Origin of the sequence: Caballeronia sp. GAFFF1 (assembly GCF_023630705.1) — a bacterium.
Classification (GTDB): Bacteria; Pseudomonadota; Gammaproteobacteria; order Burkholderiales; family Burkholderiaceae; genus Caballeronia.
Genome location: NZ_JALQEM010000001.1, coordinates 112,045 through 168,789 on the forward strand (window position 1 = coordinate 112,045; position 56,745 = coordinate 168,789).

Genomic DNA, 56,745 nt, shown 5'->3' on the forward strand with positions numbered 1-56,745 from the left:
TGAAAGACAGAGACTTGCGGCGACGGCGATACGTCGAGCACATCGCCGCCGTTAGAAGATGACCCTCGCTGGGCTCGCGACCACCGACACAAGCCCCGCGCTTAACGCTCAATCCCCGCAGTGCCGCGCCGCCGTTTCGTGCGCCGCTTCCGCCCGCATTCCCAGCCGCTCGATAAGCTTCCGGTCCGCTTCCGCCTGCGGATTACTCGTCGTCAACAGTTGATCGCCGTAGAAGATCGAATTCGCGCCCGCCGCGAAGCAAAGCGCCTGCAACGCCTCGTCCATCTGCTCGCGGCCCGCTGACAAACGCACCATCGCCTTCGGCATCGTGATGCGCGCCACCGCGATCGTGCGCACGAACTCGAACGGATCGAGCGCCTCGGTGCCGGTCAGCGGCGTGCCCGCCACCTGCACGAGATTGTTGATCGGCACCGACTCCGGATACGGCTCCATGTTCGCGAGTTGCGAAATGAGACCCGCGCGCTCGCGACGCGATTCGCCCATGCCCACGATCCCGCCGCAACACACGTTGATGCCCGCATCGCGCACGTGCTCCAGCGTATCGAGGCGGTCCTGATACGTGCGCGTCGAGATGATCTGCCCGTAGAACTCCGGCGACGTGTCGAGGTTGTGGTTGTAGTAATCGAGGCCCGCATCGCGCAATGCCTGCGCCTGATGCGACTCCAGCATGCCGAGCGTCACGCACGTTTCGAGGCCCATCGCCTTCACGCCGCGAATCATTTCCTTGATCGGCTCCAGATGGCGGTCCTTCGGATTGCGCCACGCCGCGCCCATGCAAAAGCGCGTCGCGCCGTTGGCCTTCGCGGTTTCGGCGGCCTTCAGCACGGCATCGACTTCCATCAGCTTGTCGGCCTTCACGCCCGTATCGTGATGCACGGACTGCGGGCAGTACGCGCAATCTTCCTCGCAGCCGCCCGTCTTGATCGACAACAGCGTGGAAAGCTGTACGGCATTCGGATCGAAGTGCTCGCGATGCACCGTCTGCGCACGATACAGCAAGTCGTTGAACGGCAGTTCGTAGAGCGCGACGACATCGGCGACGCGCCAGCGCGCGGGCGCTTGCGTCGGCGTTTGCGCGTGCGAATGAGCGGGTTGAGCGGTGCCGGCAGTGAGAGTCTGCGTCATGTGAGTTCAGTCCTTGAGATGAAGCGTGTCGAGCAGCGTGTGCACGTCGAGGTGATCGGCGGCGGGCGCCGCATCGCGCGACGTGAGATGCGGAATCACGCCCAGAAGCGGCGCGGCGATGCGTTGCTTGAGCGTGGCGATGTTTTCGTCGGGATACAGCATATTCGGATCGACGCGATTGGCCACCCAGCCCGCGAGCGTCAGCCCGCGCGCAGCAATCGCTTCGGCGGTCAGAAGCGCATGGCTGATGCAGCCGAGCCGCATGCCGACGACGAGCACCACCGGCACGTTCAGCGCAATGGCGAGATCGGCGGTGTCGTGCGTCTCGTCGAGCGGCACGCGAAAGCCGCCGACGCCTTCCACCACGACGATATCCGCGAGCGTCGAAGCCGCGCGGTGCGCGTCCACGATGCGCCCGATATCCAGCGCGATGCCTTCGCGCGCCGCCGCGATATGCGGCGCGATCGGCTCGCGCATCATGAACGGCGTGCGCGTGTCGGGCGGCAGCGCGACCGTTGCGGCGGCGTCCAGTTGATCGGCGTCTTCGTTGTGCAGCATGCCATTGCGCATGACGGCGCCGGAGGCGATCGGCTTCATCGCGGCGGCGCGAAGCCCGGCGCGCGCCAAGCCGTGCAGCAGCGCGCAGGAGACGAAGGTCTTGCCGATCTCCGTATCGGTGCCGGCGACGAAAAGGGATAGAGCGGTCATAGCGTGTTCAAAGCGTGGTCGAGACGGTCGAGGTCTTCGCGGCTATGCGCGGCGGAAAGCGAAATGCGCAGGCGCGACGTGCCCGACGGAACCGTCGGCGGTCGAATGGCGGGCACCCAAAGTCCGTGCGCGTCGAGCGCGGCGGCGATGGCGAGCGTTTCGTCGTTGCCGCCGATCACGAGCGGCTGCACTGCGGTCTCCGAATCCACCGGAAGCCAGCGCGTGCGCTTCAGCATGGCGCGCGTGATGTCGATGAGCGTGGCGAGATGCGCGCGGCGCGCGTCGCCTTCATCGCCCGCAATGATACGGATACTCGCCGACACCGCATGCGCGACCGCAGGCGGCGAAGCCGTCGTGAAGATATACGGACGCGCGCGCTGCACGAGCCATTCGATGACGGTGGCGTGCGCAGCGACGAACGCGCCCGCCACGCCCGCCGCCTTCCCGAGCGTGCCCACATAGACGAGATGCGGCGAGCGCAGCGCGAAGTGCGCGAGCGCGCCGCGACCTTGCGGGCCGAGCACGCCGAAGCCGTGCGCGTCGTCGACGACGAGCCACGCGCCGTACTTCTGCGCCAGTTCGACGAGACCCGCGAGCGGCGCAATGTCGCCGTCCATGCTGAAGACCGTGTCGGTGACGATGAGTTTCGTCGCGGTCTCGTCGCGCGAGGCGTCCAGCATGGCGTCGAGCGCGGCGAGGTCCGCGTGCGGATAAATCTGCGTTTGCGCGCGGGAAAGCCGCGCGCCGTCGATCAGCGAAGCGTGATTCAGCGCGTCCGAGAACACGAGCGTGCCGCGCCCGGCCAGCGTCGTGAGCACGGCGAGATTCGCCATGTAGCCGGTGCTGAAGTAGAGCGCCCGAGGATCGTCGACGAAGCCGCCCGAGAACGCGGCCAGATCGTCTTCGAGTCGAGCATGAGCGCGCGAATGACCGCCGAGCAGATGCGAACCGCCGCTGCCCGCGCCGTAAAGCGCAGCGCCTTCGGCGAGCGCCGCGCGGATCGCTTCGTGCGCCGCGAGGCCGAGATAGTCGTTGCTCGCGAAGCCGATCATCGCGCGGCCATCGACGGTCATATGCGCCGAATTCGCGCCGTCGATGATCCTGCGACGGCGGCGCAGTCCGCGTGCGTCGATATCGGCGAGCCCTTGTTTCAGCGTGTCGAAAAGCGCCTGCGTGGTGTCGTTCATGCGGCGCACTCCGCGAGCGTGGCGTCGAGCGTATCGAGCGTGCGGTGCGCCAGCAGCGCGAGTTCGTCGTCGGAGAGAATGTACGGCGGCATCATGTACACCGTCTTGCCGATGGGACGCATCAGCAGTTCTCGCTGCAACGCGTTTGCGAAAAAGCGGCGCGAGAACGCGGCATCTTCGGTATCGACATCGAATGCGAAGATCGTGCCGCGCTCGCGGAAGTTGCGCGTGCGCGCGTGCTTCGCGAGCGGATGCAACGCTTCGCGCAGCAGCGCCGACTTGCACCGGTTTTCGGCGAGCACGTTCGCGCTTTCGAACAAGTCGAGCGTCGCGAGCGCGGCGCGGCACGCGAGCGGATTGCCCGTGTACGAATGCGAATGCAGAAAGCCGCGCGTGATGTCGTCGTCGTAGAAGGCGGCGTAGATTGCATCGCGCGTGAGCACGAGCGAAAGCGGCAGATAGCCGCCGCTGATGCCCTTCGACAGGCACACGAAGTCCGGCCACACGCCCGCCTGCTCGCACGCGAAGAAGGTGCCGGTGCGCCCACAGCCGACCGCGATTTCATCGGCGATCAGATGCACGCCGAACTCGTCGCACAGCGCGCGCAGGCGCGTGAGATACGACGCGTCGTACATCGCCATGCCGGCCGCGCACTGCACGAGCGGCTCGACGATCACGGCGGCAAGATGCGCCGCGCGTTCGGTGAACAGCGCGCGCATCGCTTCGATCGCCTCGTCCACGCCCGCCGACGCCGGCGATGCGACCACATGCGCGTGGCGAATCAGCGGATCGTAAGCGTCCTTGAAGAGCGCGACGTCCGTCACGCCGAGCGCGCCGATGGTCTCGCCGTGATAGCTGTTCGCGAGACACGCGAATTCGCGCTTCTCGCTCTGGCCGCGATTGCGCCAGAAGTGAAAGCTCATCTTCAGCGCGATCTCGACCGCCGAAGCGCCGTCCGACGCGAAGAACGCGTGGCCGAGCGTCTTCTGCGTGAGCGCGGAAAGACGCTCCGCCAGTTCGACGGCGCTCGCGTGCGTGCAGCCCGCGAGCATCGCGTGTTCGAGCGTGTCGAGCTGATCCTTGAGCGCGCGGTTGATGTCGGGATTCGCGTGGCCGAAAAGATTGACCCACCACGAACTGATGGCGTCGAGATAGCGGTTGCCCGCCGGATCGTAGAGCCACGCGCCCTTGCCGCGTGCGATCGGTACGAGCGGCATGCGCTCGTGATGCTTCATCTGGGTACACGGGTGCCACACGGCGGCGAGCGAACGCGCGACCCAGTCTTGATTGGCTTCTGTGTTCAAAACGGCTCCCAGGCCCGCGCGAACGCGAGCCGGCACATCGGGCAGGCGCGGCGGCCTGCGCTTTTCGAGGAAACTGCGCGAGACTTTCGCACGCTCCAATTATCCCGAAAATGCGCGCGGCCTTCGCTTTTCGCCCACCTTTTGGACATTGCAGCCGCGCGCATCCAAAGTGCGAAAACGCGCTTTCGCCCGCAACTTCGCTGAACGCGACGGCTAATCGTAGGATCGCCGTCGTAAGATGCAAAAACGCCGGCGCAGCGGCCGGCGTCGTTCGAAGCGTGACCTGCGCGTTCAGCGCGAGGCCGTCTGCGTGTCCGCGCTGTTGTTCTTCCAGACCACCGCGTTATCGACCGCGTAAAGCCTGCACGGGTCGCTGCTCTGCTTCTGGCAACCGGCAATGGCCACCGCCATCGGATCGTCGCCGCCTTCGGCCCACGACCACGCGCCCGAGTCGGAGACGGCGAACGCGCGGCTCGAATACTGGCTCAGGAAATTGCGATACCCGGCGCGGCCGGCTTCATCGACGAACGGCACGGACTGCACGGCGTCGAGGCTCGCGAAATCCGTGGCGTTCGGCGCGTGCGGCTCCGCGACCTCGTACTGCACGGCGGTCGGCATGCCGACTTGCGCGAGAAACGCCTTCACGCGCGGCCACCAGATTTGCACGCCGTCGCGATCGCCCACCAGACGGTGCGCGTCGTTCTTGTAGTTGCCGAAGTCGATCATGTTCGACCGCGCGCCGTGCGAGACGAAAGCCGTGTACATCTGCGACGCGAGATCGCCCGGCCAGACCGAATCGTTATCGCCGTACAGCCACAGCGACGGCAGGCGGACATTTTCGCCATACGCGCCGAAGGCATCGACGAGATTCTTCTGCCAGCCCGCGCATTCGTCCTGCCGCAAGCCGCCCGAGAAATTGATGAGACCGCGCACGCCCGGCGCGGCGAGCGCATCGCGCGCGCCGTAGGCGATGGTCGTCAGCCCGCCGTGCGACGTGCCCGCGACCACGATATGCGTCTTGTCGATGTAAGGCTGCGCGCTCATGTACTCGACGGTCGCGGCGACATCGCGCGCCTGGGCAAAACCGTTGGCTTCGACGTTGCAGCCGTGGCCCGCATAGTCGCCGCCGGAGCCCGCGAAGCCGCGGCGGTTCGGCACCACGACGACATAGCCGTGACGCACGAACTCGCGCGCGAGCGCGACCGGCCGGTTGCGCGGCTGCGCGTGCGAATCCCCGGGGAGCTTGCCGTGATTGAAGACGATCATCGGGAACGGGCCCGCGCCGTCCGGCTTGAAGACGGTGGTTTCGAGCGCGATGTCGTCTTCCGGCACCTCGATGACCGTTTCGTTCAGGCCATTCGCGACGACCGGCAGCCGCGCGTCGAGCGCATCCGGAATCTGGCTGAAGACGGGTGCCGTGAGCCCCTCGGATTGGCGGATGCCGCCGATCGGTTCGGCGTGGACGACGGACGCGACGAACGACGCCGCGAGCGAGCACGCCATGCTGCATCCGACCAACCAGGTTCTGATCGCCATCCGTGAACTCCGACCGCACTCGAATCAATGTCTTGATATGACGCGGTTCCGAAATCGCCGGTTGAAGTCACAAGCTGGCCGCGCTGCTGAGATGAGCAGTGTCGAATGCCGGGCGTTGGAGTCATGCCTCGAAAAGGCATGACAAATGGCTTCAGACTGGAAAAAACGGGTTGCCGCATTGGGCCGGGCGCGTGAATGACAGCGCCCTGACGCAAACACAGATTACCCGTTCAAAATTGCACTGCACAATAAAGGAAACCCCGTAACAGCTTAATCTGAAAGGAGAAGTTCAGGAAATAAATACCGTCTTATTTTAAGTGACGATTTACTTTTCGATGGTGTCGCCGTCGATATAAATCCAGTGGCTTTCGGAATTGCGCGTGAAACGGCTCGCTTCGTGCAGCCGATGCGCGCGCCCGCCGACTTTAAATCGCGCGACGAATTCGACTTCTTCGCGATTGCCGTCGATGACCGTGTGCCGTTTGATCTGCAAGCCGAGCCAGCGCGTGCCGTCGCCGGACGCGTCGAGATCGGGCGGACAGGTTTTCGCGTCCCATGTCGCGCGCAGATAGGCGGTGTCGCCGAGCACATAGGCCGTGTAGCGCGAGCGCATGAGTTCGATCGCGTTCGCCGGAAAAGCGCCACCTTCGATGAAGCGGCCGCAGCAGTCCGCATAGCGCGGCGCGCGCGCGTTCGGGCGCTGCGACGGCGACGCGCCGCCGCATGGACACTCGACCGGCTTCATGCGTCGACTCCCGGCATCTCGACATGGCCCGGCTCATCGCGCACGCGATCCAGCCACGCGCGAATGGCCGGATAGCGCGACAGATCGAGACCCGCTTCGTCGGCCACATGCGTGTAGGCGTAGAGCGCGATGTCGGCCACCGTGTAGCGCTCGCCGACAAGGAACGTGCGCGCCGCGAGATGCTGCTCCATCACGTCGAGCGCGCGATACGAACCGGCGGTCTTTTCGGGCAGACGCGGATCGTCGGGCTGCTTGAGAAACTCGCGGATGAAGCGCGCCACCGCGACATACGGCTCGTGGCTGTACTGCTCGAAGAACATCCATTGCAGCACTTGCGCGCGTTCAAGGCGATCGTTCGGAAGCAGCGCGGAGCCTTCGGCGAGATAGCAGAGAATGGCGTCGGATTCGGAGAGCGTCGTCGCTTCGTCGATGACAAGCACCGGCACCTTGCCGTTCGGGTTCAGCTTGCGGAAGGCGTCGGTGCGCGTCGCGCCCTGCATCATATCGACTTCATGCCAGACATAGGGCAAGTTCAGTTGTTCGAGCGCGAGCCGCACCTTGTAGCAGTTGCCGGACGCTGCCACGCCGTGCACGTGATAAGTCACTTCCCGATTCTCCTTGTCATGGCGCGGCTCACCAGTCGAGCCGCGTGCCGTCGTACTGAATGAAGCGGCCGTTGTACTCGTCGCGCAGCGCGTGCGCCTCTGCAATGACGGCGCGCATGCCGGTGACGCTGCGCGCCACGTCGATGGCCGCGGACGGTCCGCCCATCTCCGTGCGCACCCAGCCCGGATGCAGCGCGAGGCACGCGGAATGTCGCGACTGCACCGATGCTACCTTCAGCGCCGAGTTGAGCGCCGCCTTGCTCGCGCGATACAGCCAGCCGGTCGTGCCGCTCGCCTCGCCGATGCTGCCCATCTTGCTCGACACGACGGCGAGCACGCCCTGCGCGGCATCGACGAGCGGCAGCAGCACGGGCATCAGTTGCATCGGGCCGCGCACGTTAGTGTGCATGACGTGGTCGAAGTCCTCGGCGCTGATGGTCTCGACGCCTTCGGTGCGCGGGCCGTAGACACCGGACACGATGATCGCCGCATCGAGCCGCTCTTCGTCGAGCTGCCACGCGAGCGCGGCGATCTGCTCCGGCTGCGTGACGTCGAGCGAAAAGGTCTGCGCGCCCAGCGCATCGAGCGCGGAGAGGGCGGCTTTGTCGCGCGCGGTGGCGAGCACGCGCCAGCCGTCGCGCGCATATTGACGCACGAATTCGTGGCCGATGCCGCGAGACGCGCCGAGAATCAGAGCGGTTTTCATCAGTCGTCCTTTGTTGTCTGCCTCAAACGAGTTCGATGCCCATTGCCGTCGCTTCTCCGCCGCCGATGCACAGCGTCGCCACGCCGCGCTTTCCGCCGCGCGCGCGCAATGCGCCGATCAACGTCACGAGAATACGCGCACCCGACGCGCCGATCGGATGCCCGAGCGCGCACGCGCCGCCGTTCACGTTGACCTTGTCGTGCGGCAGGTCGTGTTCGCGCATGGCGGCCATCGTCACGACGGCGAAGGCTTCGTTGATCTCGTACAGATCGACATCGTTCGCGCGCCAGCCGTTCTTATCGAACAGTTTGCGGATTGCGCCGACGGGCGCGGTCGTGAAGAGCGCCGGCTGCTGCGCGAACGTGCTGTGTCCGACGACACGCGCAATCGGCGTCGCGCCGAGGCGCTTCGCGGTCGATTCGCGCATCATCACCAGCGCGGCCGCGCCATCCGATATCGACGACGAATTCGCCGCCGTCACGGTGCCTTCCTTCGCGAACGCCGGCTTCAGCGACGGAATCTTCTCGATGTTCGCCTTGAACGGCTGCTCGTCGCGATCGATCACGGTATCGCCCTTCCTGCCCGCCACCGTGACCGGCGCGATCTCCCACGCGAACGAACCGTCCTCGTTCGCGCGTCGCGCGCGGCGCAGCGATTCCACCGCGAACGCATCCTGCGATTCGCGCGAGAACGCATACGACGACGCGCACTGTTCCGCGAACGTGCCCATCAGGCGGCCTTTTTCGTACGCGTCTTCGAGGCCGTCCAGGAACATGTGATCGAGCACCTGCCCGTGTCCCATGCGCATGCCGCCGCGCGCCTTCGGCAGCAGATACGGCGCGTTCGTCATGCTTTCCATGCCGCCCGCGACCATCACGTCCGCCGAGCCGGCGAGCAGCATGTCGTGCGCGAACATGGCGGCGCGCATGCCGGAGCCGCACATCTTGTTGATGGTCGTGCAACCGGTCGAAAGCGGCAAGCCCGCGCCGAGCGCCGCCTGTCGCGCGGGCGCCTGGCCAAGTCCTGCGGGCAGCACGCAGCCCATGATCGCTTCGTCGATCTGCCCGGGGTTGAGGCCCGCGCGTTCCACTGCCGCGCGAATGGCGGCTGCGCCCAGTTGCGGCGCCGTCAGCGCGACGAAGTCGCCCTGAAACGCGGCCATCGGCGTGCGCGCGGCCGAAACGATAAGTACCGGATTATCTTGTGTCTCACTCATGTTTTAGCTCCTGAATGACGCCCTGAATGACAGAAGGAACATCGCCGAGACGCGCCGCGTCGGACGCGATCACGTCGTTTTCCGCTGCGTGTGCGCCGTCGCGCTTCAGCGCGGCGAGGCACGATTGATACGTCGAATCCACTTTCTCCTGCGCGCTGATCATCATGCCCAGATTGCGCAGACGGCCGTCGTGAACGCCGTAGGTCCAGCCATGCACGGTGAGCGCCTGCCCGCGCGACCAGGCGTCGTTGACGACGGTGGTGCGGCATACGTTGAGCGTCTGCTCGATGGTGTTCAGTTCGACGAGCCTGCGATGCCGCGCTTCGCCCATCGGCCATTCGTCGAGCAAGGCGGCGTGTTTCTCGCGCACGTCCTCGACATGGCGCAGCCAGTTGTCCGCGAGGCCCACGCGCCGGCCGACGAGCGCCGCGCCCACGCCCGAGCAGCCGTAATGACCGACGACCATGATGTGCTTGACCTTCAGCATGTCGACGGCGAACTGGATCACCGAGAGGCAGTTGAGGTCCGAATGCACGACCACGTTCGCAATGTTCCGATGCACGAACACCTCGCCCGGCGGCAAACCGATGATCTGGTTCGCGGGCACGCGCGAGTCCGAGCAGCCGATCCACAGATACTCCGGCGCTTGTTGATGCGCGAGCCGCTCGAAGAAATCGGCGTCTTCCGCGAGCTTGCGCGTAACCCAGTTCTGATTGTTCTCGAACAGATGAACGAGGGGATGGGTGGCTTCGTTGTGTCGGTCAGTCATGTTCGTGCTTATATAGTGTTACGAGAACGCGCGCTTCATGCAGCGCGCGCTGATGCCTTCTCGAATCGCTCCGGATAACGGACGCAGAACCGGATGGCAGGTTCATAGGGAAAGAAATCGGCGATTTCGCCTTGCAGCAGTTGCTCCTTGTGACGCTGCCATAGCGCCGGGTCGAAGAGATCCGCGTGATGCCGCATGAACGCTTCGCGCACGCGAGGATCGCCGAGCAGGAACGTGCCGTACGTCTCGGGAAAGATGTCGTGCGGCCCGACGCTATACCACGGCTCGCCGGACAACTCGTCTTCCTCGGTGCGCGGCGGCGGCACGCGGCGCACGTTGCAATCCGTCAGATATTCGATCTCGTCGTAATCGTAGAACACCACGCGCCCGTGCCGCGTGACGCCGAAGTTCTTGTACAGCATGTCGCCGGGAAAGATGTTGGCCTGCATCAACTGTTTGATGGCGTCGCCGTATTCGCGGATGCCGTGGTCGATGTCGTCGGCGTGGCCGTTCCTCAGGAACAGATTGAGCGGCACCATGCGCCGTTCGATATACACGTGACGAATCACGAGCTTGTCGCCTTCGTATTCGATCATCGAGGGCGCTTCTTTCTCCAGTTCGCGCATGAGCGCGTGATCGAGGCGCGCAAGCGGCAGCGCAACGCTCGAATATTCGAGCGTATCGGCCATGCGTCCCAGCCGGTCGTGCCGCTTCACGAGTTGATACTTGTCCTGAATCTTCTCGCGCGTGGTTTCCTTCGGCGGCGGGAAGGCGTCCTTGATCAGCTTGAAGACATACGGAAACGACGGCAGCGTGAACACGATCATCACGAGTCCCTTGATGCCGGGCGCGATGATGAACTGATCGCTCGAATGCTTCAGATGATGCAGCAAGTCGCGATAGAACAGATTCTTGCCCTGCTTTTGCAGGCCCAGCGACGTATAGATTTCCGCGTTCGGCCTGCCCGGCATGACGGTGCGCAGGAAGTGGACGTACGCGGACGGCACTTCCATATCGACCAGAAAATACGAGTGCGCGAAGCTGAAGATGATGAGCAGTTGCTGTCGCTCGGTCAGCACCGTATCGAGCGCGAGGAGGCCGCGCGGCGTATGGCGAATGGCAATGGCGAACGGCAGCAGCGAATCGCCATGAATGATGCGCCCGATGATATATGCAGCCTTGTTGCGAAAGAACAGCGACGAAAGCACATGAATCTGGAAATTCGGCGCGGGCGCGAAATCGCCGAAGGCATCGCGCAAGGATTGCATCACGCACTGCACGTCGCGCGTCAAATCTTCGAACGGCGGCTCGAGCTGAAAGTTCGTGACGATACGTTCGAGCGTCGCGGCGAGGCCGTCGGTGTCCGGGTAATACGCGCGATACGTCGGCTTCGCGGCGGGCTCGTCGTTCTCGATATATTCGGTCGAAATAGCCGGGCGCACGAAGATGAAATCGTTGTTGAAGTACGAGCGATGCAGAATCTTGCAGCACACCGAATTAAAAAACGTCTCCGCGCATTCCGGCTGCCGATGCGTCGTCAACAGGCCGATGTAATGCAGCTTGATCTGCTGCCAGACGTCGTCGTCGATATGCTCGGCATCGTATTCGTCTTCGAGACGCGCCACGCATTCCGCCACGCGATCGTCATACGACGCAATGCGCTCGCGAGCCAGCCGCGCCAGCGCATGCCAGTCGCCGCGCTCGAAGAGCGTCTTCGCTTCGATGGCGGCATCGCGAAACACGCGGTAGTGGCGATCGAACCCTTCGAGCAGCGTCTCCGCGACATCGAAGCCGATTTGCGACGAAAGCAGCTTGGGGAAATGGTTCATGTCGGCGTGCGCGGGTCGTGGGTCGCGGGTCGAGTCAGATCATGCGGCTTTCACTCGGCGGGCGCGCTTGTCCATGCCCGCTTCGAGCAGCGCGCGGCCTTCCTTTTCGTACGCGGCGAGCTCCGCGAGCGTCGTGTTGATGTCCTCCAGTTGCCGTTCCAGCACTTGCCGATGCGCTGCGATGGTGTCCACGAAGCCGCGCAATTGAGCGGTCGTGCCGGTCGGCGAATCGTAAAGATCGAGCAGCGTGCGAATTTCCGAAAGCGTGAAGCCGAGCCGCTTGCCGCGCAAGGTGAGCTTCAGACGCGTGCGATCCCGCGACGAATACACGCGCCGCAAGCCGTTCGCGCCTTCGCGGCGCGGCGCGAGCAGACCCTGATCTTCGTAGAAGCGTATGGCGCGAGGCGTGATGTCGAATTCGCGCGCCAGTTCGGTGATCGAGAAATGCGTGGGCTGAGTCATCGGGAAAGCGCCGCGCGCCAGAGCGCGTCCAACGTTAGAATGACGTTTACGTTATCGTCAACTTCGCCGGATTGCAACGCGGCGCAAACCCTCAGAGCACCGACCGATGAACGCACTCGAACATCAGCTCGAATATGTCTTTGCCGACGAACTGCCCGCGCCCGGCGGCGCGAAAGAGGTGGCGCCCGGCGTCTACTGGCTGCGCATGCCGCTGCCGTTCGCGCTGGATCACATCAACCTCTGGCTGTTGCGCGATGAGATCGACGGCGTGAAAGGCTGGACCGTGATCGATTGCGGCATCTCGAACGAGAGCATTCGCGCGAACTGGGAACGCGTGTTCGATACGGTGCTCGACGGGCAGCCGGTGCTGCGCGTGATCGTCACGCATTGCCATCCGGATCATCTGGGACTGGCGGACTGGATCTGTCAGGGCGGAGACAAGAAACGCTGGAACGTGCGGCTGTGGATCTCGCTCGGCGAATACGCGATGGGCCGCGTGATGGCCGCGGGCGACGGCTCCAACGCGGGTGGCGAGCGCGCGGCGCAGCACTTCGCGGCGCACGGCCTGACAGACCCGGCATCGCTCGATGCGCTCAGGAAGCGCGACAGCTATTACCCGACGCTCGTGCCTTCGATGCCGCGCGAATTCCGCCGCATCCGCGACGGCGACCGGCTGCGCATCGGTGCGCGTGAGTGGGAAGTCGTGACGGGCTACGGCCATTCGCCGGAGCATGTTGCGCTTTATTGCGCGGCCGACGAGCTGCTCATTTCCGGCGACATGGTGCTGCCGCGCATCTCGACGAACGTGTCGGTGTTCGCCATCGAGCCGGAAGGCAATCCGCTCGCGCTGTATCTGGAATCGCTCGCGCGTTATGAAACGATGCCCGCCGATGTGCTCGCTTTGCCGTCGCACGGCAAGCCGTTTCGCGGCGTGAAGACGCGCATCGCGCAGCTTCGCGAGCATCATCGGGCGCGGCTTGCGGAAGTACGCGAGGCGTGCGCGGCGAAACCGTGCAGCGCCGCCGACATCGTGCCGATCATGTTCAAGCGCGCGCTCGACATCCATCAGATGACGTTCGCGCTTGGCGAGGCGCTCGCGCATCTGAACTTGCTGTGGCTCGACGGCACGCTCGCGCGCCGGACCGGCGATGACGGAGTCATCCGCTTCTCGCCGGCCTGAAGGACCGCGTTACTGCACTGACACGACCCCGAAGTTCTGCCGCCCGAACGGGCTCACGTTATAGCCGCTGACGTTCGTGCGCGTGAGCGCGGCGGCGGTCGGATACACGAGCGGAATCCACAGCGCCTGATCGTGGATGATCTTCTGCGCATCCACATATGCCTTCGTGCGCCTGGCGATATCCGGCGTCGCCTTGCCGTCCGCGATCAGCTTGTCCAGTTGCGGGTCGCAATAGCGCGCGAAGTTGATGCCCGACTTCACCGCATTACAGCTGAATAGCGGCGACAGATAGTTGTCGGGATCGCCGTTGTCGCCGGCCCAGCCCATGAACAGCATGTCGTGCTGGCCCTGCTTCGCTTCCTTGATCAGCTCGCCCCATTCGATCACTTTCACCTGCGCCTTCACGCCGATTTTCGCGAGATCGGCTTGCAGCAGTTCCGCGCCGGCCTTCGGGTTCGGATTCAGCACGCTGCCGTTCGGACGCACCCAGATGGTCGTGTCGAAGCCGCTCGGAAAGCCCGCATCAGCCAGGAGCTTCTTCGCGCGATCCGCGGAATACGGATACGCCTGCACGTTCTTGTCGTAGCTCCAGGTGTTCGGCGGATACGGATTGACGGCGGGCGTCGCCGTGTTGTCGAAGACGGTCTTCATGTATGTCGTGCGATCGAACGCCATGTTCAGCGCCTGGCGCACCTTCGGGTTGTCGAGCGGCTTCTTCTGCGTGTTGAGCGCGACGAACGCGGTCATGAACGCAGGCGTTTCGCTGACCTTGAGCGAGCGGTCCTTCTTGGCGTCGAGCACATCTTGCGGCTTGGGCGAAAGCGCGATCTGGCATTCGCCCGCCTTGATCTTCTGCGCGCGCACGGTCGCGTCCGGCGTGATCGCGTAGATGAGGCGGTCGATCTTCGGCTTCGGCCCCCAGTACGACGGGTTCGCGTCGTAGCGTATGACGGCATCCTTGGTGTAGCTCTTCAGCACGAACGGACCCGTGCCAACAGGCTTGCTGTTCAACTCCACCTGCTTGTTCGCCTTCAGCAACTGGTCCGCGTATTCCGCCGAATAGATGGAGGCGAAGCCCATTGTGAGAATCGGCACGAAGGTCGCGTTCGGCTCGTTGAGGTCGAACTTCACGGTGTGGTCATCCACCTTCGTCACGCTCTTGATGAGCTTCACGAGGCCCATCGACTGCGCGTGCGGAAACCCGCTCGCGCCCGCCACCTTGTGCCACGGATTGCTCTCCGACAGCATGCGATCGAACGTGAAGACGACATCGTCGGCATTGAGCGGGCGCGTCGGCTTGAAGTAGTCGGTGCTCTGGAACTGCACGTTCGGCCGCAGATGAAATGTGTAGCTCAAACCATCGCTCGATACGTCCCATTTCTCCGCGAGCGACGGCGCGACTTTCCTGGCCGCTTCATCGTAGGAGACGAGCGTGTTGAAGATCACGTCTGCCGATGCGTTCGTCGTGACGAGCGAGTTGAACTGCACGACATCGAAGCCGTCGGGGCTCGATTCCGTGCAGACGGTAAGCGGCTTGGACTGCGCGAGCATGGGCGCGGCCACCGCGAGGGCGGCTAGAAGGGCAGGCAAGCGTTTGATGCGCATGAGTTCTCCGGTCGACAGGAGCAGGCGCTTTCGCGCGCGCTTCGTGAATCACACATCGTTGTTCGTGTTGCTCGATGAATCCGGTCGCGCGATGCCGAGCAAGCACCGCGCCCGCGCGGGTAGCTTAGCGAACGCGCGGGCCTGCGACAACGAACGGCTGCGCATACCGATATGCCCGCTTGCCGGACCGGCTTGCCGAACGCGACGCGTCACGCTACACTGCCCCGGTCTTTGGGGAGTAGCCTTCCTTCCGTTTGCGAAGGAGAACGCGTCAACATCCTCGGCTCTGCTGCCGTGGCGCGTTCGACCGGTCCGGTTTGGTGAGACCACTGATGTGCCACGTCGTTCTTGGTCGGACGGCGCGTGGCGCATCATGGTTCGCTGACGTCCGACCGTGGAATCATCGTGTCCCCACAACTACAACATCTTCTTCTCGCGCGCTCGGGCCTTCGCATGGTCCGCGCGCTGTCGCAGCATCGTGTCGTGCGAGGTGCCGCATGACGATGCTTTTCCTCGAACTCGCATTGATGCTCGCGATCATTCTGATCGCCTCCGAGCTTTTCACCAACGCGCTCGAACATCTCGGCGAACGGCTCGGCATTTCGGAAGGCGTGACCGGATCGCTTTTCGCCGCAGTGGGCACGGCCTTGCCGGAAACGACGGTGCCGATCATCGCGCTCCTGGGCGGCACGGCGAGCCGCGCGGTCAACGAGGAGATCGGCGTCGGCGCGATTCTCGGCGCGCCGCTCATGCTCGCGACGCTTTCGACGTTTCTGATGACGCTCGCCATCGTGAAATCGCGCGGCTTGCGCGGCGTGATCGAGCCGGAGCGCAGCGGCTTCACGCGCGATCTCAACTTCTTCCTGTTCGCGTTTCTGATCGCGGCCGGCGCGATGTTCGTGCCGCATCACGCATGGCAAGTGCGCGCGCTGTTCGCGGCGGGGCTCGTCGGCCTGTACGTGATCTATGTGATCTCGACGTTCAGGGCATCGGCCAATCTCGTCGAAAGCGGACACGGCACCGAAGCGCCCGAAACGCTCTTCATCTCGCGCGTCGGACTCAAGACAAATCTCGGCTCGATCATGCTGCAATTCCTGATCGGCATCGTGTTGCTGGTGGGCGGCGCGAAAGGGTTCATTCACGGCGTCGAGGGCGTTTCACAGGCGCTCGGGGTGTCGGCGCTGCTGCTGTCGCTCATCATCATTCCGATTGCGACCGAACTGCCGGAGAAGGTGAACAGCATTCTGTGGGCGCGGCGCGGCAAGGACACGCTCGCGTTCGGCAATATCACCGGCGCGATGGTGTTTCAGGGCACATTGCTGCCGTCCATCGGCATCATGCTGACGCCGTGGGAGCCGCGCGTCGAAGTGCTGACCGGCGTGCTCATCACGCTCGCGGCGGCGGCGTGGCTGCGTTTCCATGCGAGAGGGAAGGGCGTCGTGTTGTGGGCGCTGCTCGGCAACGGCGTGCTGTACGCGGCGTATCTGACGTTGACGCTCGGGCGCTAGGCTCCCGTCCCACACCAATAAAAATGCCCGCGCGAGGCGGGCATCGAGAGCGAAGCTGCGTCATTACTTCGACGCTTGGTTGTTGTTGTTAGTCTATATAACGGCGCGGGACAGCGAAACTTTAGAGCCGCGCCGTTTGTTGATAACGGCTTGCCGCGTCGATGCGCGCGGTCGCCTCGCGGAAGTTCTTGCCGAGCGACATGCGCGCGGCTTGCGCCGTCTGCATCAGCGCGGCATCGAGCGTCTGGATGTCGCTCGCGGCCTGCAACGTCGCCGGATCGAGGTCGTTCTGCAATTGCATGATGATCGGCGAACGCAACTCGCCCAAGCGCGCCGCTTCGATCCAGTCGCCGGCGGCAGCAGCCGCGGCCATGGCGCGCGTGAGCGATACCGCGTTCGTCAGCATGTCTTGTTGGTTCACATCATTCTCCGTGCGAATCGGCTGACGCCTGCGTTACTTGTTGGTCGCGAGCGCGCCGGCGCTGTTCGTGCCGCCGAAAAGCTGCGTCAGGTAGCGCGTGTTGTTTTGCATCGTCGCCATCAGCGTGTTGAGCGCCGTGAACTGCGTGTTGTATTGCGACGTGAGGCTGTCCGCGTAGGTCTGCAACGTCGCCGTCTGCGCGGTCAGGCTCTTCAGGTCTGCATTGATCGCGGTCGTGCGCGTATCGATGATGCCGCCCGTTTGCAGAAACGATGAGATCTTCGAATTGAGCTGCGTGCCGATGCCGTTCGTCTGGTTGAAGAGCTGGCCCACGCGCGTCGGGCTGTTCGAGAGCGCGGTGGAAAGCGTCGAATCGTCGATGGACAGCGTGCCGTCGTCCTGAAGGTCGATGCCGATCGAGGCGAGGTTCGTCGTGGTGGACGTCGAACCGGAACCCGAACTCACGCCGCTCGTGATGATGCTGGACAGCGAGCTCTGAATGCTCTGGAGCATCGAGTCGCCGAGCAGCACGCCGCCTTGCGAGCCGGCGCTTTTCGTGGAGTCGAACGACGACAGTGCGGCGGCCTGGCTCACGAACGAGTTGTACGCGTCGACAAACGCCTTGATCGTGCTCTTTTCCGTGGTCGTGTCGGAGGAGACGGTCAACGTCTGCGTCGATCCGGCCGCAGCCGATGCGAGATTCAGCGTCACGCCGCCGATCGCGGTCGTGAGCGTGTTGGTCGAACTCGTGACGGCCGTGCCGTCGACCGTGAGCGACGCGTCCCGCGCCGCCGACGTCTGCGTGTAGTTGCTGCTGCCCGTGCTGTACGAAAGCGACGAATCGACGCCTGCGCCGGCCGTAACCGAAATGGTGTTCGCTGCGCCCGTCGTCTTCGACGCGAGCACGAGATGCTGACCGTCGGTGCCCGTGACGATGGTCGCGCTGATGCCGGGATTGTCGCTCGCCGAATTGATCGACGACGCGATGCTCGCGAGCGTGTTCGTGCCGTCGAGCGTTACGTTCATCGAACTCGATCCGAGCGAGAGCGACAGCGTGCCGGAACCGAAGGTGTCGGTGGCGGCGTGCGCCGTCGACGAAATCTTCTGCGCGCTTGCGATGTTGTTGACCGTGATCGCATACGAACCGGCCACCGCACTGGTGCCGGCCGTCGCCGTGAGTCCGCTGCCGCTTGCAGTCGCCGTGTACGCGGCGAGTCCGGTGCCGTCGGAAAGACTTTTCAGCGCGGTTTGCACGGATGACAGCGCGGACTTGATCTGCGAAACGGCGGACAGGAGCGTGTTGTCGCTCGCCGTCTTGTTCGCGATTTGCGTGGCCTGAGCGGTGGTCTTCGCGGTGACGAGCGAGGAAACCAGCGAGGATACATCGAGCGTGGAGTTCGTCGCGCCGCTGATGATGGACTGCGCGGCAGCGGCCAGTGTGGCGCTGACGTCGGTACTCGAGGTGGTGGTGGTCATCGGATGCTCCGGACGGACTGCCTTATCTGTTTGCGAGCTTTCGTGAGCGCAGCGCCGATGATGAATGTCGCTGCGCTAACGAAAGCTGGGAGGCGAACCTCCCAGTGAACTGCCGAACCCCGCCCATGTTGCGGCGGGGTTTTGTCACATGCGCTTAGCCGAGGAGCTTCAGCACTTGCTGCGGCATCGAGTTCGCTTGCGCGAGAACCGAGATACCCGCTTGTTGCAGCACTTGAGCCTTGGACAGGTTCGCCGTTTCTTGCGCGAAGTCTGCGTCGGTGATGGCCGACTGTGCCGAGCTCAGGTTGGTCGACTGCGACTGGAGGCTGGTCACGGCCGACGTGAAGCGGTTTTGCTCAGCGCCCAGCGTCGATTGCAGCGTGTTGACGGTGTTGAGCGCCGTGTCGACGTAGCCGATCACGTTTTGCGCGCCGCTCGCCGTCGAGATGTCGACGCTGACCGAACCGAACAGGCCGGTTTGGCCCATCGAAACGCTGCCGAAGTCGACGCTCAGCGTCTGGTTCGCCACTGCGCCGATCTGGAACGACACCGACGAAACCGAACCCGACAGCATGGCTTGGCCGTTGAACGTGGTCTGGTTCGCGACGCGATCCAGTTCGCCCAGACGCTGCGACACTTCCGTCTGGAGGTAGCCGCGTTGCGTGTCGGAGAGCGAGCCGTCTGCTGCCTGAACGGCCAGCTGGCGGATACGCTGCAGGTTGTCCGTCGTGGAGCTGAGGCCGCCCGACGCCGTCTGGATCATCGAGATCGCGTTGTTCGCGTTCGACACGCCCTGGTTCAGCGCGTTGACATACGACGTCATGTTCGTCGAAATTGCCAGGCCTGCTGCATCGTCAGCGGCGCTGTTGATGCGCTTGCCCGACGAGAGGCGGTTAATAGCCGACGACAGCGCGCTTTGCGAACCTTGCAGGTTCTTTTGGGTCGTTTGCGACAGGGTGTTGGTGTTGATGTTCAACATGACTTGTTTCCCTCTTTAAGTTTGGCGCTTTAGGCCAACATCAGTTACGGCGTTGCGTGTTTCAGAAGTTACGCTGACCGCCTTACCTTGGTTATCGGGCTCTGAAAAAAAAACTTTAGAGCTTCTTCGATGCTTGATGTCGATCCGCGTGGAAGGCCGTCTGGCGGGGCTCTGCGCCCCGCGGCGGCGGCCGCCGCGACGGATTCGACGAAAAAAATTACATGGCTGTCGCCATTTGGGCGGCAGCGGCTTTAGCAAGCGGACGGAAAATCAACCGCATGACCTGCGGTGTCTCTTCTTTTGCCGCCGGCAAATAAATAAGTCCGTTCGGTGAAACCTGATAAATACCGGGTTCACGTTCTTCCATGCCGTCGAGAATGATCTCGCTGCCCGCTTCGAGCGTGCGCTGGCGATCGAATTCGGAATTCGAATCGAGGAATTCGGCTGAAAAGGTCGTCGCCGATTCGAGCTGCATCCAACTTAATTCACGTCCGATCATCAACGCAGTATCGAACTGCGAGCGCGGCAGAACCACTGAATAGAAACCGTCGTACGTCGCCCGCGCCGATACGTTCTGCGTCGCGCTCTCGTTGCCGCGCACGAACAGCGCGGGAACGTCGAGGCGGCGGTAGGACGTGTCGTCGACGGTGAAGTCGAGCCGGTGACGGCGAATCGCCATCAGGAAGATCGCCTGATCGATGCCCGCGTAGCGCATCTCCGACGGATACCCGGTGCGAAAGCCCTTGCCGATACTGCGCATGTAGAACGGCCCGCGCTGGCGCAGCCCCTTGATGCCCGCATCGACGTTGGCCACGTCGAACGCGATGTCCGTGCCGACGTTCAGTTCGAAAAGCGACTTGGAGCTGCGCTCGATTTCTTCGTGGTGCGGCAGATACACGAGCCGCGCCAGTTCGATCGCCGCGACGACGCGCAGCCGTTCGGGCGTGAGCTTCGGCAAATGGATCGCGGGCGTCGCTTCGACGTCGCGGATAAATTGCAGACACGCTTCCTGAATCGTCTGTGTCGTGTCGAGCTGCATGTTGCCCTTCTTGACGCCCGCGAGAATGGGCGTGCCGTCGGGCTCGTAGGCGATCACGCTGCCCGAGTTGATCGCGCACATCTGCTCGAAATCGCCGATGTGCGCAATGAGCGTCTCGACGACGTTGTCATCCGTCCAGCTGGAGTCGATCATCGCCCGGCGGTCGAGATGCGAGCCCGGCGAATCCAGCGAGGCGAAGTAGCGGCCGATGACATCGACGTCGAACTGACGCTTGAAGACATCGCGAATGGCATGCTGAATCGTGCCGTAGTAGCCGAGGTCCGCGAGCACCAGCGTATCGCCGCGTTCCAGACCGACCGTGCGCTGCAAGTGACGGAACAGCCGCTCGCGCAGCGCATTCGACTGCTGGACGATGGTCTTTTCCGTCGCGCGCTCGGCGAGCATCTTGCGGAACTCGTGCACCGGGTTCTTCGACTTCATCGCCCGCGTCAGCACCTTCTTTCTGAGCTGCGGCGGCATCAGCATCTGATCGCACAGCACATGCAGCGGATGCGACGCCGCGTTCTTCGCCACATAGCGTTGCACGCTCTCGCCGGTGTCGAACGACACTGCCACGGCGGTAAAGCGGCTCAGATACACCGGCTCGCCCATGGTTTCGCCGGTGATGGCCTGGCACGCGAGCCGCACGAGGTGTCCGTCGCGCATCAGGAATGCCAACTTATGCGGCTTGCCGCTGGCGTTCAGTTGCCGGTGTTCGTCGAGCAGGAAGCGCGCGAAGCCGTAGATGATCGGGCCGAGCGCCCAATAGCCGACGCGCTCGTTCGGTCCCTGCTCGTGCGTGAGCCGCTGCGCCTTGAGACCATGAAAGAGGCTCGGTGCCGCTTGCGTCGAGCGAATCGCCGGAAAAAGCAGGCGCGCTGCGATCAGCCGTTGCCGGTCGCTCTTCGCCGTCTCGTCGTCGCGCTGGAGCAAATGCACGCAGGCGATGCCGAGCGACGAGGGCACGGCGTAGTCCGCCACCGGGTTGTCGCCGGTATGCAGAATGTCCGATGCGCTCATGCCGAGTCGCGCCATGACCTTCGGCCAGAGACCGTTCGACTTGCCGAAGCCGAACTGCGACGAGCAGAAGACGTGATCGATCAGCGTTTCGAGTTCGGGCGCCGTCGCGAACAGGATGCGGCGCAGCTGCGCGTCGTCGTAGTAAGTATCGCTGACGATAGCCACTTGCAGGCCGCGCGCTTTCGCTTCGCGCATCAACGCGAGGACCGGTTCGAACGCGAAGCCGATCTCGATTTCCTTCTGGACTTCGCGCTCCGCCAGTTCGCGCACGGTCGCTTCGTCCGCGCGGGGCGCGGCTACCGCGTAGATCTCTTCGAGCGTCGCCTCGGACGTGTGATTGGCGAACGAACGGTTCGTGCGGGCGATGCCTTCCGCCTGGGCGCGCACGCGCGCGCCGATGCGGTTCGCGACGAAGAGCGGATCTTCGGCCAGCGCGTAGAAGACGTCGCTCGGCTCGGCCACGCCGCGCCAGAAGATCGTGTCGAAACAGTCGAACGTGGCGATCTTGCGATCGTCGAGTTTGGCGGACCAGGCCGCCATGAGGTCGGACGCCGGTATGTTGCGGTCGGTCATGTTCAGGTTGCTCCTCGGACGCCGCTTCGGCGTCGGATTTTTTGGCGAATCAGCGTGTGTGCGTTGCGATGACGGCGAGATAGTTCGCGAGGCGGTTCTCTTCGACGCGCGCGAGCAGCGGGTTCTCGTGATACGGCGCGAGGATCTGCGCGATGGCCTCGATGCACGGATGCGTGCGCTCGATGAGCACCGCGAGTCCGAAGACGAGCGGGATCACCGCGTACACGTATTCGGTCTCCGATTGCGCAATGAAGTCCTCGAGTGCGGTCATCACGCCGTTGCGCGGGCCGCCTTCGCGGTCCGCATAGGCGAACGAACCTTCCGGCGAGCCGAAGCCGCCGCGCACTTTCCCGGGATAGCCGAGCGTCACGCCATTGCCGTAGCTGTAGGGCTGGCGGAACTCAGCGGGAATCGCGTCCGGGTTGTAGTACTGGTCGCGGCGGCCGGCGGGCCAGCAGACGTCGTGCATGAACGCGAGCACGGGCTTGCCGTCGGCGTGCGCGCGCTCCTCGATCAGACGCAGTTCGTGGAAGACGGTGTACCAGTTGTGATCGCCGTCGATGAACCATGCGTCGACGTCCGCGATGCGCGGGATCGCGTCGTGGCTCATCGCGCGCTGAAGCTCGATATGCGTCGTGCTTTCGATCCATTCCGTCGCTTCGGGGCGCGGCATCGGATCGATGCAGGTGAGGGTGGCGTCGTGGGCCTCGGCCCAGTCGGACAGAATACGGGTGTTGCCGCCGAATTCGAGCCCGATTTCCGCGATCTTGCGAGGGGCGCAGATATCGAGAATGGGGACCGTGACCGGCGCGAACTCGGCCATCGAGTAGATCAGCAAATTGCTCATGTGCAGGGCCCTTGGGGCTTTTTGGAACGTTACCGATGGTAGGGGACGGCCCTGCAAACGAAAGTCTCGAAAAGGGGCTGCTTTCCCCCTCAGTTTTCGTCTTAGTTCCATGCTGGCGCGCGTCTGCACGGCGGGGAGACGGCAGGTATCATCGGCTGACGCCTTGTCCATGGAGTTCCACTCATGCAAACTCGCAGCATCGGCACATCGGATCTGAACGTCGCGCCGCTCGTCTTCGGCGGCAACGTGTTCGGCTGGACCGCGGACGAACGCACCTCGTTCTCCATCCTCGACGCGTTCGTCGATCACGGTCTCAATTTCATCGACACGGCGGACGTCTATTCCGCGTGGGTCGAAGGACACCACGGCGGCGAATCGGAAACGATCATCGGCAAGTGGTTCAAAGAGAGCGGCAAGCGCCAGAAGGTCGTGCTCGCGACGAAAGTCGGCATGCTCGGCACGCGCGCCGGGCTTTCGGCGGCGAACATCGCGGCTGCCGTGGACGATTCGCTGCGGCGTCTGAAAACCGATTACATCGACGTCTACTTCTCGCATCTCGACGACGACAAGACGCCGTTCGAGGAGACGCTCGGCGCCTACCAGAAGCTCATTCAGGCGGGCAAGGTGCGGGTGATCGGCGCGTCGAACTACACCGGCGCGCGGCTGGAAGAAGCGCTGAAAGTAGCGAAGGAATCGTCGCTGCCGGCGTATCAGATCCTGCAGCCGGAGTACAACCTCTACGACCGCGAAGGCTACGAGACGGACCTCGAGCCCGCCGCCGAGGCGCACAAGGTCGCGGTCGTCACGTATTTCAGCCTGGCGAGCGGCTTTCTGTCGGGCAAGTACCGCTCCAAGGAAGACATGCAGGGCAAGGCGCGCGGCTCCCGCGTCGAGAAGTATCTGAACGAGCGCGGCCTCAGGATTCTCGATGCGCTCGATGAAGCCGCGAAGCGCCACGACACCACGCCGGCCACCATCGCGCTCGCGTGGATCATCGCGCGGCCGAGCGTGACCGCGCCGATTGCGAGCGCCACGTCCGTGCAGCAACTGGAGAGTCTCGCGGCGGCCACGCGCCTCAAGCTCGATCCGGAGGAAGTGGCAGAACTGGACGAAGCCAGCGCCTGGCAGAAATAAATCTGTCGCATCAACGAGTTGCCGTGCTTCGAAGAGTTGGCACGGGCGCGGTGTTCTGGTAACATCGCGCCCGAATCGAGAAATGTGCCCGATTTTTCGGCCGATTTTTGCGTCCGCTCCGCTGAAAATGACAACGTCAAAACGTTAATCGCCAGCGGAGACCGGCGCCGAAAGCGTGCGTTCAGGCGGTCTTTCGTGCGCACATGCCGCTTTGCGGTTGAATCCCAACTCTCTCTTTTCCGGCCTCCGTGGCCGCTTTGCTCGTGTCCGCTGCGTCCTTTCTGGCGCCCGGCGGACGATCGGAGTGCCGGCGCGCGGCGGTTTTTTCCGTTGCGCACTTAGAAATACGTTTAGCGAATCAGGATTGTCATGACCACTATTGTCCTCAAAGAAAACGAGCCGTTCGATGTCGCGATTCGGCGCTTCCGCCGCACCATCGAAAAGAACGGCCTGATCGCAGAACTGCGCGAGCGCCAGTCCTACGAAAAGCCGACCACCGAGCGCAAGCGCAAGAAGGCCGCGGCCGTTGCCCGCCTGCGCAAGCGCCTGCGTAGCCAGATGCTGCCGAAGAAGATGCACTAAAGCGTCTTCCGCCGGGCCGGCTTGTTCCGGTTTCTTTCGGTCCGCGAAGGCAAAACGGCGGTGCGACCCGTAAGGGCGCACCGCCGTTTTTTCTTGCAATTGTTTCTTGCGGTTCCTGCTCAGGCGAACGCGTGCCGCTTAGCGAGTGCGCCCAGCAAGTGCGGCCACTCGTCGACGCTGGCGTCGTCGTGAATCTGCTCCAGTTCGATCAAGAGATCGATGATGACTGGATCGTAAGCATTCACGTTCGACGCATACAGCGCGCGCAGCAGCTTGCCGTCATGCGCATGCCGATAGTACGAAATGCCGACGCCTTCGAGGTCCGCTTCGTAGACGTCGTCACGCACCAGCGATCCGATCGCGCACTTGCGGCCGTGCGCGCCTCTCAGGCGGCACGACCCGTTGTCATCTTCCGAGACGGCGCGCTGCGCCAGCAAATGCGCGCTCACGCGATGGAAGATCTCGTTCGAGCTCAACATCGTGACAGGGCTCAACATACCGCACCCGCACCGTTACGCAGCCGTTTTCAGAAGCTCGGCCGACAGACCGAACTGCCGCGCGATCGACGTGAGACGCTCGCGCCACTCCCATTTGCCGAAGACGTCGTGCACGTTCTGCAGGCACGAGAGCAGTTCGACGGTGGTCGGATCGAAGACGTTGATGCGCGCGCGCAGCAGAGCGCGCTTGAGCGCCGCGACGCCGACATCCATGTACGCCGGCACCGACTCCGGCGATTTCCCGATATAGCGGATGGGCACGCCTTCCATGGCCGTCACGTAGTCGCGCGGCTTGATGAGACTGCCGATCGGGCAGCCGCCGCAGTATCCGCGATAAGCGCCGCCGCCGTGAGGCAGCAAAGCGGCTTGTCCCTGCGTGAAGAGATGCTGCACCGCGTTGTCAAAAATCTCCTGATGCGTCAGGAAGTTCAAGCTTTTCATGATCTTTCTCCCCTGCGCCCCTGCGCAGCGGCCATGCGTTGAGTTTCGAGCAACCTGCACCTGCGGCGTCGGACGGCGCGCACGCCGACCGGCTACTGCTTCGAGCACGATGGTTTCCCCGGCCTAGGGACACGCGCTTCGCCGTGTCCGTGTACTCGCGGCGGATCTCTCCACTCAGTGAACGATCCGCACACCGTCAGTTATAACGGCACGGCTCGGTAAAAAGGTGCGGCAGCGCACGCGAGAACGCCATTTTTACACGACACGGACGTTCGTGCAGTGCGGCAGAAGCATGGTCCGCGCTTGGAGCGGCGCGGCTGGCGGCATGCTTCACTGCAAAAAAACGCGTGCGATGAGGACTTTCCCTAATGAACGCTCTTTTGCGGCAAGAATGTTGCCAAAAAGCAAAAATCGCCCGCATCCGATCAGATTGAAGGTGTCGTTTTTTCCGGCGATTTGCGCTTTGTCTTAGTCTTGACGCGCGAAAGACAGCCCACGACATGGTCGTTCACCATGCCCGTCGCCTGCATGAAGGCGTAGCAAATGGTCGTGCCGACGAATTTGCAGCCGTACTGCTTGAGCGCTCGGCTCAGCGCATCCGACTCGGGCGTCGAGGCGGGCGTCGGATTGTTCGCATCGCGCGGCGTGTCGATAGGCGAGCCGTTCACGAACGACCACACGAAGTCCGCGAAGGAGCCGTGCTCGCCCTGAATGCGCTGAACGGCTCGCGCATTGATGACGGCGGACGCGATCTTCGCCCGGTTGCGAACCACGCGCGCATCGCCGACGATCCGCTCGATGTCCGCGTCCGTGAAGCGCGCGACCTTGTCGATGTCGAAGCCCGCGAACAACGCGCGATAACCCTCGCGCTTGTTGAGAATCGTCGACCATGAAAGACCGGCCTGCGCGCCTTCGAGCACCAGCATTTCGAAGAGATGACGGTCGTCGCGGGACGGGACGCCCCATTCGGTGTCGTGGTAATGCGCCATGGCGTCGGTGGTGGCCCAGGCGCAGCGTGTCGGTTCGGTGGCTGCCATTGCAAATCCTCGTTTCGGTCGCGCCAGCATAGCCGAACGGGATTGCCGCGCCACTCTGCCATTCGGCTAATTGGCGCGCGCCGGCGTCGCCGCTATGCTTGCGGCCATGGACACTTTCACGAATTCCGAATTCAACGGCTTCCTGCTCGGCATCGACGGCGGTGGAAGCGGCACGCGCATGATTCTCGCGGACGCGCACGGCGTCGAGCTGGCCCGCGCGAGCGGCGGTCCTTCGGGTCTGGCGCTGGGCGTCGAAGGAGCGTGGCGTTCTATCGGCGATGCGTGCAAACGCGCTTTCGATACGGCCGGCCTCGCCCTCGACTGGCGCGCCTGTTCGCTCGGCTGCGGCCTCGCGGGCGTCAATAACGCGGACTGGCTCGCGGCTTTCCTGAGCACGGCGCCGCCGGTCCACGCGTTGAGCGTGGAAAGCGACGCGTACACGACCGTCCTCGGCGCGCACGGCGGCGGACCGGGCGTGATCGTCGCGCTCGGCACGGGCAGCATCGCGGCGTCGCTGGACGAGGAGGGCGTCTGCCGCATTGCGGGCGGATACGGCTTTCCGAGCGGCGACGAAGCGAGCGGCGCGTGGCTCGGCCTGCGCGCGGTGGTTCACCTTCAGCGCGTGCTGGACGGGCGAGCCCCGGCCGATGACTGGTCCCGCGCGCTCTTGCAGCTCACTGGCGCGACGGATCGCGACAGCCTCGTCGTGTGGCTGTGCGCATCCAACCAGACCGCGTACGCCACCCTCGCGCCAAGCGTGTTCGAATATCGCGATCATCCGTCGGCGGCGCAGTTGCTGGAGCAGGCGGGGCGCGAAATCGAATTGCTCGTCGCGGCGCTGGATCGCGATGGCGAACTGCCGGTCGCGCTCTGCGGCGGACTGGCCGCGCCCTACGAGCCTTTCGTGCCGATATCGTTGAGAGAGCGCCTGCGCCACCCCCGCGCGGATTCGGCCGCGGGCGCGCTAGAACTGGCGCGGCGCGCGGTGGCGTCGGGCGGCGCGGCGGGGCGGCCCGGGAAAGAGCCGCGATAGAATAGTCAGCTTCGCGGGCGTTTTTCTCCGCTCAAACAGGGCAGCCATGTATTCGGTCATCGCAACTGATCTCGACGGGACGCTTCTCAACAGCGATCATCAGCTCGACCCGTTCACCGCACAGACGCTGCGCACACTGGCATCGCGCGGCGTGCCGGTCATCATCGCGACGGGGCGGCATTATCGCGATGTGGCCGGCATCCGCGATCTGCTGGGCATCGACGCGTACCTGATCACGTCCAACGGCGCGCGCGTGCATGCGCCCGGCGACGAGCGCATCTACTCGCGCGATCTCGCGCCTGCCGCCGTGCGACGCCTCGTGCAGCCGGATGTCGCGGGCGCGCATGGCCGCGTGATCGTCAATCTGTTCGCCGACGATGCGTGGCTCATCGACCGCCACGCGCCCGAACTGCTCGTCTTTCATCAGGACTCCGGCTTCAAGTACGAAGTCATGGATTTGCGCGAGTACGACGGCGAAAACATCGCGAAGGTGCTGTACATCGGCGAGCCGGCGGACCTTGCGCACGTCGCCGCGAATCTGGAAAGCGAATTCGGCGATGCCTTGTATGTCACGTATTCGCTGCCGGACTGCCTCGAAGTGATGACGTCCGATGTGTCGAAGGGCCGCGCGCTGCGTTATGTGCTGGAGCGTCTGGATATCGATCCCGCGCAGTGCGTCGCGTTCGGCGACAACATGAACGACATCGACTTGCTGGAAACCGCCGGGCATCCGTTCATGATGAACAACGCGAATCCGGACCTGATCACGCGTCTGCCGAATGTGCCGCGCATCGGCAACAACTTCGAGGCGGGCGTCGCGCATCATCTGCGCAAGCTGTTCGATCTGCGCGACGACATCGCGTCGTCGCGCTAACTCTCTCTCGCGCCTACCGATCGCGCGCGGCGTTCTGGTTAGCCGCGGCGGCCCCAGTCGTTCGAACGGCCGTGGTCCCAACCGGCGCGATTCCAGTGCCCGTTGTCGTGACCGTAGTCACGTTGCCAGCGCGGTTCCTCATGACGCCAGTACGGCGCGCGATAGTGCGGCACGGCGGGCCTTACATACACGGGCGCGGGAGCGGCATAGGCCGGTGCGCCCAGCGAAACGCCGACGTGAAGATCCGTATGGGCCTGAGCCGCTCCTACTGCACCGATGGCAAGGCCGGTCGCGACGAGCAATTGAGTGACGATGCGCTTCATTGTGTTTCTCCTGGAAGGCGACGTGTGTCGCATGAGTTCACTGTAAGCGCCGGCCGTCTTACACGCTTCGACGACTTGTTACCGCGTGCAAGCGGGGCGTAAGCCCTTTTCCATGTCGGTGAGATACGCGCGAGCCTTGTCCGGCGGGGCTTTGCGCTTCGGAGCGAGCGCTTGACGAAGAAATAATAAGCATGCTGCGTAATTCGCCATTACAACTGTCGCGCGCTTTTAATCCGCGCGCGCCGGGCGCAAAAGGAAACGGGCGCCGAAGCGCCCGTTTCACATGACCGACCCCGCGACTTATTGCGCGACAGCACCGAGTTTGCGTGCTTCCGAATCCGAAGCCAGCAACGGATACAGCACGCCCGCGACGATAGCGCCTGCGATCGGCGCGATCCAGAAGAGCCACAGCTGATCCAGCGCCCAGCCGCCGACGAAGAACGCCGGGCCGGTAGAACGCGCCGGGTTCACGGACGTGTTCGTGACCGGAATAGAGATCAGGTGGATGAGCGTCAGGCACAGGCCGATGGCGATCGGCGCGAAGCCCTTCGGCGCGCGATCATCGGTTGCGCCGAGAATCACGAAGAGAAAGAAGAACGTCATCAGGAATTCGCAGACCAGCGCCGCGAACATCGTGTAGTGCCCCGGCGAGTGCTCGCCGAAGCCGTTCGCGGCGAAACCGCTCCCGACCAGATCGAAGCCGGGCATGCCCGTGGCAATCAGCTTGAGCGCGAATGCGCCGAGCGTTGCGCCCACTACTTGCGCCACGATGTACGGCCCGAGGTCGCGCACGGGGAAGCGCCCCGCGACGGCCAGCCCGACGCTCACGGCCGGGTTCAGATGGCAGCCGGACACGTGGCCGATGGCGTAGGCCATGGTGAGCACGGTGAGTCCGAAGGCGAGCGAGACGCCCACGAACCCGATACCCAATTGCGGGAAGCCGGCGGCCAGCACGGCGCTTCCGCAGCCGCCCAGCACAAGCCAGAAAGTACCGAAAACTTCAGCGCCGAGACGCTTCGACAAATGCATGATCTTGCCTTCGTGAAATGTGAGAGACCTTTGATTTGACGCAAGAAAGCCTATTGCCCTTGCCGAGCGCAGTTTAAGGGCGGCTGTTTTTACGGACTGTCAAATTTGGTCGATTCACGGGCAATTCACGCTCGACGCAGCGATGTTCGGATTCCTCCTTGTTACAGAACAGCCAGCGTCAGCGGCCAGGCGAAAAAAATGCCGCCCATTGGGCGGCATTCGAGAGCGGCAAGCTGCGCGCGATCAGCCGACTGCGACCTGACGCAGCACCGGACGCTTCGCGGCCTGAAGCATGGCCGTGTATGTGTCGACGTAGTTCTGCGCCATCGTCTTTGCGCTGAAGCGGCGTTCGAACTGCGCGCGGATCTCGGTGCGCGATAGTTCGTCGATGCGATGCAGCGCGCCGACCGCGCCCGGCACATCCTCGCAGATGAAGCCGGTTACGCCGTGATCGATGACTTCCGGCACCGAACCGCGGTTGAAGGCAATCACCGGCGTTCCGCACGCCATGGCTTCGATCATCACGAGGCCGAACGGCTCGTTCCAGTCGATCGGGAAGAGCAGCGCCTTCGCGCCCGACAGGAATTCGGGCTTCTGCGCCTCGTTGATCTCGCCGATGAACTCTACGTGCGCCTGCGACAGCAGCGGCTCGATGGTCGACTTGAAATAGTCCTGATCGACCTTGTCCACCTTCGCCGCAATCTTCAGCGGCAGACCGCTTTGCGCCGCGATCTTGATGGCGAGATCCGCGCGCTTTTCCGGGCAGATCCGGCCGAGAAACGCGAGATATTCCGGCTTTTTATGCGGCTGCGGCGTCAGCAGATCGTCCGGCAGACCGTGATACACCGTGTTCAGCCAGTTCGCCTGCGGCAGCGGTCCGCGCTGATTGTCCGAGATCGAGACGACGTTCGCCTTCGTGAACGTGTTGAAAATCGGCTGCAGTTCGGGCAGGTCGAGACGGCCGTGGAGCGTGGTCACGAACGGCGTGTCGAGCTGCGTGAACAGCGGAAACGGCATGTAGTCGAGGTGAAAGTGCAGCACGTCGAATTCGTGCGCGCGGCGGCGGACCGTTTCGAGCAGCAGCATGTGCGGCGCGAGCGGATCGCGGATCGTGGGATCGAGTCGCAGGGCGCGCGGCCAGGCCGCGTCGAGCGTCGCCCGGGTTTGCGAATCGCCGCTTGCGAACAAGGTTACATCGTGGCCGAGGTCGACGAGCGCATCCGTCAGATAAGACACCACGCGCTCAGTGCCGCCGTAAAACTTCGGAGGAACTGCTTCGTGCAACGGTGCAATTTGTGCGATTCGCATAACGTGACTCTCCTGAGTGGCCGCTTGGGGCGCGGTCGGCGCCGATGGGGGCCATGAAAGCTGTTGTGTGGACACCGCTCTGGCGCTCCGGTCGAGCGTTGCGCGATGCCATTCGGGCGGGCCGCGGTGTGTCGCTCACGCCGCCCAAAGATCGGCCCGGCTCTCGACCGGGTTATCCCTTACGTTCATTATCGGGATCGAGAGCGGCATTTCACGTCATTTTTCAATCGCTTAACCTTGTTACAGCGCGAAACACCGGCTGTTACGAAGTCAAAAACTGCACTCAAGCGGTCGAAGGAGACGATCGCAACTAGCAAGTGGAGCGGCGAGGCACCCGTTAGCAGGCGGCGTGCCCGCGCTGGCCTCAAGTCCGTCCGGCGACTGCCGATAAAGGCGTTTGCCGATTCGCAGCGAATTCGCCTGCGCATGTACGAATTTTTCCTACGCGATTCCGGGCGCAAGTCTGTCGGCGCGTCGGCAGGTTTTTCCGATAGTCGCAACCAACGCGCTGTCGGAAAATCGGCCCGACAAGACGAGCGGGGCCGGATGCGTCGCGACTAAGCGCGTCCGAGCAAACGTTTCCCGCTGGGGCTGACCAGCCATGCAATGACTCGGGGGAAAGATGACGGCCACCACCATGAGCACGCTCGCGGAAATCCGCGAGGTGAACTTGTCGTATGTGCTGCTTGCGCAGCGGCTGCTTCGGGAAGACCGCGTCCCGGCGATGCATCGCCTCGGGCTGTCCGAAGAGGTGGCCGAGATCGTGTCGTCGTTGACGCCGGCGCAGGCGGTGAAGATTGCGACGTCGAGCCACGTGCTGTGCCGCTTCCGTTTCGACGACCACGCGATCCTCGCATCGCTTGCCGACAAGGACAAGCGCCCGGCGCTCGCGCAGGCCGAGCCTGGAGTCGCGCGTTCCGAGGCGGCGGTCGAAAGCGGCGAGGTCGCATCGACGAGTGAGTGCGTGTAACTGATTCGCTCCGTCGCGCGACTTCGAGCGGAGTCAATCGCGCTATCGGCTTGATGTCGCCGTTTCTCGGCAGGCTGATGTCGGTGGCTCAAGCGTGCTCCGCCCCGTGCCTTCGGTCCACGCCCGCGACACATCCGCACCCTATGCCACCGCCGCGCCGCCTACGGGCAAACACCCCGCAGCCGACGCCACCGCCACCGCCCACGGGCAAACACCCCGCAGCCGCCGCCCACCGCCAGCCCGCCCAAAGTTTTCCAGCCGGGTGCCGTAAACAGTCTTAACCGCGCATGTGCGCCGGCCGTACCGCATTCCCAACCCTGAGGACCCGACTGTGCTGATTTTCGTTGGAACGCTCGTGACATTGCTGTCCGTTTTCGGCGGTTACGCGCTCGAAGGCGGCCATCTTGGCGCGCTCGTACAGCCGGTCGAAATATTGATGATCGCCGGCGCGGGCATCGGCGCCTTCATTCTCGGCAACGGCGTCAAGACCATCAAGTCGACGCTGCTCGTCATTCCCACGCTTTTCAAAGGCTCCAAGTACAACAAGGACGTGTACATGGAGCTGATGGGCCTGCTCTACGTGCTGCTCGCCAAGGCGCGCAAGGAAGGCACGCTCACGCTCGAATCCGACATCGAAGATCCGCACAAGAGCCCGATCTTCAGCCAGTACCCGAAGCTGCTCGCGGACCATCACATCGTCGAGTTCATGACCGATTATCTGCGGCTCATGGTCGGCGGCAACATGAACGCGTTCGAAATCGAAAGCCTCATGGACGAAGAGATCGAGACCCATCACGTCGAAGGCGAAGCGCCCGCGCTGGCGCTGCAAAAGGTCGGCGACGCGATGCCCGCGTTCGGCATCGTCGCGGCGGTGATGGGCGTCGTGCATACGATGGCTTCCGCCGATCAGCCGCCCGCCATTCTCGGCGAAATGATCGCGCAGGCGCTCGTCGGCACGTTCCTCGGCATTCTCATTTCGTACGGCTTCATCGGGCCGCTTTCGAGCGTCGCGGAGCAGCGCGTCGCCGAGCAAACGAAGATGTTCCAGTGCATCAAGGTGACGATTCTCGCGAGCCTGAACGGCTACGCGCCGGCAATCGCCGTGGAATTCGGCCGCAAGGTGCTGTTCTCCACCGAGCGCCCGTCGTTCTCCGAACTGGAAGAGCACGTGCGCCGGGTGAAGGCGAAGTGACGCGCCTCGTTTCCGCGACCCCGACCGGAGCCCTGCGATGAGCAGCGAAAAAGACCGCCCCATCTTCATCAAGCGCATCGTCGCGGGCCGCAAGGGCCACCACGGCGGCGCGTGGAAGCTGGCGTACGCGGACTTCATGACCGCGATGATGGCGTTCTTCCTGCTGATGTGGCTGCTCTCGTCGACCTCGCCCGTGCAGCGGCGCGGCATCGCGGAGTACTTCAACATGCCGCTCAAGGCGGCGATGGTCGGCGGCAAGAGCGTCGGCATGGACAACAGCATCATCACCGGCGGCGGGCGCGACATTTCGAGCAACGATCCGGGCGATGCCCGCAGCTCGGACGGCAAGACGCAATTCGCGCAGAGCCCGACCGCGAAAGCCGACGAGGAACTGCTAAAAGCCGCGCAAGGCGAACTGGAACGGCGCGAGCAGGCCCGTCTTCACGACCTCCAGGTCAAGCTGATGGCCGCGCTGGAAGCCAATCCGACGTTGCACCAGTTCAAGCAGCAGATTCGCATCGAATCGACGCAGCAGGGCCTGCGCATCGAGATCGTCGATACCCAGAAACGCCCGATGTTCGCGCTTTCAAGCAACAGCGTGCAGCCGTACATGCGCGACATCCTGCGCGAAATCGGCCGGACGTTGAACGACGTGCCGAACCGCATCGTCGTGCAGGGCCACACCGACGCCGTGAAGTACGCCGGCGGGGAAAAGGGCTACAGCAACTGGGAACTGTCGGCGGACCGCGCGAACGCGTCGCGGCGCGAGCTGGTCGCGGGCGGCATGGACGAAGCGAAGGTGCTGCGCGTGCTCGGCCTCGCATCCACGCAAAACCTGAACAAGCAAGACCCGCTCGATCCCGAGAACCGGCGCATCAGCATCATCGTGCTGAATCACCGCGCGGAAGCGTCGATATTGCGCGACGACGGCGGCTCGGCCGCGACGCTCGATAACGCTTCGGATGCCTTCGCGCCCGGCGCGACGCCGCTTCTCGGCCGGATCGTGCCGGGCGCGGCGCGGAAATAAGCGTGCAGCGCGTAAATCTGCATAAAAAACGCTCAAGACTCCACACGTTTGCGCCGTCATCCGGACAAGAGGCAGCGAGGCGCTGAACCAAAGGCGACACATGATCAAGAACATTCTGGCAATCGACGATTCCGCAGCCATGCGGCAGATTCTCTCTGCCACGCTGACGACGGCGGGCTACGAGGTGACGGTGGCGTCCGACGGCAACGAAGGGCTCGAATGGGCGCTCGCCGAGCGTTTCGATCTCGTGCTCACGGATCAGCACATGCCGCAAAAGAGCGGCCTCGACCTGATTGCGGAGCTGCGCGCGAACCACGCCTACCGCGCGACGCCGATTCTCGTGCTGACCACGGAGGACGGCGAGCCGTTCAAGGAAGCGGCGCGCGCGGCCGGAGCGACGGGCTGGATCGAAAAACCGCTCGATCCGGACCTGCTGACCGAAGTGGTCGCCGCGCTCTCCGAAGACACGCAGCACTGAAGCGAACAGCCAAAGCCAAGACAACTCGCGCGCACGCGCCGACGGTGAATCAAGCATGACACTCGACATTACCCAGTTCTATCAAACCTTCTTCGACGAAGCCGATGAACTGCTCGCGCAGATGGAGCAACTGCTGCTCGTCCTGGATATCGCGAATCCGGATCCCGAGGATCTCGCGGCGATCTTTCGCGCCGCGCATTCGATCAAGGGCGGCGCAGCCACGTTCGGCTTCACCGCGCTCACCGAAACGACGCACATCCTCGAATCGCTGCTGGATCGCGCGCGCAACAACGAGCTCGTGCTTCGCCGCGACATGATCGACACGTTCCTCGCGACGAAGGACGTGCTCTCGGACCAGCTCGCCGCGTATCGCGCGAGCGCCGAGCCGGATGCGGCCGCCGCCGCCGCGATCTGCGCGAAGCTCGAACGCCTGAAGAACGAAGACGCCGCGCCGCAGAGCGCGCCTGTCGTCGACGAGCCGGTTACGCCGGCTGTCATCCGCGAAGTGGACGTCGCGCCGGCCTATGAAGGCCCGAACGCGCCGCCTTCGCACGTGATCGCGCAAGCCGCCGAAGCCATCGAGGACGACGGCAACTGGGACGGCGCGTTCGAAGTCACGGACGGCGCGGCCAGTCATGCAACGAATGCGGGAACCGCAGCCGGCACGCCGGCGGCGGAAGCAGGACCCCACCTGAAAATTACGCTACGGGGGGTGGGCGAGAAGGACCTGGCGACCTTGACCGAGGAGCTGGGGAACCTGGGCAGTATCGTCGGGGAGAAAAAGACCGACGCCGAACTCGTGCTTTGGCTCGATTCGGACGTCTCGTCCGACGACATCGTGGCTGTGTGCTGCTTCGTGATCGACGAATCGCAAATCACGATCGGCCGCGGCGACGCGCATCACATTGCGCCGTCGGCAGCGGCCGAGCCGGCGCAGGCCAAGCAACACACGCTACAGGCAGAGCCGCCCGTATCGCAGGCGCAGGAAGCGCCCGCATCCGCGGCGCAGCACAAAGAAGAAGCGGCGAAGGCGGCGGCGAATGCGGAAACGCAAGCTGCTGCCGCCATCCCGTCACGCGACACGCAAGCGAAGGCCGCCACCGGCGACGCCGAGAAGAAAGCGCGCCCGGCCGCAGCGGCATCGGCGGAAGGCAGCTCCATTCGCGTCGGCGTGGAGAAGGTCGATCAGCTCATCAACCTGGTCGGCGAACTGGTGATCACGCAGGCGATGCTCGCCGAAACCACGAGCACGTTCGACCCTGCATTGCACGACCGTCTTTTCAACGGCATGGCGCAGCTCGAGCGCAACGCGCGCGACCTGCAAGAGGCCGTCATGTCCATCCGCATGATGCCGATGGATTACGTATTCAGCCGCTTCCCGCGACTCGTCCGCGATATCGCGGGCAAGCTCGGCAAGGAAGTGGAACTCGTCACGTTCGGTCAGGCGACCGAGCTGGACAAGAGCCTGATTGAGCGCATCATCGATCCGCTCACGCACCTCGTGCGCAATTCGCTCGATCACGGCATCGAGACCGTGGAAGCCCGCCGCGCGGCGGGCAAGCCCGCGACCGGCCAGCTCGTGCTGTCGGCGGCGCATCACGGCGGCAACATCGTGATCGAAGTGAGCGACGACGGCGCGGGCCTGCGCCGCGACAAGATTCTCGCGAAGGCGCAGAAGCAGGGCATGCAGGTTTCCGACTCCATGACCGACGAGGAAGTCTGGCAACTCATCTTCATGCCGGGCTTCTCGACCGCCGAACAGGTGACGGACATTTCCGGCCGCGGCGTCGGCATGGACGTGGTGAAGCGCAACATCCAGTCGATGGGCGGCCACGTCGAAATCATGTCGCGCCAGGGCGCGGGCACGACCACGAAGATCGTGCTGCCGCTCACGCTCGCGATTCTCGACGGCATGTCGGTGAAGGTCGGCAACGAAATCTTCATTCTGCCGCTCAACTTCGTGATGGAGTCGCTGCAACCGGTCGCCGATGACATCTACACGGTCGCCAACGGCGAGCGCGTGGTGCGCGTGCGCGGCGAATATCTGCCGCTCGTCGCGCTGCATCAGGTGTTCTCGGTCGAAGGCGCGCGCACGGAGCCGACGCAGGGCATCGTCACGATCCTGCAAACGGAAGGACGGCGCATGGCCATGCTGATCGACGAACTCGTCGGCCAGCAGCAAGTGGTCGTGAAAAACCTCGAAACGAATTACCGCAAGGTGCACGGCATCTCGGCGGCGACGATTCTCGGCGACGGCAGCGTCGCGCTGATCGTCGACGTGGCCGCGCTCAATCGCGAATCACGCGCGCAACACTCGCACACCCATTAATTACATCGACCGAACCTGGGGTTTCTCATGGCAGACATCCAATCGATTCAAAACGCAACACTGTCGCGCCGCGATGCGCAGCACGCCGAAGCCGCCGGACAAGAGTTCCTCGTCTTCACGCTCGGCGCCGAAGAGTACGGCATCGACATCCTGAAAGTACAGGAAATTCGCGGCTACGACAGCGTCACGCGCATCGCGAACGCGCCCGCATTCATCAAGGGCGTGATCAATCTGCGCGGCATCATCGTGCCGATCGTGGACATGCGCATCAAGTTCAATCTCGGCCGCGTCGAGTATGACAACCAGACGGTCGTCATCATCCTGAACGTCGCGCATCGCGTGGTCGGCATGGTGGTGGACGGCGTGTCGGACGTGCTCACGCTGACGCAGGACCAGGTCATGCCCGCGCCCGAATTCGGCGCGACGCTCACTTCCGAGTATCTCACCGGCCTCGGCACGGTCGAGGGCCGCATGCTGATTCTGATGGATATCGAAAAGCTCATGACGAGCCGCGAGATGGAGTTGATCGACTCCGTCGCCGCTTAAACAGGCGCGCGGAAGCACCCCGCGCGCGTCGCGAGCCAAGGAAAGGAAGCCATGTTCAAGAAGTTGTCCATTCGCACGACGCTCACGCTCGTCGGTGTGTTGTTCGTCGGTTGCGCGGCCGTCATCGGCGCGCTGTCGCTCGTCGGCCTCAATTCCGCGAGCGCCTCGCTCGACTCGCTCGCCAAAGAAGACATGGTGGCGATGCGCGCGCTGGCGGACACGTCGTCGTATCTGCTGCGCTCGCGCATCACGCTCGACCGCGTGCGCTCGCTCACCGAAGCGGGCAGCGCCGACGAAGCGAAGAAGGCGATGGAGCGCGGCCAGTTCCTGCTCGACAAGAGCTACGAGAACTGGAAGCTCTATCTCGACACCAAGAAGCCGATGCTGCCGCAAGCGACGCTCGACACGCTCGTCGCGCAGCACGACACGCTGATGAAGACGGGCGTCGAGCCCGAGTTCGCCGCGATGCGCGCGAACGACATGGCTGCATACCACGCCGTTGCCGACACGAAGATCAGCCCGATGTTCGTCGCGTTCGATCAGGCGGTCACGGCGGCGGTCGCGTTCCAGCAGAAGCACGCGGAAGAGTCGCGGGCGAGCGCGGCGTCGCAGAACGCGACGCTCAGCATGGTCATCGGCGGATTGCTCGCGCTTTCCGGCCTGCTGCTCTTCGCCACGCGCTTCGCGCTGCGCGGCCTGATCGTGCAGCCGATCAACGACGCGGTGGAACACTTCGAGCGCATCTCGCGCGGCGATCTCACGAAGTCGGCGCACACGGACGGCACGAACGAAATCGGCCGTCTTTTCGCGGGCATCGAGCGCATGCGCACGAACCTGACCGCGATGGTCGGCGCGGTGCATCGCGGCGCGGAATCCATCGACGTCGGCGCGCATGAAATCGCAAGCGGTAATACCGATCTGTCGCAGCGCACGGAAGAGCAGGCGGCGTCGCTGCAAGAGACGGCCTCCAGCATGGAACAGCTCACGAGCACGGTGAAGCAGAACGCGGACAACGCGCGTCAGGCGAGCCAGCTCGCGGTGAACGCGTCGGATATCGCGTCGCGCGGCGGCGAGGTGGTCGAGCAGGTCGTCGATACGATGAACGCCATCGCGTCCAGTTCGGGCAAGGTGGTGGACATCATCGGCGTGATCGAAGGCATCGCGTTCCAGACCAACATTCTCGCGTTGAACGCGGCCGTGGAAGCGGCGCGGGCGGGCGAAGAAGGGCGCGGCTTCGCGGTCGTGGCGGGCGAAGTGCGCTCGCTCGCGCAGCGCAGCGCGGCGGCGGCGAAGGAAATCAAGGCGCTGATCGGCGATTCGACCGAGAAAGTGCAGAGCGGCTCGCAACTCGTGACGCGCGCAGGCGAAACCATGGGCGAGATCGTGCAGGCGGTGCGCCGCGTGACCGACATCATGGGCGAGATCAGCGCGGCGTCGGAGGAGCAGTCCGATGGCATCGAGCAGGTCAATCGCGCCGTGACGCAGATGGACAGCGTGACGCAGCAGAACGCGGCGCTCGTGGAACAGGCGGCGTCGGCGGCGGCATCACTCGAGGACCAGACCCGGCAGTTGAAGGAGATCGTCGGGCAGTGGCGCATTGCGGGCACCGTGCCGGCGTCGGTGAAGCCGAGCGCGGCGGTCGCGGCGGCGCGCCTGGCGCCCGCCGTGGCGAAGGCTGCGCGCGTCGAGCCGACGTCGCGGGCATCGTCCGCGAGCGCAGCGAAAGTTGCAGAGCAGCCTAACGTCGCGCCGGAAACGGCCGTTATCAAGGATAAGGCCCGCGATGCAGCGAAGCCGGCAAGCGCAGCGAAAGCCGCGCCCCGCGTGAGCGCACCGGCGGCGGCACCCGCCCCGCGCGCGAAGGCCACGACCGCCGACGACGGCGACTGGGAAACGTTCTAAGCGCATCGGCCGGCCCCGGCCGAGCGCGCGGACTCCGAAACAACCCGGCGCACGACCGGCGCAGAAGCGAAAGCAGGCGCAAACAGAGCAAGAGGCACCAGAATGGCAACGCGTAATGCAACCCACGCACGCGTCGAACTGGCCGGCGGCATACGCGGTCCGGAAGTCGAGCGCGATTTCGAATTTACCGTGGCGGACTTCGCCCGGATCCGCGAGCTGATTCATCGCCGCGCAGGAATTTCGCTGTCCGACCACAAGCGCGACATGGCCTACAGCCGGCTCGCCCGACGCCTGCGCGCCTGCGGCATGGACACGTTCAAGCAGTACCTCGACCGTCTCGAAGCCAACGACGACAACGCCGAGTGGGAAGCCTTCGTCAACGCACTGACGACCAACCTGACGGCGTTCTTCCGCGAGTCGCATCACTTTCCGCTGCTCGCGGACTTCGTGAAGCGCCGCCAGCAGCCGGTGTCGGTGTGGTGCTCGGCGGCATCGACGGGCGAGGAGCCGTATTCCATCGCGATGACGCTCGTCGAGGCGCTCGGCGAGCAGGCCGCGCGCCACTGCACGGTGTTCGCGAGCGACATCGACAGCCAGGTGCTCGCCAAGGCGGACGCGGGCGTGTATTCGCTCGATCAGGTGAAGCCGCTGCCGGTGGAACGCCTGAAGCGGTTCTTCCTGAAGGGCACCGGCTCGCACGCGGGCTTCGTCAAGGTGCGCCCGGAGTTGCGCTCGCTGGTGAGCTTCGGCCGCGTGAACCTGACGGACGCGCGCTACGACGTGAAGGGCCCGTTCGACGCGATCTTCTGCCGCAACGTGATGATCTACTTCGACAAGCCGACGCAAGGCCAGGTGCTTTCGCGCTTCGAGCCGCTGATGAAGCCGGGCGGCCTCTTGTTCGCCGGTCATTCGGAGAACTTCACGTATGTGTCGCAGGCGTTCCGGCTGCGCGGTCAGACGGTCTACGAACTGACGCGCGACACAAAAGCGGCGGGCGCGCCGAAGCGCGTGCTCGCGGGAGAGCCGGCATGAGCGGGCTGCCGATCGCGTCGAATCTGTATTTCGACAACCATTTCAAGAAGCCCGGCGTGAAGCTGCTGCCGAACGAGTTCTACATGACGAGCGAAGACATGGTGCTCGTGACCGTGCTCGGCTCGTGCGTGGCGGCGTGCATCAACGATCGCACGGCGGGCATCGGCGGCATGAATCACTTCATGCTGCCCGATGACGGCTCGGACCCGTCGCATGCCTCGTCCGACTCCATGCGCTACGGCGCGTATGCGATGGAAGTGCTCATCAACGAGCTCATCAAGCGTGGCGGACGCCGCGAGCGGTTCGAGGCGAAGGTGTTCGGCGGCGGCGCGGTGCTCGCCGGCATGACGACGATCAACATCGGCGACCGCAACTCGGAGTTCGTGCGGCGCTATCTCGCGCTGGAGAAGATTCGCATCGTCGCCGAGGACTTGCAGGGCATGCATCCGCGCAAGGTCGCGTTCATGCCGCGCACGGGACAGGTGATGGTCAAGAAGCTGAAGACGCAGCACGACCCGGTCGTCGTCGAGCGCGAGCAGGCGCTCGTGCAGCGCACGCCCGAAGAGCGCGCGGAACGGCTCGCAAAGGCGCGCGCGCGCGTGGAACTGTTCGGCGTGGAGCGCGCGAAACCCGCCGCGCCCGCGACGAAGCCGCGCGTCGAGTTGTTCGGCGCGTCGGGAACGGCGGCGGCTGCCCGTGCGACCAGCGCAATCGCGCGCACGGCGCGCGTCGCGAAGACGGTGGAGGAGGCGTGAGCATGTTGAATGCATCGAATGGCGGCAAAGAAGCCGCGCCGAAGATCAAAGTATTGTGCGTCGACGACTCGGCGCTCGTGCGCAGCCTGATGACCGAGATCATCAACTCGCAGCCCGACATGCACGTGTGCGCGACCGCGCCCGATCCGCTCGTCGCGCGCGAGCTCATCAAGCTGCATAACCCGGACGTGCTGACGCTGGATGTCGAAATGCCGCGCATGGACGGACTCGACTTCCTCGAAAAGCTGATGCGCCTTCGGCCGATGCCGGTCGTGATGGTGTCGTCGCTGACCGAGCGCGGTAACGAAATCACGCTGCGCGCGCTGGAACTGGGCGCGGTGGACTTCGTGACCAAGCCGAAAGTCGGCATCCGCGACGGCATGCTGGATTACGCCGAGAAGCTCGCCGACAAGGTTCGCGCCGCTTCCCGGGCGCGCGTGCGGCAGATCGCGCATGCGGCGAGCGCGCCGAGCGCGCAGGGTCACGCCGGCGCGAAGCCCGCGCCGCTCATCAACAACCCGCTCGTGTCGACGGAAAAGCTCGTGATCGTCGGCGCGTCGACGGGCGGCACGGAAGCCATCCGCGAAGTGCTGTTGCCGCTGCCGCCCGACGCGCCCGCGGTGCTGATCGCGCAGCACATGCCGCCGGGCTTCACGAAGTCGTTCGCGCAGCGCCTGAACGGGCTGTGCCGCATCACGGTGAAGGAAGCGGAGCACGGCGAGCGCGTATTGCCGGGCCATGCGTATATCGCGCCGGGCCACGCGCACCTCGTGCTCGCGCGCAGCGGGGCGAACTACGTCGCGCATCTGTCGGATGCGCCGCCGGTGAACCGGCATCGTCCGTCGGTGGACGTGCTGTTCCGCTCGGCCGCGCAGCACGCGGGCAAGAACGCGATCGGCGTGATTCTGACCGGCATGGGCCGCGACGGCGCGGCGGGACTGCTCGACATGCAGCAGGCGGGCGCCTACACGCTCGCGCAGGACGAAGCGAGTTGCGTGGTGTTCGGCATGCCGCGCGAAGCAATTGCAATGGGCGGCGCAAGCGAGATCGCGCCGCTGTCTGAAATGAGCCGGCGCGTGATGGCGCGGCTGGCATCGATGGGCGAACGCGTGCAGCGCGTCTGATTTAACTGAATTGAATTACGCGGTGTACGCCGCACTGAGAACACACGGGAGCAATGATGGACAAGAACATGAAGATCCTCGTCGTCGACGATTTTCCGACGATGCGCCGTATCGTGCGCAATCTGCTGAAGGAGCTCGGCTACTCGAACGTCGACGAGGCAGAAGACGGCGCGGCGGGCCTCGCGCGTCTGCGCGGCGGCGGCTTCGACTTCGTGATTTCCGACTGGAACATGCCGAATCTCGACGGCCTGTCGATGCTGCAACAGATTCGCGCCGACGCGAATCTGTCGCATCTGCCGGTGCTGATGGTGACGGCGGAATCGAAGAAGGAGAACATTATCGCGGCGGCGCAAGCCGGCGCGAATGGTTACGTGGTCAAGCCTTTCACGGCCGCCACGCTCGACGAGAAGCTCACCAAGATTCTCGAGAAGATGGCTAAAGCCGGGAGCTGATCGTGAACGATCTGACCACTGAACTTGCCGCCGTGGCAGCCGAGGCCGATAACGATTTTTCGAGCGACCGCATTCTCGCGCGCATCGGCCAGTTGACGCGCACGCTGCGCGACTCGATGCGCGAGCTCGGCCTCGACAAGCAGGTCGAAGCCGCTGCGCAAGCCGTGCCCGACGCGCGCGACCGTCTGAAGTACGTCGCGACGATGACCGAGCAGGCGGCCGACCGCGCGCTCAACGCGATCGAGCTCGCCAAGCCGATGCAGGAAGCGATGCAGCGCGAAGCGCAGGCGCTCGACGAGCGTTGGGCGCAATGGTACGGCGCGCCGCTCGCGCAGGACGAAGCCGGCGAGTTGCTCGCGCAGACGCGCAGCTTCCTGCAAAGTGTGCCGGCGAAGACGCAGGCGACCAACGCGCAACTGCTGGAAATCATGCTCGCGCAGGATTTTCAGGATCTGACCGGCCAGGTGATCAAGAAGATCACGGACGTCGTGTATCTGATCGAACAGCAATTGCTGGGCGTGCTGCTCGAGAACATTGCGCCGGAGCGGCGCGAGCAGTTCGCGGCGTCGGCGGCGGCGTTGATGTCGTCATCGACGGGCAGTCCGGAAAATCTTCTCAACGGACCGCAGATCAACCCGGAAGGTCGCAGCGACGTCGTGCAGGATCAGTCGCAAGTGGACGATCTGCTCGCGAGTCTCGGCTTCTAAGCCTTCCGGCTTCCTGACGCCATGCGCAAAAAGACGCGGAGCGCCTCTTCGGATGCGTTCCGCGTTGTTGCGTGCGCGCCGGATTCACGCCTCGACGCCTGCTTTTAGCAAAGCATCTATCGACCGGGAACTTCTGCCCGGCTTACTGTTCGATTCATCCGTCCCCAACGGCGCGTCGCATGCGCGTGACGCAGCCGTTTTTCGGGATTTGGCATACTGATGGCTATAGCATCCGTAAGATGCTTGAATCCGCAGGGGTCCGCGGCTCCGTAAAACGGCGCGCGGGCCTGCCAGGCAACCATCCACAGGAATCGACAGGAGGCCCAGTGAAGGTACCGAAGCAACCCCGTCATGGGCATCTCAGGCTATCGTTAGCCTTCCTCGCAGGCGCATTGACCGTCTGCGCAGCCGCACCGGCGCGCGCCGCGCTCGGCGGCGAGCCGTTGAACGCGCCGCAAGGCGCCACCGCCGCGAACGCGGTCGTGCATGCCGCAACCCCGGCATCGGGCGCGTCCGGCGCATCGGCGGCATCTAACTACACCGTCCGCTCGACGACGCTCGCGAGCGGCACCGTCATCAACGAATATGTATCGTCCGACGGCACCGTGTTCGGCGTCGCGTGGCGCGGGCCGCGCGTGCCGGACCTCGCGACCTTGCTCGGCAGCTATTTCCCGCAGTACCAGCAAGCCATGCTCGCGCAGCGCGCCGCGCGCGGCGGACGCGGTCAGGTGAGCGTGCAGGATTCGGGTCTCGTCGTGCATTCGGGCGGTCACATGGGCGCTTTCTCGGGCAGCGCGTACCTGCCGCAGTCTTTGCCCGCCGGCGTTTCCGCCAGCGACATCCAGTAAGCGACGGGAGAATCCGATAATGTTCACAACGACACCCGGCCTCGGCGCGGCATCTTCCCGGCGCGCCGGCAACGCGGCGCGCTGGCTCGGCGCGCTGTTTCTCGCCCTTACGCTCGCCGCATGCGGCGGCGGCAGCGACAACAATTCCGGTTCCAGCGGCGGTTCGTCCAGCGGCGGCAGTTCCGGCGGCGGCAGTTCCGGCGGTTCATCCAGCACGGCCAACGCCCAGCCGATCACCCCGAACGGCACGAACGCGGTTCCCATCACGGTGAACGGCGGCGTCGCGAACTTCGTCAATATTCCGAATGTCTCGGTGACGGTCTGCGCGCCCGGCACGAACACCTGCCAGACCATCGACAACATTCAGATCGACACCGCTTCCTTCGGCCTGCGCATTCTGAGCTCCGCGGCTCAGTCGGTCATCGGCGCACTGCCGGGGGCGAAGGCGCTCAACGGCGGACAACTCGCCGAGTGCGCCGGTTTCGCGGACGGCTACACGTGGGGCACCGTGCGTCAGGCGGACGTGCGCATCGGCTCGGAAGTGGCGAGCGCGCTGCCGGTGCAGATCATCGGCGACCTGGACGCGTCGGCGGCGCCCACCGGCATGAACGGATGTCCGTCGGGCAACGACGAGAACACCGCCGGTGAGATCGGCGCGAACGGCATTCTCGGCATCGGCACGCTGGCGCAGGATTGCGGCAGCAATTGCGCGACGACCCCGCTGAACGGCATGTACTTTTCGTGCACCAACGGCACGAATTGCACGGGCACGGCAGTTCCGGTCGCGCAGCAAGTGGCGAATCCCGTGCAGAAGTTTCCGGTCGACAACAACGGCGTCATCGTTCAGTTGCCGCCGGTTCCCGTCACCGGCGCGGCAAGCGCGAGCGGCACGCTGGTGTTCGGCATCGGCACGCAGAGCAACAACACGCTCACGGGCGTGACGCATCTCGGCACGGACGCGTACGGCGATCTCAGCGGCACGTATAAGGGCACGAGTTACCAGACGTTCTTCGACACGGGATCGAACGGCAACTTCTTCCAGGACAACTTCCCGCTGTGTTCGAGCACGAGCGTGTTCTATTGCCCCACGTCGCAGCAGTCGCTCACCGCGACCGTCTCCGGCACCGAGGGCAATACGGCGACGGTGCCGTTCAGCCTCGTGAGCGCGCGCACGCTGACATCGGGTACCGGAAAGTTCGCGTTCAATAGCCTGGGCGGCCAGTTGGGCATGACCGGCATGTTCGACTTCGGCGTGCCGTTCTTCTACGGGCGCCATGTGTACGTCGGCTACGGCAGCGCGCCGTTCGTGGCCTTCTGACGAAGCTTGCATGATGAAAAATCCGGCCCATGTGGCCGGATTTTTTTCGTCTATTGCTCGGAGGAAGCAGGGCGAGGCTTGCGCGGCGCGCGCTCGAAGAGCGGATCGTAGAGCCAGCGCGGCATCACATGCAGCAACATGCCGACAACGCGCATCTGCCAAGGAAACGTCGCGTAGCGCGTTTTGCGGGCGATGGCATCGGCGGTTTTCGCGGCGAAGCGGTCTGCATCCATCAGAAACGGCATGCGATACGGATTGTGCGCGGTCATTTCCGAGCGCACGTAGCCCGGCGCAATGGTCACGACCGAGACGCCCTGCGGCCGCATTTCCACGCGCAGCGCTTCCAGATACTTCGCCGCCGCCGATTTCGACGCGCTGTACGCGCCCGAGCCCGGCAGCCCGCGCACGCCCGCGACGCTCGCAATGCCGACCAGCGTGCCGCGCCGCGCGGCCGTCATCGACGCGATGAACGGCTCGAACGTCGCGACCATGCCGAAGTAATTCACGTCCATCACGGCGCGGAACGTGTCCAGTTCGCCGTGGCCCGTGAGCGCGCCCTGACTGATGCCCGCGTTCGCAATCACGATATCGGCCGCGCCGTGCTCCGCGATGAACCGGCGCGCGGCATCGGCGAGCGCGTCGGGATCGCGCACATCGGCGGGATAAATGGAAATCGACGCCTTCGGATGGCGCGCGGCGAATGCCGCAAGAGACTCGGCGCGTCGGGCGACGAGGCCGAGCACGGCCCCGCGCTTCACATATTCTTCGGCCAGTGCCAGGCCGATTCCACTCGACGCGCCGGTGATGAAGACCTTCAACGGAACTGCGTTCATACCGGCGTCAGGCAATTACATCTTCTTGTCGCGCACTTGCTGGACGAGGAAGTCCATCACCTGCGTCGTGCCGGGCAGACTGTTGGTCTGCGCGGGGCCGGTCACGTACTTGCCCTGCACCACGACCGTCGGCACGCCGTCGATCTTGTAGTCCTGAAGCAGCTTGGCGTCACGCTGGACGTCGCTCTGCGTCGAGAACGAGTTGTACGCGTCCATGTACTTCTTCTTGTCGATGCCTTGCGTGGCGAGGAAGTCGGCCTGCGCCTGCGGCGTCAGCAGATAGTTCTTCTTCACGTGGATTTCGTTGAACACGACGGGCGTGAGCTTCTCCGCGACGCCGAGCGCGACCAGCGCGTGATACATCTTCGAATGCGGAATGAAGTCGTCGCGGAACGCCACCGGCACGCGCTTGAACACGACGTCCGGTCCCTGCTTCTTCTCCCACGCCTCGATATACGGCTCGAATTCGTTGCAGTGCGGGCAGCCGTACCAGAAGAACTCGATGACTTCGACTTTGCCCGCCGGCGCGCCGATGGGCTGCGGCGCCTGCATCACCGTGTAATCCTTGCCGGCAGCAGGAGCGGCCGATGCCGTGCCCGCGACGCTGATGGACGCGGCGGCAATGCCGAGGGAAAGGGCGAAGGCGCTAAAGAGTTTTTTCATGATCGAAGAAAGTGCAAAGGTGCGACGTGAAGGCTGACATGGCGGATGCGGCGCGGCTCTCAAGTGGGACATACGACGCTTAAGCCTGACTTAAGGCGCGCCGCGCTCATACCGGCCGAAGACGCGGGCGCCGTCCTGCACGCGTCATTGCTTCGAAAAGCGAATGACCGCGGTATCGACGCCTGCGTCGGACAGACGCTGACGCGCCGTGTTCATGTCCTCGAACTTGGCGAACGGACCGATACGCACGCGATAGTACGTCACACCGCCTGCATCGCGCTGCGTGACCTTTGATTCGAAGCCCTGAAAGCCCAGACGCGCACGCTGCTGCTCGGCATCGGCCTGCGTCTTGTAAGCGCCGACTTGCAGGAAATAGCCGGTGTTCACGTCGCCGGGCGCGGGCGGCGTGGTCTTGGCCGTGGCGGGCGGCGCGGAACCGTTCTTCGGCGGCGTCGCGGCGGTGGTCGAACTCGTCGAACTGGTCGATCCCGGCGCGGCTTCAGGTTTCTTTGCGATGGTCGGGCTCGCGGTGCGCGGCGCGGACGCCGTGCCGCCGCTCGGCGGGACTTCGACGATCTGCGGCTCGTCCAGCACGCCCGACGATTGCGTCTGATTCGTGCTCTGGCCGGGCGCCGTGTTCGGCGGCGTGGGCTGGGCGGCTTGCGGCACCGCTTGTCCCGGCGACTTGCCCTGAAGCGGGCGATTCGGGTCGTACGGCTGCGCGGCGGGCGCTGAAGACGACTCCGCTGGCGGCGCGACCTTGGCGACGAATGGCGTGGGCGCACGCGTGATGTACAGCGCGACGATCACGGCGATCGCGAGTCCGACGATCAGACCGAGCACGATGCCGAGAAAGGTTCCCCCCGTTTGCTTCGACTGCGATTGCTTCGACGTGCGGCTTGGTTTTGCCATCGTATGAATCACCTGCAAAAAGTCTTCGAGTTGGCCGACGATTATAGCCGCCGCGTAACGCGCGCCCGCGCCAGGCTGCCGTCCGCGAGCGCCGAAAGATTCACAAAGTTACAGGCGCGCGCACGACAAAACGCGCAGCCGTTCACATCTTCTGCGGGGCGGATACGCCGATGGTCGACAGTCCGTTTTCGAGCACCTGACGCGTGGCGGCCAGCAGCGCGATGCGCGCCGTGCGCTCTTTTTCGTCGTCCACGAGCACGCGCTCCGCATTGTAGAACGAGTGAAATTCACCAGCGAGGTCGCGCAGGTAGAACGCGACCGCGTGCGGCGCGAGTTCGTCGGCGGCGTGCGCGAGCATGTCGGGGAACTCGGCGAGCTTATTGAGCAGCGCCATCGCGCGCGGGCTCGACAGCGGTTCGAGATCCGCCTTCGCCGCTTGCGCCAGGTCGCCGCCGTAGCGTTCCTTCCAGTCGTTGAGAATAGTGCAGATGCGCGCGTGCGCGTATTGCACGTAATAGACCGGATTTTCGTCGTTCTGCTTGAGCGCGAGGTCGATGTCGAACACGAATTCCGTGTCGGCCTTGCGCGAGATCAGGAAGAAGCGCACGGCGTCGCGGCCGCGGCGAATCATCGCTTCGTCGAGCTGATCGGGCGCGGCTTCGCTGCCCGGCGTCATGCCGCCCGACCATTCGATCAGATCGCGCACCGTCACGTAGCTGCCGGCGCGCTTCGAGATTTTCACTTCCTGGCCGTCGCGCATGACCGTGACCATCTTGTGCAGCACGTAGTCCGGGTAGCCCTTCGGAATGCCGATGCCAAGCCCTTGCAGCCCGGCCCGCACGCGCGCGATGGTGCCGTGATGGTCCGAGCCCTGCACGTTGATGACCTTGGTGTATCCGCGCTGCCACTTCGTGACGTGATACGCCACATCCGGCACGAAGTACGTGTACGTGCCGTCGGACTTCTTCATCACGCGGTCTTTGTCGTCACCGTCGTCGGTGGTGCGCAGCCATAGCGCGCCGTCCTGCTCGTAGGTCTTGCCGGCGTCGATCAGCGCCTTCACCGTCTCTTCGACGCGCCCTTCCTTGTACAGCGACGACTCGAGATAGAACTGGTCGAACTTCACGCCGAACGCGGTCAGGTCCATGTCCTGTTCGTGGCGCAGATACGCCACCGCGAAGTGACGGATGGCTTCGAGGTCGTCCACGTCGCCCTTGCCCTTGACCGGCTCGCCGTCCTTGGCCGCGACGGTTGCGCCTGCCATGTAGTCGCTCGCGATGTCGGCGATGTACTCGCCGTTGTATGCGGCTTCCGGCCACTCGGCGTCGCCCGGCTTGAAGCCGCGCGCACGCGCTTGCGTCGAGATGGCGAGGTTGCCGATCTGCACGCCTGCGTCGTTGTAGTAGAACTCGCGATGCACCGCATAACCTTGCGTCGCGAGCAGGTTCGAAAGCGCGTCGCCGAGCGCGGCCTGACGACCGTGGCCGACGTGCAGCGGACCGGTCGGATTCGCCGACACGAATTCGACGAGCACGCGCTTGCCCGCATCGCGCGACGAACGGCCGTACGCCGCGCCTTCGCCGAGCACCGCCGGGATCACGTCTTGCTTTGCCTTCGCCGCGAGACGCAAGTTGATAAAGCCGGGACCGGCGACTTCCGCGCTCTCCACGAGCCCCTTCGCGGCCGGATGGCCGAGCACCGCATCGACGATCTGCTGCGCGAGCTGACGCGGGTTCGCGCGCAGCGGCTTGGCGAGCTGCATCGCGACGTTCGATGCCACGTCGCCATGCGCCGCGACCTTCGGCCGTTCGAGCACGATCGCGGGCGCGACGAAAGCGGCTTCCGTTGCGCCTTGCGTGGCTTGCGCGACCTCTTTGACCGCGTCGGAGAGGAGCGTTTCCAGGGTTTCTTTGTGTGCGGGCAGCATGCTGAATGTGATCCGGTGAAGCGAATGCGCAGTGGCACGCGACAGGTGCGGGCGACGCAAAGCGCCGATTGACGCGGCTGATGAGCCGTTCGCCACGGCCTGCCTTCGAGCGGGGCCACGGCTGAAACCGGGATTTTAGCAGGTGCTAAACTGTCTATTCAGGGTGGTTGTTCTGCAAAGATCGGCTCGCCGGCGCGGCTCGCATTCGCCCCGGCTGTCATCCAACAATAGGAAAAGGACTGTCCCATGCTGATCACATTCAAAACCATGGCTGCACCGGATGTCATGATGCTCGACAACCTCGCCGAGTATCTGCTCGAGATCATCGGCAAGCAGCTGACCGAACGCGGCGTCATCACGCATGACGAACTGCCTGCCGCCATTCAGAAACTCGAAGCGGCGATCGTCAGCGACAAGAAAGAGCGCGCCGAGCACGACGGCCATTTTCACGAAGGCGAACAAGGCCACGATCCGCACGAGATTCCCATCGGGCTCGCGCAACGGGCGTATCCGTTCCTGGACATGCTGCGTCTCGCGCAGAAAGAGAACAAGGACATTCTCTGGGGCGTCTGAGCGGGCGCATGAGCGGGCGCATGAGCACCGTGCGGCTCAAACGAAAAACCCCGCATCGGCGACGATGCGGGGTTGTCTTCCTGCTGACTCACTCGGGCGGCGCCGCTTACTGCGACTGACCGTTGCTCGGAGTCTTCGGCTTTTTAGGCGTCTTCGGCTTCTTCTTGTGTTCGGCCTGCGGCGGCGAGTACGACGATGCCTGCGTGGTGCTGGCCTGCGCGAACGCAGCCGAACTCGACGCTGCGAGCACTGCCGCGGCGATCGCGATGCTTACGGCGGACGTCATCTTCTTCATGCGACTTTCTCCGTGGCTAAAAAGTGCGTGGCCGCCGTCGTGGCGGTTCATCGCAGCGACAAGTCTACGGAATAAAAAAAGTTCCCGCCCATCACGCGGCGCTTTTCTTGCGTATCACGCGCAGCATATGTCTTTGCGCAACGTTCGCCACGCTCGCTACGCGATCAGCGCAGCGGCGCGAGCGCGCGTTCGGCATCGGCCGATGAAATTGCCATGCGTTGCGCGAAGCTCTGCACCTGATCGTCGCCGATCTTGCCGACCGAGAAGTACGTGCTTTCCGGATGCGCGAGATAGAAACCCGAGACGCTCGCGGCCGGCGTCATCGCAAGCGATTCAGTCAGGTTCATGCCGATTTCCTCTGCCTGAAGCACTTCGAACATATCGCGCTTCACGAGATGATCGGGGCAGGCCGGATAGCCGGGCGCGGGACGAATGCCGCTGTACTTCTCCGCGATGAGGGCTTCGTTGTCGAGCGTTTCGTTGGCAGCGTAGCCCCACAGTTCGCGGCGCACGCGCGCATGCAGCGCCTCGGCGAAGGCTTCCGCGAAACGGTCGGCGAGCGCCTTGAGCATGATCGCGCTGTAGTCGTCGTGATCGGCGGCGAACTGCTGCTCTTTCTTGTCGACGCCCAAGCCCGCCGTCACCGCGAAGAGACCGATGTAATCGGCCACGCCCGATTCCTTCGGCGCGATAAAGTCCGCCAGCGAACGATTCGGCCGCATGACGCCGTCGACCACCGGCCGCACGCTCTGCTGTCGCAGATTGCGCCACGTCATCGCCACTTTCGAGCGCGACTCGTCCGTGTAGATTTCGATGTCGTCGTCATTCACCGTGTTCGCGGGCAAGAGCGTGATGACGCCGTTCGCCGTGAGCCAGCGGCCCTGAATGATGCGCGAGAGCATCGATTTGCCGTCCGAGAACACGCGCCGCGCCGATTCGCCGACGATCTCGTCGTTCAGAATGGCCGGGTACGGTCCCGCGAGATCCCACGTCTGGAAGAACGGGCCCCAGTCGATGTACTGAGCCAGGTCCGCGAGGTCGTAGTTGCGGAACACGCGCCGCCCGATGAAGCTCGGCTTCTTCGGCTGGTACGCGCTCCAGTCGATCTTCGTCTTGTTGGCGCGCGCTTCGGCGTACGTCACCATCGGCTGAGCCTTCTTGTTCGCATGCTGCGTGCGAATGCGTTCGTAGTCGGTCTTCAGTTCGCCGAGGAACTTCGCCGCGCCTTCATCGGACAGAAGGCTCGATGCCACTGACACCGAACGCGACGCGTCCGCCACGTACACGACCGGACCATCGTAATTCGGCGCGATCTTCACGGCGGTATGCACGCGCGAAGTCGTCGCGCCGCCGATCAATAGCGGCGTCTGCTTGCCGCGGAAGTATTCGTCGCGCTGCATTTCGGAGGCGACGTAGGCCATTTCTTCGAGACTCGGCGTAATCAGCCCCGACAGGCCGATGATATCCGCGCCTTCTTCCTTCGCCTTTTGCAGGATGGTCGCGCACGGCACCATCACGCCCATGTTGACCACTTCGAAGTTGTTGCACTGGAGCACCACCGACACGATGTTCTTGCCGATGTCGTGCACATCGCCCTTCACGGTGGCAATGACGATCTTGCCCTTGGACCGCACGTCCGCGCCGGCATCGGAGAGACGCTTCTTCTCTTCTTCGATGAACGGGATCAGATGCGCGACCGCCTGCTTCATTACGCGCGCCGACTTCACCACTTGCGGCAGGAACATCTTGCCCGCGCCGAAGAGGTCGCCGACGATATTCATGCCGTCCATCAGCGGTCCTTCGATCACGTTGATCGGCCGGCCGCCCGCCTGCTCGATCTTCGCGCGCACTTCCTCGGTGTCTTCCACGATGAACGTCGTGATGCCGTGCACGAGCGCATGTGAGAGCCGCGCCTCGACCGGCTGATTGCGCCATTCGAGGTTCTCTTCCTTCTTCGCCGCGCCGGTCTTGAACTTGTCGGCGATTTCGAGCAGACGGTCGGTGGCGTCCTCACGGCGATTGAGCACGACGTCTTCGACGCGCTCGCGCAGGTCCGGATCGAGATCGGCATAGACGCCGAGCTGCCCGGCGTTCACGATGCCCATGTCCATGCCCGCCTGAATGGCGTGGTAGAGGAACACCGTGTGAATGGCTTCGCGCACCGGATCGTTGCCGCGAAACGAGAACGACACGTTCGACACGCCGCCGCTCACCTTCGCGTGCGGCAGGTTTTCTTTGATCCAGCGCGTGGCGTTGATGAAATCGACCGCGTAGTTGTTGTGCTCTTCGATGCCCGTTGCGATCGCGAAGATGTTCGGATCGAAGACGATGTCTTCCGGCGCGAAGCCCACTTCGTTCACGAGAATGTCGTAGGAACGCTTGCAGATTTGCGTTTTGCGCTCGAAGGTGTCGGCCTGGCCTTTCTCGTCGAACGCCATCACGACGGCGGCCGCGCCGTAGCGGCGAATCAGCTTCGCATGGTGACGGAACGCGTCTTCGCCTTCCTTCAGCGAGATGGAATTGACGATCGCCTTGCCCTGCACGCACTTGAGTCCGGCTTCGATCACTTCGAACTTGGAGGAGTCGATCATGATCGGCACGCGCGCAATGTCCGGCTCGGACGCGATCAGATTCAGAAAGCGCACCATCGCCGCCTTCGAATCGAGCATGGCTTCGTCCATGTTCACGTCGATGACCTGCGCGCCGTTTTCGACCTGTTGCCGCGCGACGGCGAGCGCCTCGTCGAACTGGCCGTTCAGGATCATGCGCGCGAACGCCTTCGAGCCCGTCACGTTCGTGCGTTCGCCGACGTTGATGAAGAGCGAGCCTTCGGTGACGTTGAACGGCTCGAGGCCGGAAAGACGCATCGTGTGATCGGTCATGGTCGTTCGCTTCTCTTCTGTTTCTCTTGGTCGATTCGGGCAGTACTTAGGCGGCGTCGCGGTATTGCGAAGGGAATGCGCGCGGCTTGACCTGCGCGAGCGCCTTCGCGATCTCCGCGATGTGCTCGGGCGTCGTTCCACAGCACCCGCCCGCGAGATTGACGAGTCCCGCTTGCGCAAATTCTTTAAGCAGCCCCGATGTCACGTCGGGCGTTTCGTCGAAGCCGGTGTCGCTCATCGGATTCGGCAGGCCGGCGTTCGGATAGCACGACACATAGGTATCGCAGAGCTTCGCCAACTCGGCGATATACGGGCGCATGAGCGCCGCGCCGAGCGCGCAGTTGAGCCCGAACATCAGCGGCTTCGCGTGACGCAGCGAGTTCCAGAATGCCTCGACGGTCTGACCCGACAGAATGCGGCCCGAAGCGTCCGTGACCGTGCCGGAGATCATGACCGGCAGACGTTCGCCCGTATTCTCGAAAAGCTCGTCGAGCGCAAAGAGCGCAGCCTTCGCATTCAGCGTGTCGAAAATGGTTTCGACGAGGAAGAGATCGCAGCCCGCGTCGAGCAGGGCCTTGGCCTGCTCGTAGTACGCGTCGCGCAGCTCGTCGAAGCTCACGTTGCGCGCGCCGGGATCGTTCACGTCCGGCGAGATGCTCGCGGTCTTCGGCGTCGGGCCGATCGCGCCCGCGACGAAGCGCGGCTTGTCCGGCGTCGAGAAGGCATCGCACGCTTCGCGGGCGAGCTTCGCCGACGCCAGGTTCATCTCGGCGGCGAGCTCTTCCATGCCGTAATCGGCCTGCGCGACGCGCGTGGCGCCGAACGTGTTTGTTTCGATGATGTCCGCGCCCGCCGCGAGGTATTGGTCGTGAATCTCGCGGATGATCTGCGGCTGCGTGATGGAGAGCAACTCGTTGTTGCCCTTGATATCGCGGCCATAATCCTTGAAGCGATCACCGCGATAAGCGGCTTCGTCCAGCTTGTAACGCTGGATCATGGTGCCCATCGCGCCATCGAGAATCAGGATGCGCTGCTGCAACAGCGTGGGAAGCGCGGCGCCGCGCGTGTAATCGCGCGCGGGGACCGGAAGACTCGGAGTGGCGTTCTGGTTCATGACGGACAGGCCCTGCACCGGAGAGGAAATAGTCCGTCATTGTAGCCGCAGCGCGATGCGGTCGCTCCCGGCGCGGTTTGCTTCGTGGCGAAGCGGACGGCCGAAAAAAAGAACCCCGCCGAGGCTTCGGCGGGGTCTTTTCTGGCGTGTCGCTCGTTTGCCGTATTGCGTGGCTCGCCTCATTCGCCAATTGAGCCGGCGAGCATGGCGGCGCGGGCCTGAAACTCGGAGCGCCCGCGCGAAACGTGGCGTTAGTGCAGCACCACGGGCTGGGTCATCAAGATATCGAACTGGCCGAGGAATTCATCGACATCCTCGAGCGAAGGCTCTTCTTCGATCAGCTTTTGCACATGCTCGCGGAATTTTGCCGCAAGCTCGCCGTCGATGAAGATCTCCCGTTGCGTGTTCTTGTCGACGATTTCGTACCCGCCCGACATCATCGCGAGATGATTGGCCTGGGGTGGAAATTCAACGACGCAATAGTTAGGGCTGTTGTAGATCATTTGCATGGCGACACTCCTTATTCCTGTTGCTCCCGCAACCTGCATCGTAGTTGGAGCGACTGGGTGGGAATTCAAGGGGTGGCCTCGACGTGATGCCGTGTTATCGAGGCTTTTTTCTGTGAAACGTAGTCAGGCGGCCTCACGCAGGAACGCATCGAGCAATGCGCAAAAGCGTTGCGACGCCTCGATCGGAGACATGTGTGCCGCATCCAGAAGTTCGAACTGCGCGCCCGGCACTGTGTCGGCGATCACTTTGGATTCAGCATGCGGCGTGCCATTGTCGTGTTCGCCGGCCACGACGAGCGTGCGCTTTTGAATCGACGCCAGTTGGTTCTTCGCATCGAAACGGCTGAGGGCTTCGGCCGCCATCGCGAAACCTTCGGCAGGCGTGCGCGCAATCGTTTCGCCGATCTGCTCGATCACTTCGGGATGCGCTTTACGAAACCCCTCGGTGAACCAGCGTCCCAGCGTCGAATCCACGATACTCTCAATGCCGTTCTGACGCACGGAAGCCGCGCGTTGCAAGAACGTCGAACGCGCTTCCTCGCGAATGAACGCGGGCGCGCCCACGACCGTCAGCGAATCCACTTTGTCCGCATGGTTGATGGCGAACTTCTGCGCGACCATGCCGCCCAGCGACAAGCCGACGACATGCGTGCTCGGCGCGCCGAGCTTGTCGAGCAACTCGGACAGGTCATCGGCGAGATCGTCCACGCTGAACGCGTCCGGCGACACGGCCGTGTGGCCGTGGCCGCGCAGATCGTAACGCAGCACGGTGAAATCGTTGCGGAAGTAGCCGGCCATCTGGTCCCACGCGGACAGATCGCCGGCGAGTGGATGGATGAAGGTCAGCCAGGGACCGCCGCCTTCGTTGTCGAGAACGTATCGGGTTTCGATGCCTTTGTTGTTCACCTGCATATCCGCTCCGTGGAGGTCGCTTTGAAATTCCGTGCGTCCCGTGAGACCGCGGGACGCGCCGCCGCTACGGCCTGACGGATGCATCGTCGGCGGCGGGTGCGGTTTCCTCTGACGCATCCGGCGTGCCCGGCGCGTTTTGCGCGTTCGGCGCGTTCGGTGCCGTAGAGGTGGGCGCTTGCAGCTTGCCCGCCCACAGCATTTCGATCTGCATGCCGTTTGGCTCCGTCTGGAGGATGCGCGCGGGCAGCCATCCGAGCGCCGGAGCCAGCCAGATGTCGAGCTTGCGCCGGTCGCCCTCGCGGCGCGGCAGGCGCGTGAAGTGCCGC

General features: G+C 64.0%; 54 protein-coding genes, 1 pseudogene and 1 riboswitch (1 of these 56 only partly in view). Of the genes and pseudogenes, 21 read left to right on the forward strand and 34 right to left on the reverse strand.

Annotated elements, in window-relative coordinates:
• Positions 1-108: 108 nt before the first annotated feature.
• The 12 genes from bioB to NCR37_RS00615 form a co-directional block, all read right to left on the reverse strand.
• The gene (gene bioB / locus NCR37_RS00560) at positions 109-1,146 is read right to left on the reverse strand and encodes a biotin synthase BioB (protein ID WP_250471036.1); all 1,038 of its coding nucleotides are present in this window, start codon (positions 1,144-1,146) and stop codon (positions 109-111) included.
• A gap of 6 nt (positions 1,147-1,152) precedes the next feature.
• A complete protein-coding gene (gene bioD, locus NCR37_RS00565; RefSeq protein WP_250471037.1) occupies positions 1,153-1,854 on the reverse strand; it encodes a dethiobiotin synthase in 702 nt (233 codons plus the stop codon).
• On the reverse strand, positions 1,851-3,041 hold the full coding sequence (gene bioF, locus NCR37_RS00570; RefSeq protein WP_250471038.1) for an 8-amino-7-oxononanoate synthase: 1,191 nt from the start codon (positions 3,039-3,041) through the stop codon (positions 1,851-1,853). The genes bioD and bioF overlap by 4 nt, the downstream gene beginning before the upstream one ends.
• Positions 3,038-4,345, reverse strand: a complete 1,308-nt coding sequence (locus tag NCR37_RS00575) for an adenosylmethionine--8-amino-7-oxononanoate transaminase (protein WP_250471039.1) — start codon at positions 4,343-4,345, stop codon at positions 3,038-3,040. The genes bioF and NCR37_RS00575 overlap by 4 nt, the downstream gene beginning before the upstream one ends.
• Before the next feature lie 291 nt (positions 4,346-4,636).
• Complete coding sequence (locus NCR37_RS00580; RefSeq protein WP_250471040.1) at positions 4,637-5,881, reverse strand: dienelactone hydrolase family protein; 1,245 nt, start codon at positions 5,879-5,881, stop codon at positions 4,637-4,639.
• Positions 5,882-6,206: 325 nt separating this feature from the next.
• Positions 6,207-6,626, reverse strand: a complete 420-nt coding sequence (locus NCR37_RS00585; protein ID WP_250471041.1) for a YchJ family protein — start codon at positions 6,624-6,626, stop codon at positions 6,207-6,209.
• A complete protein-coding gene (locus tag NCR37_RS00590; protein WP_250471042.1) occupies positions 6,623-7,231 on the reverse strand; it encodes a glutathione S-transferase family protein in 609 nt (202 codons plus the stop codon). The genes NCR37_RS00585 and NCR37_RS00590 overlap by 4 nt, the downstream gene beginning before the upstream one ends.
• Before the next feature lie 28 nt (positions 7,232-7,259).
• A complete protein-coding gene (locus NCR37_RS00595) occupies positions 7,260-7,937 on the reverse strand; it encodes an SDR family oxidoreductase (RefSeq protein ID WP_250471043.1) in 678 nt (225 codons plus the stop codon).
• Positions 7,938-7,959: 22 nt separating this feature from the next.
• A complete protein-coding gene (locus tag NCR37_RS00600) occupies positions 7,960-9,153 on the reverse strand; it encodes an acetyl-CoA C-acetyltransferase (RefSeq protein ID WP_250471044.1) in 1,194 nt (397 codons plus the stop codon).
• Entirely contained in the window at positions 9,146-9,922 is a 777-nt protein-coding gene (gene can, locus NCR37_RS00605) for a carbonate dehydratase (protein ID WP_250471045.1), read from the reverse strand. Before can ends, NCR37_RS00600 begins: the two co-directional genes overlap by 8 nt.
• A gap of 35 nt (positions 9,923-9,957) precedes the next feature.
• A complete protein-coding gene (gene aceK, locus NCR37_RS00610) occupies positions 9,958-11,751 on the reverse strand; it encodes a bifunctional isocitrate dehydrogenase kinase/phosphatase (protein WP_250471046.1) in 1,794 nt (597 codons plus the stop codon).
• 39 nt (positions 11,752-11,790) lie between these two features.
• Positions 11,791-12,213, reverse strand: coding sequence for a MerR family transcriptional regulator (locus tag NCR37_RS00615; RefSeq protein ID WP_250471047.1), 423 nt, complete (start codon positions 12,211-12,213; stop codon positions 11,791-11,793).
• A 106-nt stretch (positions 12,214-12,319) separates the two neighbouring features.
• Here NCR37_RS00615 and NCR37_RS00620 point away from each other — a divergent pair, with 106 nt between their 5' ends.
• Complete coding sequence (locus tag NCR37_RS00620) at positions 12,320-13,393, forward strand: MBL fold metallo-hydrolase (RefSeq protein ID WP_250471048.1); 1,074 nt, start codon at positions 12,320-12,322, stop codon at positions 13,391-13,393.
• 9 nt (positions 13,394-13,402) lie between these two features.
• Here the strand turns inward: NCR37_RS00620 and NCR37_RS00625 are convergent, their stop codons facing one another.
• Entirely contained in the window at positions 13,403-14,998 is a 1,596-nt protein-coding gene (locus tag NCR37_RS00625; protein WP_502800463.1) for an ABC transporter substrate-binding protein, read from the reverse strand.
• Between the two features lie 221 nt (positions 14,999-15,219).
• Positions 15,220-15,388: riboswitch (yybP-ykoY riboswitch) on the forward strand.
• A 107-nt stretch (positions 15,389-15,495) separates the two neighbouring features.
• Between NCR37_RS00625 and NCR37_RS00630 the strand changes: the two genes are divergently transcribed.
• Positions 15,496-16,506: a sodium:calcium antiporter gene (locus NCR37_RS00630; RefSeq protein ID WP_250471049.1), complete on the forward strand. Its 1,011-nt coding sequence runs from the start codon at positions 15,496-15,498 to the stop codon at positions 16,504-16,506.
• A 121-nt stretch (positions 16,507-16,627) separates the two neighbouring features.
• Here NCR37_RS00630 and fliT read toward each other — a convergent pair whose 3' ends face one another.
• The 5 genes from fliT to NCR37_RS00655 all read right to left on the reverse strand — a co-directional run bounded on the left by fliT (position 16,628) and on the right by NCR37_RS00655 (position 22,861).
• Positions 16,628-16,927, reverse strand: coding sequence for a flagellar protein FliT (gene fliT / locus NCR37_RS00635; RefSeq protein WP_250471050.1), 300 nt, complete (start codon positions 16,925-16,927; stop codon positions 16,628-16,630).
• A gap of 33 nt (positions 16,928-16,960) precedes the next feature.
• Positions 16,961-18,403 (reverse strand): flagellar filament capping protein FliD, encoded by a 1,443-nt coding sequence (fliD, locus tag NCR37_RS00640; protein WP_250471051.1) that lies wholly within the window; start codon positions 18,401-18,403, stop codon positions 16,961-16,963.
• A gap of 154 nt (positions 18,404-18,557) precedes the next feature.
• Positions 18,558-19,382, reverse strand: coding sequence for a flagellin domain-containing protein (locus NCR37_RS00645; RefSeq protein ID WP_250471052.1), 825 nt, complete (start codon positions 19,380-19,382; stop codon positions 18,558-18,560).
• A gap of 217 nt (positions 19,383-19,599) precedes the next feature.
• On the reverse strand, positions 19,600-22,014 hold the full coding sequence (locus NCR37_RS00650; RefSeq protein ID WP_250471053.1) for an HAD family hydrolase: 2,415 nt from the start codon (positions 22,012-22,014) through the stop codon (positions 19,600-19,602).
• Between the two features lie 49 nt (positions 22,015-22,063).
• Positions 22,064-22,861, reverse strand: coding sequence for a class I SAM-dependent methyltransferase (locus tag NCR37_RS00655; RefSeq protein ID WP_250471054.1), 798 nt, complete (start codon positions 22,859-22,861; stop codon positions 22,064-22,066).
• A 183-nt stretch (positions 22,862-23,044) separates the two neighbouring features.
• On the opposite strand from NCR37_RS00655, the gene NCR37_RS00660 reads away from it, so the two are divergent.
• Positions 23,045-23,995, forward strand: a complete 951-nt coding sequence (locus NCR37_RS00660) for an aldo/keto reductase (RefSeq protein ID WP_250471055.1) — start codon at positions 23,045-23,047, stop codon at positions 23,993-23,995.
• Between the two features lie 369 nt (positions 23,996-24,364).
• A complete protein-coding gene (gene rpsU, locus NCR37_RS00665) occupies positions 24,365-24,577 on the forward strand; it encodes a 30S ribosomal protein S21 (RefSeq protein WP_159837708.1) in 213 nt (70 codons plus the stop codon).
• Positions 24,578-24,696: 119 nt separating this feature from the next.
• On the opposite strand, the gene NCR37_RS00670 is transcribed toward rpsU, so the two are convergent.
• The 3 genes from NCR37_RS00670 to NCR37_RS00680 form a co-directional block, all read right to left on the reverse strand.
• Positions 24,697-25,056 (reverse strand): hypothetical protein, encoded by a 360-nt coding sequence (locus NCR37_RS00670; protein ID WP_250471056.1) that lies wholly within the window; start codon positions 25,054-25,056, stop codon positions 24,697-24,699.
• 33 nt (positions 25,057-25,089) lie between these two features.
• Positions 25,090-25,515: a hypothetical protein gene (locus tag NCR37_RS00675; protein WP_248320925.1), complete on the reverse strand. Its 426-nt coding sequence runs from the start codon at positions 25,513-25,515 to the stop codon at positions 25,090-25,092.
• 425 nt (positions 25,516-25,940) lie between these two features.
• The gene (locus NCR37_RS00680; RefSeq protein WP_250471057.1) at positions 25,941-26,552 is read right to left on the reverse strand and encodes a DNA-3-methyladenine glycosylase I; all 612 of its coding nucleotides are present in this window, start codon (positions 26,550-26,552) and stop codon (positions 25,941-25,943) included.
• 106 nt (positions 26,553-26,658) lie between these two features.
• On the opposite strand from NCR37_RS00680, the gene NCR37_RS00685 reads away from it, so the two are divergent.
• Entirely contained in the window at positions 26,659-27,585 is a 927-nt protein-coding gene (locus NCR37_RS00685) for a glucosamine kinase nucleotide-binding domain-containing protein (RefSeq protein ID WP_250471058.1), read from the forward strand.
• 46 nt (positions 27,586-27,631) lie between these two features.
• Positions 27,632-28,459, forward strand: a complete 828-nt coding sequence (locus NCR37_RS00690) for a Cof-type HAD-IIB family hydrolase (protein ID WP_250471059.1) — start codon at positions 27,632-27,634, stop codon at positions 28,457-28,459.
• Positions 28,460-28,497: 38 nt separating this feature from the next.
• Here NCR37_RS00690 and NCR37_RS00695 read toward each other — a convergent pair whose 3' ends face one another.
• From NCR37_RS00695 to NCR37_RS00705, 3 genes are all read right to left on the reverse strand, one after another.
• Positions 28,498-28,782, reverse strand: coding sequence for a hypothetical protein (locus tag NCR37_RS00695; protein WP_250471060.1), 285 nt, complete (start codon positions 28,780-28,782; stop codon positions 28,498-28,500).
• 300 nt (positions 28,783-29,082) lie between these two features.
• Entirely contained in the window at positions 29,083-29,811 is a 729-nt protein-coding gene (gene aqpZ / locus NCR37_RS00700; protein ID WP_250471061.1) for an aquaporin Z, read from the reverse strand.
• A 243-nt stretch (positions 29,812-30,054) separates the two neighbouring features.
• Complete coding sequence (locus NCR37_RS00705; RefSeq protein WP_175939037.1) at positions 30,055-31,119, reverse strand: glycosyltransferase family 4 protein; 1,065 nt, start codon at positions 31,117-31,119, stop codon at positions 30,055-30,057.
• A 622-nt stretch (positions 31,120-31,741) separates the two neighbouring features.
• On the opposite strand from NCR37_RS00705, the gene flhD reads away from it, so the two are divergent.
• The 14 genes from flhD (at position 31,742) to NCR37_RS00775 (ending at position 45,799) form a co-directional block, all read left to right on the forward strand.
• Positions 31,742-32,089 carry a flagellar transcriptional regulator FlhD gene (gene flhD, locus NCR37_RS00710; protein WP_250471062.1) on the forward strand — a complete coding sequence of 116 codons (348 nt, stop codon included), beginning with the start codon at positions 31,742-31,744 and terminating at the stop codon, positions 32,087-32,089.
• A gap of 331 nt (positions 32,090-32,420) precedes the next feature.
• On the forward strand, positions 32,421-33,281 hold the full coding sequence (motA, locus tag NCR37_RS00715) for a flagellar motor stator protein MotA (RefSeq protein WP_250471063.1): 861 nt from the start codon (positions 32,421-32,423) through the stop codon (positions 33,279-33,281).
• 37 nt (positions 33,282-33,318) lie between these two features.
• Positions 33,319-34,308 carry a flagellar motor protein MotB gene (gene motB / locus NCR37_RS00720; protein WP_250471064.1) on the forward strand — a complete coding sequence of 330 codons (990 nt, stop codon included), beginning with the start codon at positions 33,319-33,321 and terminating at the stop codon, positions 34,306-34,308.
• A gap of 100 nt (positions 34,309-34,408) precedes the next feature.
• The gene (locus NCR37_RS00725) at positions 34,409-34,786 is read left to right on the forward strand and encodes a response regulator (RefSeq protein ID WP_175939044.1); all 378 of its coding nucleotides are present in this window, start codon (positions 34,409-34,411) and stop codon (positions 34,784-34,786) included.
• Positions 34,787-34,841: 55 nt separating this feature from the next.
• Positions 34,842-37,115: a chemotaxis protein CheA gene (gene cheA, locus NCR37_RS00730; RefSeq protein WP_250471065.1), complete on the forward strand. Its 2,274-nt coding sequence runs from the start codon at positions 34,842-34,844 to the stop codon at positions 37,113-37,115.
• A 27-nt stretch (positions 37,116-37,142) separates the two neighbouring features.
• Positions 37,143-37,661: a chemotaxis protein CheW gene (cheW, locus tag NCR37_RS00735; RefSeq protein WP_175939048.1), complete on the forward strand. Its 519-nt coding sequence runs from the start codon at positions 37,143-37,145 to the stop codon at positions 37,659-37,661.
• A 51-nt stretch (positions 37,662-37,712) separates the two neighbouring features.
• Positions 37,713-39,563 (forward strand): methyl-accepting chemotaxis protein, encoded by a 1,851-nt coding sequence (locus NCR37_RS00740; protein ID WP_250471066.1) that lies wholly within the window; start codon positions 37,713-37,715, stop codon positions 39,561-39,563.
• A 102-nt stretch (positions 39,564-39,665) separates the two neighbouring features.
• A complete protein-coding gene (locus NCR37_RS00745) occupies positions 39,666-40,595 on the forward strand; it encodes a CheR family methyltransferase (protein WP_250471067.1) in 930 nt (309 codons plus the stop codon).
• The gene (cheD, locus tag NCR37_RS00750; protein WP_250471068.1) at positions 40,592-41,350 is read left to right on the forward strand and encodes a chemoreceptor glutamine deamidase CheD; all 759 of its coding nucleotides are present in this window, start codon (positions 40,592-40,594) and stop codon (positions 41,348-41,350) included. The genes NCR37_RS00745 and cheD overlap by 4 nt, the downstream gene beginning before the upstream one ends.
• 2 nt (positions 41,351-41,352) lie before the next feature.
• On the forward strand, positions 41,353-42,474 hold the full coding sequence (locus tag NCR37_RS00755; protein ID WP_250471069.1) for a protein-glutamate methylesterase/protein-glutamine glutaminase: 1,122 nt from the start codon (positions 41,353-41,355) through the stop codon (positions 42,472-42,474).
• Between the two features lie 56 nt (positions 42,475-42,530).
• Positions 42,531-42,926 (forward strand): chemotaxis response regulator CheY, encoded by a 396-nt coding sequence (gene cheY / locus NCR37_RS00760; protein ID WP_250471090.1) that lies wholly within the window; start codon positions 42,531-42,533, stop codon positions 42,924-42,926.
• 2 nt (positions 42,927-42,928) lie between these two features.
• Positions 42,929-43,633: a protein phosphatase CheZ gene (gene cheZ / locus NCR37_RS00765; RefSeq protein ID WP_250471070.1), complete on the forward strand. Its 705-nt coding sequence runs from the start codon at positions 42,929-42,931 to the stop codon at positions 43,631-43,633.
• A gap of 326 nt (positions 43,634-43,959) precedes the next feature.
• Positions 43,960-44,481: a DUF2844 domain-containing protein gene (locus NCR37_RS00770; RefSeq protein ID WP_250471071.1), complete on the forward strand. Its 522-nt coding sequence runs from the start codon at positions 43,960-43,962 to the stop codon at positions 44,479-44,481.
• A 19-nt stretch (positions 44,482-44,500) separates the two neighbouring features.
• Entirely contained in the window at positions 44,501-45,799 is a 1,299-nt protein-coding gene (locus NCR37_RS00775; RefSeq protein ID WP_250471072.1) for a DUF3443 domain-containing protein, read from the forward strand.
• Between the two features lie 50 nt (positions 45,800-45,849).
• Here NCR37_RS00775 and NCR37_RS00780 read toward each other — a convergent pair whose 3' ends face one another.
• The 4 genes from NCR37_RS00780 to argS all read right to left on the reverse strand — a co-directional run bounded on the left by NCR37_RS00780 (position 45,850) and on the right by argS (position 50,134).
• Positions 45,850-46,632 (reverse strand): SDR family oxidoreductase, encoded by a 783-nt coding sequence (locus NCR37_RS00780; RefSeq protein WP_250471073.1) that lies wholly within the window; start codon positions 46,630-46,632, stop codon positions 45,850-45,852.
• A 15-nt stretch (positions 46,633-46,647) separates the two neighbouring features.
• Positions 46,648-47,295, reverse strand: a complete 648-nt coding sequence (locus NCR37_RS00785; protein ID WP_250471074.1) for a thiol:disulfide interchange protein DsbA/DsbL — start codon at positions 47,293-47,295, stop codon at positions 46,648-46,650.
• 144 nt (positions 47,296-47,439) lie between these two features.
• Positions 47,440-48,207 (reverse strand): SPOR domain-containing protein, encoded by a 768-nt coding sequence (locus NCR37_RS00790; RefSeq protein ID WP_206467385.1) that lies wholly within the window; start codon positions 48,205-48,207, stop codon positions 47,440-47,442.
• 142 nt (positions 48,208-48,349) lie between these two features.
• The gene (gene argS, locus NCR37_RS00795; protein WP_250471075.1) at positions 48,350-50,134 is read right to left on the reverse strand and encodes an arginine--tRNA ligase; all 1,785 of its coding nucleotides are present in this window, start codon (positions 50,132-50,134) and stop codon (positions 48,350-48,352) included.
• Positions 50,135-50,380: 246 nt separating this feature from the next.
• Here argS and NCR37_RS00800 point away from each other — a divergent pair, with 246 nt between their 5' ends.
• Positions 50,381-50,707 (forward strand): DUF1840 domain-containing protein, encoded by a 327-nt coding sequence (locus tag NCR37_RS00800; RefSeq protein WP_250471076.1) that lies wholly within the window; start codon positions 50,381-50,383, stop codon positions 50,705-50,707.
• Between the two features lie 106 nt (positions 50,708-50,813).
• Here the strand turns inward: NCR37_RS00800 and NCR37_RS00805 are convergent, their stop codons facing one another.
• The 6 genes and pseudogenes from NCR37_RS00805 to NCR37_RS00830 all read right to left on the reverse strand — a co-directional run.
• Complete coding sequence (locus NCR37_RS00805) at positions 50,814-51,002, reverse strand: hypothetical protein (protein WP_250471077.1); 189 nt, start codon at positions 51,000-51,002, stop codon at positions 50,814-50,816.
• Between the two features lie 164 nt (positions 51,003-51,166).
• Positions 51,167-53,896: pseudogene (gene metH / locus NCR37_RS00810) on the reverse strand (methionine synthase); the annotation flags it as partial.
• A 34-nt stretch (positions 53,897-53,930) separates the two neighbouring features.
• A complete protein-coding gene (locus NCR37_RS00815) occupies positions 53,931-54,998 on the reverse strand; it encodes a homocysteine S-methyltransferase family protein (protein WP_250471079.1) in 1,068 nt (355 codons plus the stop codon).
• 251 nt (positions 54,999-55,249) lie between these two features.
• Complete coding sequence (locus tag NCR37_RS00820; protein WP_159837774.1) at positions 55,250-55,507, reverse strand: BTH_I0359 family protein; 258 nt, start codon at positions 55,505-55,507, stop codon at positions 55,250-55,252.
• Positions 55,508-55,630: 123 nt separating this feature from the next.
• Positions 55,631-56,419, reverse strand: a complete 789-nt coding sequence (locus NCR37_RS00825; protein ID WP_250471080.1) for an alpha/beta fold hydrolase — start codon at positions 56,417-56,419, stop codon at positions 55,631-55,633.
• 64 nt (positions 56,420-56,483) lie between these two features.
• Positions 56,484-56,745: part of a DUF3108 domain-containing protein coding region (locus NCR37_RS00830; RefSeq protein WP_250471081.1), annotated on the reverse strand (this coding region is incomplete at its 5' end). 571 nt of the annotated region lie beyond the right edge of the window; the window shows 262 of its 833 annotated nt.

What these genes read in the sequence shown, in the direction of transcription:
- fliD (WP_250471051.1), bottom strand. Translation starts at nt 18,403, where the DNA reads ATGACCACCACCACCTCGAGTACCGACGTCAGCGCCACACTGGCCGCT.
- NCR37_RS00780 (WP_250471073.1), bottom strand. Translation starts at nt 46,632, where the DNA reads ATGAACGCAGTTCCGTTGAAGGTCTTCATCACCGGCGCGTCGAGTGGA.
- flhD (WP_250471062.1), top strand. Translation starts at nt 31,742, where the DNA reads ATGACGGCCACCACCATGAGCACGCTCGCGGAAATCCGCGAGGTGAAC.
- NCR37_RS00690 (WP_250471059.1), top strand. Translation starts at nt 27,632, where the DNA reads ATGTATTCGGTCATCGCAACTGATCTCGACGGGACGCTTCTCAACAGC.
- NCR37_RS00815 (WP_250471079.1), bottom strand. Translation starts at nt 54,998, where the DNA reads ATGAACCAGAACGCCACTCCGAGTCTTCCGGTCCCCGCGCGCGATTAC.
- can (WP_250471045.1), bottom strand. Translation starts at nt 9,922, where the DNA reads ATGACTGACCGACACAACGAAGCCACCCATCCCCTCGTTCATCTGTTC.
- NCR37_RS00630 (WP_250471049.1), top strand. Translation starts at nt 15,496, where the DNA reads ATGACGATGCTTTTCCTCGAACTCGCATTGATGCTCGCGATCATTCTG.
- NCR37_RS00645 (WP_250471052.1), bottom strand. Translation starts at nt 19,382, where the DNA reads ATGTTGAACATCAACACCAACACCCTGTCGCAAACGACCCAAAAGAAC.
- cheA (WP_250471065.1), top strand. Translation starts at nt 34,842, where the DNA reads ATGACACTCGACATTACCCAGTTCTATCAAACCTTCTTCGACGAAGCC.
- NCR37_RS00775 (WP_250471072.1), top strand. Translation starts at nt 44,501, where the DNA reads ATGTTCACAACGACACCCGGCCTCGGCGCGGCATCTTCCCGGCGCGCC.
- bioD (WP_250471037.1), bottom strand. Translation starts at nt 1,854, where the DNA reads ATGACCGCTCTATCCCTTTTCGTCGCCGGCACCGATACGGAGATCGGC.
- NCR37_RS00790 (WP_206467385.1), bottom strand. Translation starts at nt 48,207, where the DNA reads ATGGCAAAACCAAGCCGCACGTCGAAGCAATCGCAGTCGAAGCAAACG.
- NCR37_RS00825 (WP_250471080.1), bottom strand. Translation starts at nt 56,419, where the DNA reads ATGCAGGTGAACAACAAAGGCATCGAAACCCGATACGTTCTCGACAAC.
- NCR37_RS00820 (WP_159837774.1), bottom strand. Translation starts at nt 55,507, where the DNA reads ATGCAAATGATCTACAACAGCCCTAACTATTGCGTCGTTGAATTTCCA.
- aqpZ (WP_250471061.1), bottom strand. Translation starts at nt 29,811, where the DNA reads ATGCATTTGTCGAAGCGTCTCGGCGCTGAAGTTTTCGGTACTTTCTGG.
- NCR37_RS00695 (WP_250471060.1), bottom strand. Translation starts at nt 28,782, where the DNA reads ATGAAGCGCATCGTCACTCAATTGCTCGTCGCGACCGGCCTTGCCATC.
- NCR37_RS00805 (WP_250471077.1), bottom strand. Translation starts at nt 51,002, where the DNA reads ATGAAGAAGATGACGTCCGCCGTAAGCATCGCGATCGCCGCGGCAGTG.
- NCR37_RS00600 (WP_250471044.1), bottom strand. Translation starts at nt 9,153, where the DNA reads ATGAGTGAGACACAAGATAATCCGGTACTTATCGTTTCGGCCGCGCGC.
- NCR37_RS00785 (WP_250471074.1), bottom strand. Translation starts at nt 47,295, where the DNA reads ATGAAAAAACTCTTTAGCGCCTTCGCCCTTTCCCTCGGCATTGCCGCC.
- NCR37_RS00655 (WP_250471054.1), bottom strand. Translation starts at nt 22,861, where the DNA reads ATGAGCAATTTGCTGATCTACTCGATGGCCGAGTTCGCGCCGGTCACG.
- NCR37_RS00585 (WP_250471041.1), bottom strand. Translation starts at nt 6,626, where the DNA reads ATGAAGCCGGTCGAGTGTCCATGCGGCGGCGCGTCGCCGTCGCAGCGC.
- bioB (WP_250471036.1), bottom strand. Translation starts at nt 1,146, where the DNA reads ATGACGCAGACTCTCACTGCCGGCACCGCTCAACCCGCTCATTCGCAC.
- NCR37_RS00615 (WP_250471047.1), bottom strand. Translation starts at nt 12,213, where the DNA reads ATGACTCAGCCCACGCATTTCTCGATCACCGAACTGGCGCGCGAATTC.
- cheY (WP_250471090.1), top strand. Translation starts at nt 42,531, where the DNA reads ATGGACAAGAACATGAAGATCCTCGTCGTCGACGATTTTCCGACGATG.
- cheD (WP_250471068.1), top strand. Translation starts at nt 40,592, where the DNA reads ATGAGCGGGCTGCCGATCGCGTCGAATCTGTATTTCGACAACCATTTC.
- argS (WP_250471075.1), bottom strand. Translation starts at nt 50,134, where the DNA reads ATGCTGCCCGCACACAAAGAAACCCTGGAAACGCTCCTCTCCGACGCG.
- NCR37_RS00685 (WP_250471058.1), top strand. Translation starts at nt 26,659, where the DNA reads ATGGACACTTTCACGAATTCCGAATTCAACGGCTTCCTGCTCGGCATC.
- NCR37_RS00625 (WP_502800463.1), bottom strand. Translation starts at nt 14,998, where the DNA reads ATGCGCATCAAACGCTTGCCTGCCCTTCTAGCCGCCCTCGCGGTGGCC.
- NCR37_RS00800 (WP_250471076.1), top strand. Translation starts at nt 50,381, where the DNA reads ATGCTGATCACATTCAAAACCATGGCTGCACCGGATGTCATGATGCTC.
- rpsU (WP_159837708.1), top strand. Translation starts at nt 24,365, where the DNA reads ATGACCACTATTGTCCTCAAAGAAAACGAGCCGTTCGATGTCGCGATT.
- NCR37_RS00595 (WP_250471043.1), bottom strand. Translation starts at nt 7,937, where the DNA reads ATGAAAACCGCTCTGATTCTCGGCGCGTCTCGCGGCATCGGCCACGAA.
- NCR37_RS00670 (WP_250471056.1), bottom strand. Translation starts at nt 25,056, where the DNA reads ATGTTGAGCTCGAACGAGATCTTCCATCGCGTGAGCGCGCATTTGCTG.
- NCR37_RS00725 (WP_175939044.1), top strand. Translation starts at nt 34,409, where the DNA reads ATGATCAAGAACATTCTGGCAATCGACGATTCCGCAGCCATGCGGCAG.
- NCR37_RS00740 (WP_250471066.1), top strand. Translation starts at nt 37,713, where the DNA reads ATGTTCAAGAAGTTGTCCATTCGCACGACGCTCACGCTCGTCGGTGTG.
- NCR37_RS00755 (WP_250471069.1), top strand. Translation starts at nt 41,353, where the DNA reads ATGTTGAATGCATCGAATGGCGGCAAAGAAGCCGCGCCGAAGATCAAA.
- NCR37_RS00675 (WP_248320925.1), bottom strand. Translation starts at nt 25,515, where the DNA reads ATGAAAAGCTTGAACTTCCTGACGCATCAGGAGATTTTTGACAACGCG.
- NCR37_RS00680 (WP_250471057.1), bottom strand. Translation starts at nt 26,552, where the DNA reads ATGGCAGCCACCGAACCGACACGCTGCGCCTGGGCCACCACCGACGCC.
- NCR37_RS00660 (WP_250471055.1), top strand. Translation starts at nt 23,045, where the DNA reads ATGCAAACTCGCAGCATCGGCACATCGGATCTGAACGTCGCGCCGCTC.
- bioF (WP_250471038.1), bottom strand. Translation starts at nt 3,041, where the DNA reads ATGAACGACACCACGCAGGCGCTTTTCGACACGCTGAAACAAGGGCTC.
- aceK (WP_250471046.1), bottom strand. Translation starts at nt 11,751, where the DNA reads ATGAACCATTTCCCCAAGCTGCTTTCGTCGCAAATCGGCTTCGATGTC.
- cheW (WP_175939048.1), top strand. Translation starts at nt 37,143, where the DNA reads ATGGCAGACATCCAATCGATTCAAAACGCAACACTGTCGCGCCGCGAT.
- motB (WP_250471064.1), top strand. Translation starts at nt 33,319, where the DNA reads ATGAGCAGCGAAAAAGACCGCCCCATCTTCATCAAGCGCATCGTCGCG.
- NCR37_RS00580 (WP_250471040.1), bottom strand. Translation starts at nt 5,881, where the DNA reads ATGGCGATCAGAACCTGGTTGGTCGGATGCAGCATGGCGTGCTCGCTC.
- NCR37_RS00705 (WP_175939037.1), bottom strand. Translation starts at nt 31,119, where the DNA reads ATGCGAATCGCACAAATTGCACCGTTGCACGAAGCAGTTCCTCCGAAG.
- NCR37_RS00620 (WP_250471048.1), top strand. Translation starts at nt 12,320, where the DNA reads ATGAACGCACTCGAACATCAGCTCGAATATGTCTTTGCCGACGAACTG.
- NCR37_RS00745 (WP_250471067.1), top strand. Translation starts at nt 39,666, where the DNA reads ATGGCAACGCGTAATGCAACCCACGCACGCGTCGAACTGGCCGGCGGC.
- NCR37_RS00650 (WP_250471053.1), bottom strand. Translation starts at nt 22,014, where the DNA reads ATGACCGACCGCAACATACCGGCGTCCGACCTCATGGCGGCCTGGTCC.